Source organism: Rhizobium sp. WSM409 (assembly GCF_057653825.1).
In genome coordinates, this window is record NZ_JBYGKP010000004.1 from 1 (window position 1) to 56,666 (window position 56,666).

Below are 56,666 nucleotides of genomic sequence, written 5' to 3' on the forward strand. Positions count from 1 at the left end.
ATGGATCAGATGACGACCCGCAAGCCAACGAGCGAATCCTCCGCTGCGAAGATTACACGCCAAGCGCAGATGTTGTCAGCGCAGTTGCAGTCTCTTCGCACCCATATGTATCCGCCGGAGGCGATGAAATCGTTGCGCACCTTTACCTCGCGCGACGTGGCCACCATGCTTGGGATCGCCGAATCGACGCTCCGACAGATGTCGTTGGACGGCGAAGGCGCAATGCCCGAGAGGCTGGAGAATGGCCGCAGGAGCTACACGCTCGCCCAGGTCAATGAGATCCGTCGATACCTGGCGGTGAAGCGGCCCATGGAAGCCTTGGATTTCTTTCCGCGCCGGCGTCCCGGTGAGAAGTTGCAGGTTATCGCGGTTGCGAACTTCAAGGGCGGATCGGCCAAAACGACGACGACCGTTCATCTCGCCCATTATCTTGCTCTGACGGGTTTGCGGGTGCTCGCGATCGATCTTGACCCGCAGGCATCCTTGTCGGCCATGTTCGGCTATCAGCCGGAGTTCGATGTCAGCGACAACGAGACCATATATGCGGCGATTCGCTATGACGACGACAACCGCCGGCCGATGCGCGACGTCATTCGCAAAACCTATTTTGACGGAATCGATCTCATACCCGGCAACCTGGAGCTCATGGAATACGAGCATGAGACGCCGCAGGCGATCGCAAGCGGCGGCGGGCGCGGCGACGGGATCTTCTTCCGGCGGCTCGGCGCCGTCATAAACAGCGTCGAGGAAGACTACGATGTCGTCGTCATCGACGCGCCGCCGCAACTGGGCTATCTGACCCTGGGCGCGCTTTGTGCGGCGACCTCGCTGCTGATCACCGTTCATCCGGCGATGATCGACGTTGCCAGCATGAACCAGTTCCTGGCAATGATGAGCGATGTCATGCACGTCATCGAGGAGCGTGGCGGTGTTCTGGAACACGATTTCATCCGATATGTCATCACCAGGCACAATCCGAACGACGTCCCGCAGGTGAACGTCGTCGCGCTCCTGCGCTCCCTGTTCGGCGAGGACGTGCTGGCGCCAGCGGTGGTGGACACGACCGCGATTGCCAGCGCCGGCCTTGAGAAGAAGAGCCTTTACGAAATGGCGCGTGGTTCGGTTGGTCGAGACACGCTCACGCGCGCCCTGGATTCCGTCGACGCAGTCAATCTCGAGATCTTCAACCACCTCAAATCGGTATGGGGACGGTCATGACGAATGCCAAAGAACGCTCCAGTCGGATGAAAAGTCTGTTCGCGAATGTCGATTCCGCGGAACTTGCCAAGCAAATCTCAGCTGGGCCTGCGGTGAAGGTCGGATCTGGAGCCGTCAAGTCGATGGACCGGGCCTTCGTTGCCGTCGAGGAGGAGAATGAACGCCTCCGCCTGCAATTGAGCGGCTCGGAAGCCATTGTCGAAATTGACTCCGCTCTTGTCGTTCCCTCCTTTGTCAGGGACCGCCTCGATATCGAGGGAGATCCGAATTTCCAGGGTTTCGTCGAGGGCATTCGGGAAAGCGGCCAGAGACTTCCCATCCTCGTTCGCCCCTCCCCCGACAAGCAGGGCTACTTTCAGGTCGCTTACGGCCACAGGCGCTTGCGCGCCTGTCAGATCCTTGAACGGCCGGTGAAAGCGATCGTCCGCGATCTTACCGACGATGAACTGGTGGTCGCTCAAGGTATCGAGAATACCGAACGCGCCAATCTCTCCTTCATCGAGCAGGCGTTCTTTGCCGCGACCCTCAAGGCGCGCGGCTTTCGGCGGGAGACGATCGCCGCCGCGCTCGGCAGGGCGGATGGCAAGCTGACCTACGTTTCGATGCTGATTGGAATCGCCGAACAGGTCCCCGCCGAACTGATCGGCATCATTGGTCCGGCTCCTTCGATCGGCCGCCCCAAGTGGGAAAAGCTCGCCGCCCAATTCAAGGATGGCAAGGCACCGGCTGCGGCCCAGACGATCATTGATAAGCTGACTTCGACGGCTGTATGGGCCGCTGCCACGAGTGACCAGCGCTTCGCCGCGCTGATGAGCGCGCTCGAACACAAGGCGGCTAGGGGAAACCAGGGCGAAGAGGTCGACCTCGGCGGCGGCGCCGTGATCACCGCGAAATCTTCGCGTTCTTCAACGCTTATCACGATTCCGGAAAGCAAGGTGCCGGGCCTCTCGGCCTGGCTCGTCGAAAGGCTTCCGGCGCTGGTGGAGGAGTACCGAAAGCAAACGGGAGAGACGCCGATGGGGTAGGCTAATTCAGAAATAGGAAAGGGCCCACCGACGGCAATCGGCGAACCCTTGAATCCTAGCCGACAGTACGAAAACGTCCCGTCGACATCAGCTCTTACAAACTGATTCTATGACGGACCGCTGGCACAATCAACCCCTGCGTAACAGCCGGGAATGAAAAACTGTGCCCGTCTGCTGGCTTTCATCAACAAGAATCTCGATGGAGCCGCACGCCAAGGCGTTGCGGGCAGCTAGCCCATGACAGAAGCAACGGCAATCGCATCGTTCAGACGCGTCAGTCCGGCCATTCTCGCAAGCGCGCGGATGGCGATGGCCAACGACATACCGGACACCTCGAAGTCGGAGATCTCTCTCCTGTTGAAAAAGGCAGCGCCGATCCTTGGGATCGACGGCACGACCTATCATGTCCTGGACATTCTCCTTGGCCTCTCGCGCGCCGATGACTGGAAAGGCGCCGGGCGACCGATCGTTGCCATCTCGAACGCCAAGCTCGCCGAATACACGCTGCGCTCCGAACGCACAGTGATGCGTTGCCTGCGCAGGATCGTTGAGGCTGGGATCGCCGCCTACCGTGACAGTCCGACCGGCCGGCGTTTCGTGTACCGCGACAATGACGGGATGGTTGCCAGCGGCTTCGGGCTTGATTTCACGCCGGCGCGCGTGCGGCTCGCAGAGATCAGGGAGAGCGTCGAGAACTACCAGAGGGAACTCAAGGCCAGCCAGGATGCACGTCGCGCGGTCACGCGGTTTTCCAGAGCAATCATCGATGCCTGCGAGGCGTTCCCGGAAAAGGCAGACATCTGGAGGAGCGCCGCACAAGCAATCATCGATGCCGTAGCCGGCCGGGCAGACCAGGCAAGCGGTCTCGAATCACTCCACGGAGAGGTTCTTGAGTACGCGGAGCAACGCTTCCGGGAGCAAGATATGTCATGCGCGGGTGACATCGGCGTCACCTCTAATATTAATACAATCCCTAAAAACCTTCCTGATAGTAATCAACGGACCCGCTCTAACGAGCGAGACATAATTTCCACTAACGTCGGCTACGCCGCCGATATGGCTTATGAAAATAAGCCTGAAGCGGCTGCGGGTGACATGCAATCCCGATTGCGGCAGGCGGAAAAGACGGTTGGTGATATCCAAGGTGTCGTTCTAGCTGCGGTGCCGATTGGTTTGCTTCAGGTTGGGTGCCGCGCGGCGCAGGAATGTGTCAGCGTGGAGTTTGACGGATGGTCCGATGTAGTCGGGGCGGCTGAAACGATGCGGCGCATGATCGGCCTGTCGGAGACTGCATGGGTAGACGGTGTAGGCAGGGTCGGCCGATATGCTGCGTCCGCCATCTTGGCGACCGTGCTCGAAAAATCCTTGCGCGACCCGGAGCTAATTGCAAAGCCCGGGGGCTATTTCCGTGCAATGGTCGACCGGGCTGTCGATGGAAGTCTTCACCTCTCGAAAAGCCTTTACGGTCTTGCGGAAAGCGAGATGAACACACGGGATAGATAGGCGAAAAGTAACAGCTGTTACCCTGCCCTTGGCCTTGCGGGACGGATTAATCGCGACGAGGTTTTGGGGCGAAGCCGCCGCAGGAATGGATCGAGTTCAGGGGCGTGGCCTCGCCATCTGGGGCGGATGGGCGGCAACGGGGCGGGCGAATACAGGAAGAGTGGTCGTTTCGTCGGGTATCCATTTTCGCCCGACGTCGATGCAGCCATATCCATCTGGCTTCCGCAACAAGACGGCGAGGGCGGTACAACTGCCCTGAAGTAACTTCAGACAAAGCTGTTGCCGAGAACTGCCATTCCTACTGTCGATTGAAATGGGATCTGCTTGGCTGCCGATCGAGGGCACCCCTCAGATCTGAATGTGTTGCCGGTGATAGCCCAGCGTCGACGGTTCTGGCGGTTGCGATCTCGCTCTCTGGCTGCGTGGTTCATACTTTTCGGGGATGAATTTTTGCGCGTCCTTGGAGCCACTCCGCTCGAGGAAGAACGTGGATGTTGGCGGGCATAGACGAATTCGAAGGAGCGGGGGCGGCCCACGGCGAGGGCATTGGGTAAGGACGTTCGCATATACGTCCATGATGCTGCGGGGTGGCAGCTGAGCGTGCGCGAGGGATGGAGTTTATGATGAGAGTGAGGGAGAGTCGTGAAGAAGGACGTCTTCGAATGTTCATTCAGCAACCCATGCCACCTGTCTCGGCCCGCCTGTGGCCCGCTCAGAGATCATGTGCATTGCTGCTTAAAGGGACCGAACGTCAGTCGGGGCGTGCGGCACCCGCCATGCAAAAGAAGTTCCAGGAAGGCCGGCAATGGCGTTTGCGCGATGGGTGCTGCAGGCCGTCTTGCTGGAGAGATCGACGGGTGGAGGGTTGCCTATCGTCGCTTCTGAAATGAAAGTTGCCTATCCACGGACGGAGAGGTCCGTGGGCAGGATCCGGTCGACACGCCCGTTTCGCGCTGTCATCATCGTGAATGTTTTTGTCGCTCGCGTTGGACCAACCAGGCGATCTTAACGAGAAACCCAAAAGGTAACAGCTGTTACCTTTTGGGCGTTGCGTGCCGACAAGGATGTGCCCCTTCTCCTTCTTCAAAATGCTCAATCACCAAAGGCGACACTGCTTCCTGGAGCTCGGGTAGGTGCCGAGCGCTCTGACTTTCAAGGCGTAAGAGACGTGGAAGGGTCCGGCGCAGGGCGGCAGAAATCGGTGCCACTGGCGACGTCGACACTATGGCGTAGCGTGCACTTGATGCTGGAGCGGTGGCAGCGAGAATGACTTGCGGACAGAGGGCCGAGCGCGATCGTGATAGGCGGGGCCTAAAAAAGTAACAGCTGTTACCTTCTGCGACACGGCTTTAAGAAACGCAATGATGCAGCGTTTGAACACGCAATCGTTTCAATCGCGGCATGCGCGCGAATTGCTCGATGACTTCACATCCGCCGCATTGCATGACTTTTTTTGGGCCCCCGTGTCGCCTCGACTGGTTCGGCCTCTTCGGTCCTTTGTCCAAGGGGACGCGGCGGTTGGGATCTATCTCTTTTTCTTAATCAGGGCAGATTTAGTGCATAGCGTGCGTGCCGGCGATCACCGGTGCGCGTGAGCGCTTCTTTCTCCACCAAGTCATGAAGATCGCGCGTCGCTGTCGCTCGCGAGGTCCGCGTTATCGAAATGTAATTCTCAGCGCTCAATCCGCCTTTAAACCCCCCAGGACCTTCTCGGAACATCCGAGCGAGGGCCTTCTCCTGGCGCTCGTTGAATTGCCCGCGGAACCTGTCATAGAATTGCGCCTTGCTGATGTAGAAGGCCACCCGCATCAAGGTGGTCTGTTGTGCATCAAGGATGGTTCCCGCAAAATACACCAGCCATTCGGTGATATCGAGCGTGCGCTGATGCCGTTCGAGCTGATCGTAATAGGCTTTCCGGCCATTCTCGATCGTGTAGGCAAGTGCAATCAAGCTCGGTTGCCCGATATTTTGGGCAAGCGATTTTTCGGCGAGCGCTCGGCCAAGCCTGCCATTTCCATCTTCAAACGGATGGATGCTTTCGAAGTGCAAATGGCCTATGCCGGCACGGGTGAGCGCGGGCAAGGGGAGTTCACCGTGCGGCGCCGTTTTGTTGAACCACTCGGTGTAGGCCGCCATTTCCGCCGGGACCTGCCCTGATGGTGGAGCCTCATAGTGGACGGTCGGATTGTCCAGACGGCCGGACACAATCCGCATGGCATCTTCATGCGTTCGATATGCGCCGATCGCTCCAAGATGGCGATTGCCTGTCATCAACATGCCGTTCCAGCGAAACAGGGTTTCATCATTGAGCGGGGCCGACCAAGTGTCGTACACATCGACCATCATTTCCGCGATGCCGCGCTCTTGCGGAGTTGATGGCCGATTGTCGGCATCGAGACCGAACTGGCGGCGCAATGAGGATTGCACGCTCAACCGATCAAGCATTTCGCCCTCAATCTCGGAGGTTTTCACTGCCTCGTCGCTTAAAAGCTCGATACGAAGCAGATTGCGTTCCTCATCGCCGACATGACGGACTGCGCCGATGACTTCCCCCGAGGACAGAAGGAATCGGCGTTCGAGTGGTTCAAGCGGCGCATGATCATAGATGAAATGCGGCCAACCTTCCTGCGTCCAGTTCCAGTTCATGAGTTATAGGCACCTTTTCTATAACTCACTATAATGCATTGCGATGAGATAGAAATGAATTCTATCGCTCATGCAATGGATCGAAGGTGCTCGCGGAGACCCAGAGAGCACCTTGAAAGGTTATAATCGACTATATCCAAAGGGCAGCAAACCCATATGTCGCCAATCAAACGCGCCTCGTTCGGCTGCGTCACAACCGGCACTCACAAGCCGTATGGCCTGAGGACGCGCTTCGTCCAACAGCGCTCTCTGCCGTCTATAGCGGCGGTTTGTACAGCATTCGTCAGTAAAGGGGGCCCAAGACGTTGATCTCTGATGTTCCTGATCGATACGAACGTCATATCCGCCTTGCGCCGTCCAAAACTCGATTCGAGCCCCGCCGTTGCGCTCATTGGCCCGCGTCAGGTCGGCAACTCAATCAGTTTTGTAGATATTCGGCGTTCAATCATCCTTGCATTTATGGAGGATAATTCCGCAATTGCAAGGATTGCATGTTGGTGTTTGGGCTGCGTCAGTTGGCGCGTCGCGCGGCGTTCACATTGCTGTGCGCCTAACGGCTCGCCGCGCCGGTCGTTCGGAACGCCATCTTCAACCCACGGCCGATGGCGTGGTGCCCTAACTCCAACGCTCGATGAACGACAGCGAAACGCAATATTCACAGCCTGTTCAGCGCGCTAATGTCATCAAGTCACCAGAAAGAGCCTTACCTCCCACCACAGGGTTCGATGGAGTAGCCGATGAAAAAGATCATTCTCTCGACACTTGCCACACTGGTCGCGGCCGGCAGCATCTTCACGTCATATGGCTCCCCGAGCGCACATGATTATCGCGATCACCGGGACGGCGACAGGGGTGCTGCCATCGTTGGTGGGCTGGCGGCTGGGCTCATTGGCGGACTGGTTGCCGGTGCTCTCATCGAGGGCAGGGATCGTCCGCGGTATGATGATGGTGCAGATAATCGCTACAGCGGCGGCCCGCGCTATGAAGGGAATGTCGGTTATCGCGGTGACCCGGGCTACCGTTATAGCGGTGGTCCGCGTTATGAGGACAACTCCGGCTATCGCGATTTTGACGGCTCAGGCTATCGTTACGACAGTGGCTGGCGTTGATGTAGACCAGGTAGGCTTACGAAACCATCACCATTGGTGAGGCAACCGGGCCAGGAGTTCTTTTTCAGCGAGCTTTTCGCGGACCATAAGATGAACGGTGCGACGGAGGCGCTCGAGGGGAAATGCTCGGTCGGGCCCTATCGCGTCAAGCGGATTCATATTGCGGTCGCGTGGGGTCACGCAGGGCAATTCAGGTAAATAGGGCAATACAGACGGCCATCCAGATTAACGCCGTCCCCAGTACCATCGCTCGCCTGGCGACGACGACTTTGTCTGCATCGTCCTCCGCTACAGGTGTAGTCACAATCCAGGGCACGGAACCAAGTGCTGCAAATCCGATGATAGCCAGACCCATCACAAAATAGTCGAATGAATGCCAGGCCCCATGTTCATATACCCCCCAGTAACCCAGAAAGGCCATTCCGACTGCAAACATTGTGGCGGACGCCGAGCAGAGGCCTGTGACGGATCCGGTAGGTGCGCGCATGTTCCTTTTTCACGTGTTTCCAAGTTCATGACGCGATATCCATGACGGTTGGCTGCCTCTCTGCAAATATGTCAGGAATTGAGCGCGGCGTGAAGCGCGTGTGACCGTCTGGGACGGCCGCGAAATTCCCCGCCTCGGCATGGGATGCTGGGCGATCAGCGGCCACTTTCCTCCGTGACAGAAGAGCGCTGCATCCGCGTGTCGCATACGAACATCACATATCACACCATTTGAGCTGCCCGCCCGCTTCGACGTGTCGCGTTGTTGTAGTAACCTGACGCTTGTTGAATCGAGCGGTGGCGGGACTGCTCCATCGCCTCGGGCAGGGGGATGCCACGGTTTGCCGCCTCGGTCAGATATCCAGATCGTAGCCCGTGCGCGGAAAATTCCCCCGGCTCCAATCCAGCCAGTTCCACCCGCTGCTTGATGATCGCATTGACCGACTGCGGATCGATCGCCCGTCGCGACACAGTCCCCCATCGCCCGATCGCCCGAAACACGCTGCCGCTCTCGATCTTGGCGGCCACCATCCAGGCATTCAGCGCATCCACCGGCCGACCGGTCAGATAGACAACGTCGTCCTCGTCGCCGCTGGTCGTCTTGGTGCGTCCGAGATGGATGGCGAGAGAGGGGAGGGAAGGGCCATCGTCCCCCGGGATTGGCGGCTGGACGGTCAGCTGCTCGCTGCGCAGGCCGGCGATCTCGCTGCGCCGCCGACCACCGGAGGCAAAGGCAACCATCAGGATTGCACGGTCACGGAGATCGCGCAGACTGTCGGTCGCGCAGGTTGCCAGCAGTTTTGCCAGCACATCGCCGGTGACGGCCTTGGCGCTCTTGCGACGCCGCGTCCGGGGGACGGCGCGAACGGCGAGGCGAATGGCTGATTTGAGGGCAGGGGAGGCGAAGGCGCCGTCAAAACCGCGCCATCTGGTCAGCGTCGACCAGTTCGCCAGCCGCCGGCGCACCGTCGATGGCGCGTGCGGGCCTGCGGATCTGAGAAAACCCTGGCTCCGAAGGTCTTCGTCGACGTCGGCCGGCATGCCGTGATCCGGATCGGTCTCGCGGTGCTGCGGATCCCAGAGGTGATGCGCGACGAATTTCAAAAGCAGCGCCTCGGGTGCCGGCCAGGGCAGCGATCGTCCGGTCGCCGCCAGTCCCCAGGCTTCCAGATAGGCAAGGTCGGAAGTCAGCGCCCGCAGCGTGTTGTCGCCCATGCCCTGGTTGACGAGATGGCGCAGCGTCTCGACGTCCTGGTCGGTCAGAAGCTTGGCGAGTTCGTCGCGGCGCTCTATCGGGAGGACGGCGGCAATGGTGTCGAGTTCTTCGGCGCGCCGCTCGACGGAAGTCTGTGATTTTTTGGGTTTGGCCACAGGCGCTCCAGAAAGACGGTTTCGGCGGCCTCTGAGACCGTGATTTGCGCCGACTCTTGCTGATTTGGACCTCGAAATCAATCTACCATCGATAAACGTTGCTTATCGATGGTTAGCCACCCAACCAGAAGTCATCCCATGTGACGAACAGTAATATTCTTATAGAGTTCCTATAGGAAATCATTTACCATAATTTCAATGGCTTACGATCTCGCGAAAAACAGCATGACAGCTCTGATGCGACCGGCTTTCGACGCGGCAATCGCGCTCACCCGTCTCGACGAGCGTATCGCCCGTTCGCCGGTCGGCCAGGGCTTCCTCGAACGCACCCAATTTACCGATGCCTGCGCCTCGCTGTGGATCGACGGCGAACTCGTGCATCTCGAAGACCTGGTCCTCCATGACGCCACCCGGGATATTCGCACACCGACCCATGAGCTGACAATCGCCCGCGACGTGCTGCGCACCCGCCGACGCATCGCAGCCCAACTCCCCGGCTGGGCATTGTCGGCCGATGGTATCCGAAATTTGCGACAGACGTCGGACATTAATCCGGTCGGCGCTGAGGCGGGGCAGCCAAGCGGCGTCATTCGGCCCGCGGTCGCGATCGACGCGGAAGGGGAGGGGGAGTATGGTGGTGACGTCGAAAATCTCCCCGGCGTCGACTATGCCGCCATCGATGCGATCCTCGCGCGGTCTGACGCCGCGATCGAGCGAGCCAGCAAGCCCGGCCGGGCTCCGGCCGATCCGCTGGTCTATGATCTCGACTGGGACGAGGACGAGCGGCTGGACGAATGGCGCGGCGTGCTTCGGCAAGCGCAAGACCTGCCGGCGGTCCTGCAGGCGATCGTCGCCCTCGATGCCTGGAACGAGCTCGCTGTCTTGCAGCACGCGCCCTGGCTCGGCCGATTGTTCGCCGCCTCCATCCTGCGCCAGGCCGGCATCACTACCGGCGCCCATCTGGCCGCCATCAACCTTGGCGTCAAAACCATTCCCGTCGATCGGCGCCGGCATCGTGACCGCCAGACCCGGTTGCTCGCCATCGCTCACGGCCTGATCGCGGCCGCCGAGCTCGGTCTGAAGGAACATGACCGATTGACGCTCGCGAAAACGATGATGGACCGTAAACTGGAGGGGCGGCGGACGTCTTCAAAATTGCCGGAGCTGGTTGAGCTGGTGATGGCGAAGCCGCTGGTGTCGGCCGGGATGGTGGCGAAGGCGCTCGAGGTGACGCCGCAGGCGGCGCGGCGGATTGTTTTGGAGCTGGGCTTGCGCGAGATGACGGGGAGGGGGAGGTTTCGGGCATGGGGGATTTTGTAAACCGCGCTGTAGTGTATGGCCTTCGCAGATGAGTTTAGGCTGAGAGGTCGCGAGGAAGTGCTGCCAGATATGCGCGATATGTTTCGGGAAGGCCGTGGTGCGCCGCCCCCTCAAGCAGATGTGCAAGATAAGCTGCATTCGGCAGATGACTGCCCTTTTGAGGAGAGGCAATATAAGTCTCGGCTTCGACCGACTCGCCGTTTAAATTGATGGCCACTGTTTGACGGTTGTATGCGTTGGCCACCGGGTCTCTGTCGTGGCGATACCCTTCGTTTCTATCGAGCGCAGATAGATCTGCGGCTGAGAGCTCCCAGACGACCCCCCAGGTGTCGTGGCCGATTTTCGGCTCGACAGAGGACACGCCGCAACCGCGGCTTTTCGACGTGCGCGGGAAGCAGAGTTCGTGATTCGCAAGGTAGCCGAAACCTCTGAGCACCGCACTGGGGCAGCGTTTCTTCATCTGCGCTGGGTCCATATTCGAGCCGTAGGCGAAGTAGTGCATTGCCATCATCCATCGTCTGTAGTGCCACCTACGATTTTGCAACCATTCGCATGGAAATCAACCGTCATATCAGGGCGTTCTGTAGAGCCTTGCCCGGTACGGAAGATTGCGAGCGCAAAGTTGTCTGGTGAGAGACTATTTTTAATGCTGAATGGTTTGTGGAGATTGCAGAAGAGGTTGAGCAGGAGCGCCCGGAACCACAGGAAATAGTTGCAACATGTACGGCATTGCCGCATATTATTCAGAACGATTCATCGCGGGTTTTTGCACGGGGTACAACGAATTGATTGACGTGCGGTCCGTCAGGCAGAGCTGTCATATGACGCAAAGAAGCTTTGCGGAGACTTTCGGCTTTTCTGTTGCGGCTGTCAGGGACTGGGAACAGGGCAGAAGACAGCCTGATCGGTCTGCCAGGATTCTCCTAGCCGTCATCCGGAAATCTCCCAATGTTGTGGCTGAGGTCGTAGCTGCTGCTGTCCGCGAATCTGGCGACTGGGGTGGATGATCGATGGACATAGTTTCACCTGTCAGACGATCCTCGATGATGGCTGGTATAAAAAGCACGAACACGCAGCCCGAAATGGCAGTACGGCGGCTGGCTCATCGGCTTGGTCTGCGGTTCCGGCTTCACCGAAAGGATCTTCCGGGGTCCCCTGATCTCGTTTTCCCGAGCCGCAAAACTGCACTCTTTGTCCATGGGTGTTACTGGCATCGGCATAATGGTTGTCGCCTGTGTTACTCACCAAAATCGAACGTCGACTTCTGGACAGCCAAGTTTGAAATGAATTTGGCGAGAGACCTCCGCAACGCACGAGAACTCGAAGCGCAGGGGTGGAAGGTGGTTGTGATCTGGGAGTGCGAGACGAGAAATCCCGATCGTGTTCACGAAATTCTGAAATGCGAGGTATGCGATGCAACCTATTGATATGGCGATCTTGCGCGCTAAGGCAGAACGACTGCGCGCAGGTGCTGCGCCGCGAGTCCTCGAAATATGTTCCGGATGTGGTGGTTTATCACTTGGTTTGCAGTCGGCTGGCTTCAGTCTCACTGCGCACGTTGAAATCGATCCTGAAGCTGCTGCCAGCTATGCCCGCAACTTTGGTGGCGGCCGGGATGCGTCCGACCCGTGGTCCATCCCCCGCGATATGGTGGCCTCGTCGGCTGAAGAAATAGTCGGAGATCTCAAACTTGGTATGCCAGCCGAAAAGGCCTTCGATGTTCTCGCTGCAGGTCTGCCATGCCAGGCGTTTGCCAGAATAGGGCGTTCGAAACTTCGTGCTGTCGCGGGTGCCGATGATGCTTTTCAAAAAGATCCGAGAGCTGCACTCTATAGGAGATTTTTGGATTACGTCGTTGATACAAAGCCTCTTGCAATTGTCATCGAAAATGTGCCTGACATCCTCAATTTCGGCGGTCATAACGTTCCCGAAGAGATTTGCGACACTCTGGATGAGTTGGGTTATCGAACAGCTTACACGATCCTCAACGCGTCATACTTCGGAGTTCCACAAATAAGGGAACGCCTTTTCATTGTAGCAATTGCTAAAACTCTTAAGATTTCGCCGCAATTTCCTGATCCAACACACTTCCTTGAACTGCCTCGCGGGTACGAGAGCTCCCGCCGGGTTGCGCTTAAGCATGTCGATGAAAGCAGCCCTCATTACAGGGAGGTCCTGAAGCCTTCCGCGCTTTTACCTGCAGCGGTCGGAACGCGCGAAGCGCTCGGCGACCTGCCGGAGATTCACGAGCACCGGCTGAATCCGGTCGCGATGCGACGTCGACGTCTGAATGATACACTGGTTTATAGATCGGCTGAACGCGGATTGACAGAGTATGCAAGGACAATGCGGCAATGGCCCGGGTTCGAAACGGGCGACGAAGCCGGCGGCCATCTGGTGCGGATAACGCCCAGAGACTTTCCAATATTCGAGTCTCTGCCGCACGGCGCAGACTATCCTCAGGCCCGCAAACTGGCCGAGGCGATGTTCATTAAGGCAGCGTCCGACGCAGGCCTGAATGATACTGACATCGGCTCGGAGGCATGGGATAACCTGTGGCGCTCCAAAGTGCCGCCGTATGATCCGGGAAAGTTCCCGAATAAATGGTGGAAGCTCGAGCCGGACAAGCCCAGCAGGACCCTGACGGCCCATATTGGCAAAGACACCTACTCACACATACATTACGATAGTGCTCAGTCCCGGACGATATCCGTCCGGGAAGCTGCGCGACTTCAGTCATTTCCGGATGGCTTCGTATTTGCTGGAGCCATGAATGCAGCCTTCCGGCAGATCGGAAATGCCGTTCCTCCTCTGCTCGGGCGGGCGGTAGCGACGTCACTCAGAAAGCAGCTTGAAGAGGGATTGAATGTTTCCTCATCGGCAACGAAGCAGGTGGCCGCCTGATATGAATTTGGCCTCGAACGTCGAACTACCATACGATGACGCCCCACCCGCAGCGAGTGCGATGCTGGAATCGCTGCGTGGCATTGGCTATTCGCCGGCAGCTGCAATTGCGGACCTGATTGACAACAGCATAGCGGCTGGCGCGAGCCGGGTACGTGTCGACTTTGAGTGGCGGGGAAGCGGATCAATCATTCGCATCACCGATAACGGCCGCGGGATGAAGCGGGAAGAACTCATACAAGCGATGCGTCCGGCCGGTCGCCACCCTTTGGCACCGAGAGAACCAGGTGATCTTGGCCGATTCAGTCTCGGCTTGAAGACGGCTTCGTTATCGCAGGGCAGTCTCCTTGCGGTCGCGTCGAAGGTTGCAGGCGGTGATATCGAGACAAGGATCTGGGATCTCGCCTACGTAGAAAAGGTCGATTCCTGGAACTTGCTGAGAGAGATGCCCCAGGAAATTGTCGATGACGCTGACGTTCTAGTCACCAGACCACGCGGAACGGTTGTCATCGTCGCGAGGCTTGACCGTCTGCTTGGCGGAAAGCTTAACGACAATCACGTTGATCGAGATCGTTTTCTCAAGCTTGCAAGAAGCGTGGAAGCTCATTTGGCGATGACGTTTCATCGTTATCTCGAAGGTAAGGATCCTCCTCTGGTCATCACGGTAAATGGGGAAGATGATGCACAGAAGATCGAACCCTGGGATCCTTTCGTCTCTCATCACAAATCGACGACCCCGACACCCATCGAGCCGCTCGAACACAGTGGAGGATCGGTTGAAGTGCAGGGCTTTGTCCTGCCGCACCGCGACCGGATGACGAGCACCGAGTTTGCCCGGGCCGAAGGCCCATCCGGCTGGCAGGCTCATGAAGGTTTTTTTGTCTACCGCGGGCGGCGCCTGCTAGTCTCTGGCGGGTGGCTGGGGCTCGGTCCTGGACGCGGATGGGCACAGACAGGAGTTCATCGGCTGGCGCGGATACGCCTGGATCTTGCAACAAGCGGTGACCTTGACTGGAAGGTCGACATTCGCAAGTCAATTGCATTGCCGCCTCCAGCTCTGCGAGCAAGGCTCCAGGCTCTTGCGGAAACAGTGCGACGTGACGCCAGAGAAATATTTGCACATAGAGCAGGTGTGTCAAAGCGAGGGCCGAAGAAGCCGATAATTCGTGCTTGGATGCCCATCCCGTCCAGTCAGGGTGTCACCTATCGCATAGATCGCAGTCACGCCGTTATTCGTCACGCGCTCGACTCAATCGGTCATAAGCGCCACATCATCGAAGAAATGCTTGCGATAATTGAAGCAACTGTCCCAGTACAGCGCATCTGGATCGATGTCAGCGAAACTGCCGATTATACCGCTCCCCGGGCACCGACGAAACTGTCTGTCGAGGAGGCGGCCGCACTCGCCTCACTCTACCGGCACATGCGAGCTGATCTGAACCTGGCAGCAAACGATGCCCGCGAGCGATTGATGGTTCTCGAGCCGTTTTCATCTTATCCTGAAGCGGTTCGACGCTTGCCGGACGAGCTTGATGAGTAGTCTTCTGGTCGATCAGGCGTTTCAACTGGAGCTGGTCCAGATGGCGCAACTGCGGCTTTCGCAGCGAAAATCAGCCAGTCCGGTGACACGCCAGGAGATCAGCGAGACGCTCGACCGTCTCTTTTCGGCATTTCCCGAATGGAAAAGCGCGACGTCATCAACAGCGGCGATGTCTCAGCTGGAGATGATCTTCAGCACTTTTATCGGGGACGCATCAATCCTGCAGGCAGAGGATGGACATCTTCCCTGGCTGAAGGATACACGAGACTCGATCAGCTGGCGATACTGGGAGCGTTACAGGGCGCTTCTTATCCGTCAGCAGCTTCCACAGTCTGCAATCAATTTTCTCGATCGGATCACGGATCGGATAATCGACCTTTGCGGTGATCCCACGAAGAAAAGCCGATTTGATCGGCGCGGCATGGTCGTCGGTGACGTTCAGTCAGGCAAAACAGCCAACTATACGGGGCTCATCTGCAAGGCGGCTGATGCGGGCTACAAGGTTATTATCGTCCTTGCAGGCATGAACAACAACCTCAGGAGCCAGACCCAGATCCGTCTGGACGAAGGCTTTATAGGAAAGATCAGCGTACCTATAGGTGAAAATGCCTCGCGCATTGTTGGCGCCGGCCAGATCGATCCGTCAGCTATCGTCGACTGGGGTACAAATCGGACAGAAAAAGGCGATTTCAACTCAAAGACCATGTCGCAGTTCGGTATTCATCCGGGGGGACACCCTTTGTTGCTGGTGGTCAAGAAGAACGTCAGCGTGCTCAATAGCGTCCTGGAGTGGATCGATGTGACCGCCAATACGGTCGAACATGGAGTGAAACGTTTTCGAAACATGCCTCTTCTTGTCATCGATGACGAAGCAGACAACGCCTCCGTAGATACGCGTGCGCAGAAATTCGTAAACGGTATTGCCGACTCAAATCACAAGCCGACAGCGATCAATTCGAGAATCCGTCAGATCGTCAATCGCTTCCATCAGGTGTCATACGTCGCCTACACAGCCACACCTTTCGCCAACATTTTTATTCATCCGGATGCTGAAACGCAAAAGGAGTTCCAGGATCTTTTTCCGCGTGACTTCATCGTCAGCATGCCCGTCCCGGACAATTACGTCGGAGCAACGCGAATTTTTGGAAGCACCGATGAGTATGCTGAAGACGGGGTGACGGGTCTTCCAGATCTCCTGAGAGCAGTTGAAGACCATGCAGCTAGCTCGTCGCGGAAGGAGAATCAGGGGTGGATGCCACCTGTTCATAAGGTGGATCATGTTCCGCTCTATAACGGGCAGGACGCAATACCCCCGTCTCTGAGGAGAGCGGTTCAATGCTTCATGCTGGTTATCGCCGCAAGACGTGAGCGTGGCCAGATGCATGTCCACAACAGCATGCTGGTCCACGTTACGCGATTCCGGGCTGTTCAGAGACGAGTCATCCAGCAGGTGCAAGAAACCCTGGATCAGCTCGCCAACGAAATTCGGTATGGTGGAGCCTCGGGTCTGGATGAATTCCGGATACTCTGGGAGACTGAATTTGAACGTGTGACTCGCAAGCTTGATCTGGATGATTGTCCACCTGTCGACTGGGATAACCTCGCACGCTCCCTGAGAGCGACAGCGACTTCGATCAGTGTGCGCGAAATCAATGGCAGCTCGGGCGACGTGCTGGACTATGACGTCAATAAGGAGCAGGGGCTAAATGTCATCGCAGTCGGTGGTGATAAACTGGCACGCGGTCTGACGCTCGAAGGCCTGTCGGTCACATATTTTCTACGTGGGTCGACAATGTACGACACACTTATGCAAATGGGGCGCTGGTTCGGATATCGGCGGGGTTACCTTGACCTTTGTAGATTGTTTACGACCCAGGACCACATCGACTGGTACGGCCACATCGCTCAGGCAAGCGACGAGTTAAGGCGTGAATTTGACCGTATGGAAGCCACTGGAGCGACACCTGGACAATTCGGCCTCAGGGTGCGCAAACATCCGGCTCTGACCGTGACCTCCCGTGCCAAGATGCGTCACGGGACCGAGCTGCAGGTCTCCTATGCGGGAGATATTTCAGAAACTACCGTATTTTCACTCAACCGCTCCACGCTGGAGCAGAACTATCGCGTTGCAAAAACTCTTATCGAACGACTCATGTCGAGTGGCGCCGAACATACCTCCGACCCTTTTCAACCCCGCCCCGGGAACCGAATCCACCGCTGGAAAAATTCCCAGGTTTGGACAGGCGTTACACCTGAGCATGTGCTTGCCTTCCTGGATAATTTTTCTACCCATGAAGACGCAGCGCGCGCCAATACCGCGGTACTGGCAAAATACATCCGGACGCAGAACACGAAAGGTGAACTCGTGAACTGGAGAGTTCTTCTGGTTGGAGGCGAGGGAGAAGAGCAAGCTGAATTCGGCGCAGTTTCCGTACCCACAGTTGTTCGTCAACCGAAGGGTGGGTATGGCGCAGATGCCACTAAACTGCGGGTTATTGGCGAAGACGGACGATACGTGATCAGGCGCCTCGTAAATCCCCGCGATGAAGCTGTAGATCTTGATGACGATGCATACGCGGCTGCGTTTCGGCAAACCCTGTCAAACCCGCCGAAACGCCGCCGCAAGACAGACAAGGATCCAGATGCTCCAAGCGGGGTCTATCTGCGGCAACAGCGCTCACCTCGTGACGGGCTGCTGATGATTTACCCCCTTGCTCGGTCCCAGGAGGTCCTTGCTGCGGGAGATAGGCCGATTGATCATAAGTTCCTTGACGTAGAACAGGGGCCAATCGGCCTAGCTATCAGTTTCCCTGAAAGCACAAATGCAGGGTCAGTGACATACATGGTCAACAGCCTCTACGGCGTCGGTGAGGATGACGAGGGCGACACATGAGCGTGGTGCGTGAAGCCTGGACGATGCTTGATGCCGAGGCTCGCACGGAACCTGGCTGGCATCTCAGACGAATTTTTCCATCAGCTGCCTTCGACATCTTTGCAGGTATTCATCAGCCAGAAGCCACGCGCGGATTGATACTGGAGGCTCCCGTCACAACTTTCCCGGCATTCCGGCTGCTGCCGCGATCTCCAGGGTTTATGGTCGAAGCGACACCGCCAGGGCAGAGCCTGACGGCGCGCGGCCGCATCGTCCTTTCACTCGCAGATCCGGCATACTCGGAGGTCTTTCCTGTATTGTGCCAGGATGTCGCGGAGATTTCTGCACGCGAACTGGATGCCGCAGCTGCCATGTCCGCATTTCTAAGCCGCCTCCATGTTTGGCAGTCCTTCATGGCCCGTTTTAGCCCTGAGGGACTCTCCCGTGATCAAGTCACAGGGCTCATGGGGGAGTTGCTCATGCTCGGAGACTATCTTGCTCCAGCCGTTGGCTACAGCCAGGCGATCGAGGCTTGGGACGGCCCACTTGGCGAGGCCAATGACTTTAGCCTCGATCAGCGTTTTCTCGAGGTCAAGACGACAACACGGCAAGCGCCTTCGGTCATATCGATCGCTAATGCTGACCAGCTCGACACGACACGCGGCCAGATTTATCTGGCACATCTCAAACTTCAGAAGTCAGCGAGAGGTGCTACCCTTCCGGAGCTTGTCGAAGCCTTAAAGAATCGGCTTCTGGAATATTCACCAGAGCAAATCTCAGCTTTCACCACCAAGCTCCTGCTGGCAGGGTACATTGACGCGCACAGGAGCAACTACACCGATAGGCTCGCTCTGGCCGATCTGGCGGTTTTCTCAGTTGGGTCAGGTTTTCCGAACATCGCGCGCACGGATCTGCGACTTGGTGTGCGAGACTGCAGCTACACAATAGAGCTATCGGCATGTCAGCCCTTTGCCGTAACCGTCGCAAACCTCTTCGTTACGAGAGCCACCGATGCCTGAAGACCTGGAACTTGTCGAATTTTCAGAATCGCTGCGATCGGAAGTACGCGATAGAGCGACCGTTGATATGGGAGAGTTCAGCTTTAACGCGTTCGTGACCATCGTCAGCGAGCATCTTGCAGAGATGGGAATTCTGGAAGACCCAATAACGTGTCACTTCGAAAAGAAAGTAGGAGCCGGGATAGTTCGGCTGTCGGGTTATTCGATATCCGATGATGGTGATCGCATCGATCTGCTTGTCGCCATAGTGAAGGGAAGCGGAAGCCCTTCGAGCTACTCCAGTTCAGACGTTGTCCGAGTGGCGCGACAGGCAGCAAGAGCTTTGCAGGCTTCAAAACGCAAGATTCACGAAGAACTCGAAACCGCCAGCGACCAGTATGAAATGATGGAGCGTATCCACGACGCGCTGGAAGCCGGAATTCCTCAGGCACGTGTCATTGTCATTACTGACGGATTGAGCGCGGCTCGCACCATTGATCCAGAAACAGTTGCTGGCATCGAGGTCACCTTTGACGTTTACGACCTGCAACGTCTCATGCGGACAATGCGATCAGGGCAGACACGCGAGGTCATTGATATCGACTTCCAGAGGCTGGGCATGCCCCCGATTCCTTGTGTTGAGATGCCGTCTGGCAGTGAACCTTACGAGACCTACCTGGCGGTTGTCCCAGGTAACACTCTCTTCGAACTTTACGAAAAATATGGTCCGGCGATATTAGAGTATAACGTGCGTGCGTTTCTCCAGGCCGCCGGCAAAGTCAACCGCGGTATTCGCGATACAATCAGAGACAGGCCTGGGCATTTCATGGCCTACAATAATGGCATATCCGTAACTGCCGACGAAGTGAGGACAGATGTGATGCAAGGCATCACGATGGTCGTCGGAATCAAGGGCCTTCAGATTGTTAACGGCGGCCAGACTACTGCTTCGATCCACCGTGCTCGAAAGCGCGATAAACTCGACCTTTCGCGGGTTCATGTGTCGGCCAAGATTACTCGGCTTCCTCCAGATAGCGTCGAGGAGATGGTGCCGGAGATTTCGCGTTTCGCAAATACTCAGAATGTCATTCAGGAAGCCGACTTCTCGTCCAATGAGCCCTTCCATATTACTCTGGAACGGCTTTCAAAAGGCATCTGGGCCCCCGGAGAAAAGACACGCTGGTTTTATGAACGATCGCGAGGTCAATATCAGACGGCGCTCAACATCGAGGGCACAACTGAGGCGAGGATCAAAGCTTTCCGCGAAAGAACGCCACCCGCAAACCGGCTGTCGAAAACGGACTTGGCGCGAAATCTTAATAGCTTCAGCCGACTTCCGCACATCGTCAGTGGGGGCGTTCAGAAGAACTTTATCGCCTACATGAAGCGGTTACGCGAAAGTCGCGGAGCTAGGTGGGAGCCAGATGAAAACTTCTATCGTGAAGCTATCGCGCAAACGATCCTCTTTTTGGGCGTACAGCGTATTGTCAGGCAGGAAGGTTTCCCCGCTTACCGTATCAACATCGCAACCTACCTCGTTTCTTATCTTTCGCATAGGACCGGCGGCCGATTGTCGTTGAGCATTATCTGGCAGCGACAAGCGCTTTCAGAGGAACTCGAACTTTTGCTGCGTGCATGGTCCCACAGAATTGACAGGCAGATCCAGAGTAGCGCTGACGGCCGCAATATCACAGAATGGGCGAAAAAAGAGGCTTGCTGGACCGGCGTAAAAAATTTGGAACTGCCGCTCGAAGGGAGTACCCCTCCTGAGTGGGGAAATGGACCCGCAGGGCAACTTCCCAGGCAAGCCGAACCAGCAGGCGACACTCAGCTTGCAGCGTCGATCTGTATGCGACTCGCTGCGGAAGAATGGTTCGCTATTCATCTCTGGGGTACGCGCACCGGCAACCTTGCCACATGGCAATGCGGTATCGCCCATACCCTTAGCAGTTATGCCGGTGGAAACTGGCAAAAAGTGCCGACGACAAAGCAGGCACAGCAGGGCCTCAAAATACTTGAACTAGCTGCGAGCAAAGGTTTCGAAGGAAACGTCGGACAGGCCAATGCAGGTTGATTAATTGAGCTTCGCATTGAGTTCGAGGAGCCGCTCAAGTATGTGAATATCGCTCGCCTCTTCCGGAAGGCGGTAAACCTCGCAAATGAATGCATCGAGCGCAGACCTCGCGCTGCTTGAGTTCGCCGCCCTATGTGCTTCACGCCAATTCTCCGGAGCTAGGCCAGCCAGTCCTCTGTCGATGCTTCTATCGATCTTCTGGACAGCTTCGACCACCGAGCTGGGGATTTCATCACATATCAAGGCAGTTCGGTTTTCGTCCAGTCTAATGATCCTGAATGGCTTCGGAATTGGAAATCCGCCAAATGTGCTGGTGACGGAAAAACGGGCCATCCAGCTACTTGCCTTCGGCAGCGTGGCTCTGGCCCACACTGCGAAAACGCGAGACCTGTAAAGCAGAGGAATAGAAACGTCACCATCGATGACGAAAAGTTCCTGCGAAGGTATTTCACCGGCTTGCAGTTCCAGAACTATGCCTGGAACGATGCCGTCGGCCAGCACAAATCGTTGAAAGTCTGGAGACCGTGTCCAGCACTTTTCAAGATCGGCCGCTCTTTTCAGAGGCACGCTTGCAGATATAGCATGACTCCTCAGCTGGAGAACATCCAGGAGCTCAGTCGCCGCGCGACTGCGCTGCGCCAGGAAGTCTCGACGTAGAACATGATCGTTACTCTCGTCACCATATGGCCGGGCACCAGTTCGCAGAGGCCGGACATGAGCGACAGCACGATCTCGTTCATCGTCAGGAAGTCGGTCAAGCCACTCTGACATGTCATCAAAGCTGATCCTAATTACATCTCTGAGGTCAATGCCGCGTGTCGCCAGCAATCTGTTCACTTCTGTTGACCTAATTTTCCCTATGTCGATTTCGTCCGGGAAAGTACGCTGCTCGGTCTCGCCAGAGATCAATCGCCGCAACGTCGGCGTGTCCGTATAGCGCGCGATGTCCCAACCCTCTCTGTCAGCAGATTTCACTGCGTCAAGGCTGGGAGTTTCCGACGTCACTACAACCTTGATCGTGCCGCCGTCTCTCCGTATTCGAAGCGGCGAAAGATCCTCCGGAAATTGCAATGTCTTTGCTAGGCCCGCCGGTGCTGCGCGCATTTCTTCGATCTGATAGCTGTCTATCGTCGATCGCGAGCGACCGCGGCTAATCAGGGAGGTGGTAACTGCGACGGCAAAATCCGAAAACCTTTTTTCCAGACGACGTCCTTCGACGACAACCTGCTCTGACTTGGTGAGATCTGGAATATCGTCGCTATTGATCCTTAGCGAGAATTTAACAGTCTTGTCTGCCAGCTTCGGATCAGCAGGTACCCACGAAGCTTCAGAAACGAGCGGCAGCCGGAGGGCAGGCTCGCGTAACGTTCGTCTAGATTTCTCGAAAAGCAGGCTTCCTACAGACAGTATAAGGCCCTCGTCGGTCAACGAATGCAGAAGTTCCCGGCGGACCACTGAAGACCGCGCTGTCAGAAGAGCCAGCTCTATGACATCAGAGATCCTTCTGTCGATGGATCGCTTCTCATTGCCCCACCACAAGGGAGATCTCGCGATAGCAGTATCGAGGACAACGTATCCTGACCTAGTTTCAAACAGGTCCGCGCGCTCGAAAAGCCTTGACGGTTTCATCAGAGGGAGAGCTGGGATTATGATGATCAACGCGCCAGCCTCACTCTGTCGACGTAACAGAGAGCTGACTTCGGAGGAGAGAAAATCTCTACGGTCTTCCTCACCAACAATCACGGCCACAGTTGGTCTGGCACGGCCGCCGATGCTCTTTGGCAATCTACCAGATTTCGCTATGATCATTTCCAATTTTGACGGGTCGCTTCCGAGGCATTTTTTGAGATGGCGAGCAATCTCTTCTGCTCGTTTGCCGGAAACGATCACAAGCGCAGGAGCATCGCTGCGGATAGAGGTCTCCTCTGCGGACGAGAGAGGAGGGACGCTCAATGGCAACTCAAGATCCAGCGCCGGTGCGGTTAGCGCTGTATCGATCGTCGCTCCCAGGAATGCAGCAAGCGGGGAGATTTCGCTCAGTATCTCCGTAGTGCTCTTCCGTTGAGCCTGTGCCTCAAGGCCTTCTGGAACGTGAAGTTCCAGAATGTTGACAACAGGCTCTTCAATCGACAGGTTCCTCGACAAATCCTGCGACAGGTTTGCACGTACGAGTCTTCTCCGAAAGGCGATGTCCGCCTGCCCGCGAAGCCACTGCTGACGCCAGCTTCTTGCTTTTGTGTCGCCATAGTGGTCCCGCAGAAATTTCATTGCGCTTTCTGCAAGCAGAGCAACATCAGGACGTCGCGCGTTGAGCGCGAGATCGAGTATGCTAAGAGGCGCCCGGGAGGCCACATCAGCATGATAACGCGAAATCTCGTTCCAGAGTTCATCCGGAGTACCTATATAGGGAACGCCATTCCACAAAAATACATCATGCCACGGATCACCTACGGAGAGCGAAATGATGTCTTCGTTGCGAAGGCGGCGCTGGTCATCTACGTCGATTAGGTCAAAAGCGGCAATCGTCGAGCGATGATCTCCAGAGACAGCTGTTCTGGCAATATAAAGTGTATTGGCGCCAACACTTTGCCCGAATAGCGGTAACGCGTATCCGTGACTTACGCAGGAATACCAGCCGATCAGTGAAAGCCGCAGCTGCGCATCACTCATAGCTCTCCTTGCCCCTGAAGGTATTTCCGAACAATCTTGTTAATTTCTGGGTGAAAGTCGGACGGCGGCCTGTTTGGGCGCCACTGATATGTGTCCCACGAAATCCCAGCGTCAGTCAGTTTATCCAGCATCTCACTATTATTGCCCATGGGGCTCTCCAGAAATTGCTCTGGAAGTACTGCAAATTTCACGTGATCCAATGTAATGTGCCGATCATAGGCGATCTCGATTGCCGAAGCTCGCCGGTCTGGCCTGTTGCTTCCTTCAGCAGCCAGCCGCGCGATCTTCGCGAAAGTCTTGGGTCCGGTGTCCCAGTCAGGGATATCCGCACCAAAATCTCGCCGGACCTTTCCATCATAATAATTCGCTGCGGAGCCGAACGCCCATTCGATATGGTTGTTGACTGCCTGCAGCGTTTCTTCCAGTGCATAGTCCTCGAGATATACGCCGGGACTGGCTCCGTCATCGAAGGCACCGTCAAGAGCTCCGCCAGTGTCGAATGGATAGACGTGAAAGGGCGGCCCGAGATGATCAGCATCCACGAGGAAGACGAAGGGGAAATAGTCGATTATCTCCTGCCGTTTCTGTGCTTCCCTCAACTTGTAAGCCGGCCTCATGGCAAAGAAATAGACGAGGTCCTCTTCGAACACTTTGCAGAGTGTTGCGTCGATCTGACCAGCCCTGATGATTTCTCTCGCGAAACCAACTCCGGTTACATGTACTAGATGGAACTTCTGGTCTCCGCCGCTCGCGCGACTCTGCAACGACCTAGCAGGTGTGCCGCCTTTGCGACGTTTCAGTATGCCCATCGGTATATCTCGCCAGTATGTATCGCAGGTCCCAATCCAGCCAAATGCAGACCTTCAATCGGCGTGATTGGTTTGAAACTATAGCTTTACATTCCCAGAGGTTGAAATTTCACTTAGAAGGCACTCAGCCGTGTGGGCAAGGCGGGTTTTCTGCCAGTGTCTAGTTACGTGCGGAGTTTCACCCTTTTGGCGAATTGCCGAATTTTTCATGCAACCCTCCTAGAAGCGACGGCGCTGAATATACACGCCTCATACTTCCATCCGGTCGCGCCTCCATTCAAGCAAAGGTACAGGCTATCCATACTATCAGGGTGAAACTCACTTGTAGGCAATCGTGCCAGCCGATGGATGTGCAAAAGCTGGCCCGATTTTGGGAAAGAGCGCCGGAGTTTAATCCTTGTCTCAAAGCGCGGCTCCGCGCACCGGCAAGCCCGTTAAAACTATCAATCGGCCGAAGGCCAGCCAGTCGGCAGGTGCAAGTAAGACCGGCGTGTATTTGTATTCCAGATCAGCGCCGTGAAAATTTCGCGAACTGTGCGGATGATCCCCGCCGCAAACGATCGCAACAGGAATGATTTCTAACCCGCGCAGGAACGGCTATAACATTCATTGCGCTCTTCCCCAGACCCAGCACTCTTCCCGGCAAGCATGATGAAACGCCTGTTCATCCGTAACAGTTCGTCCGATCCGTCGCGCGCCGTCGGCAAATCCCGCCAAAGCGTTTTCCTCCAGCTCCCCATCCTTCAGGCCCCCCTTGTTGACGCAGATTGCCGTTAACAGCGGCAGTCGGCGCGCATGGCAGATTTCCAGCAGCCGATCCAGGTGACCATGTTTGCCATTCATTTGATGACGGGCCTTGCTCCAGTCCACGCCGCTCGTCTTCGCTAAATCTCCGTAGGTGATGCAGATCCCATCGATTGCCGCCTGCTTCAGCGTAGCGAGAGATTTTTCAAGATCGAGGCTCTGCTTTTTCTGGGCGCGTCGCGCTCGCTCCTCGAGGAGTTCAAAATATAGCGTCGCCACTGTCTCTCCACGCTTTTCAAAATTCACTACCCACTGGTCGATTGCCGCGTCGCTTTTGCTGGAGAAATCGGTCATCGGGCCTCCTTGAGGGTGGTGTATATTCACACGCCATAGCAAATTTAGCGTAGAGGTCAGGATCATAAGGGCCCCAACTTCCGATGCAATGTAAGTGATGTATGAACTCGCGGAGCCGCTGGAGCATGGGCGATTTGAAGAGATCTTTCGGTGGATAGATTGCTTCCGGCGGAACTGGGGCGGATGGCTAAGAGCGACGTCGCGTAAGGCAGAAGATCTATGGAGCGCTTTCGCCGGGGGTAGTCGGTCCCGCCTTCCGCATGGCGGCGCTTTGCTAAGGCTCCTGCGGCTACCCAGCCTCCGGTGAAATCGCGGCGAGAATTCCCGCTTCCCGCCCGTTCCGGCCGGCGCTATGCTGAAAGCTCAGATGCTCTTAATTAATCTGACTGGCTTTGCACCTTACGCTGCGCGAGGCAGTAGAAGCCGCCCGGGTTTCCGGATTCTTGGCATTTCCGTTGGACAGCCCTTGGGGCGAACGCTAGCCGGACCAGTCAAGGCGTTGAGGCGATCGGGGATGCCGCGTGATTCTCGGGGGCGCCGGACCGAACGAAGGGTCCAGTAACATTTCACGCCGCACCAACGGTCCGCGTGTATCAAAATCATCTAATAGGGCCTCTCACTGATAAAAACCCATTGGTCCATTCTCTGCGTCCGATGGACATGATGCGCCAAGGCTGGCTTTCAAGCTTTCGCCAGGCTCGCAGCAGTGACCGACGATGTCGTCGTAGGACCTGAAGACACGGTTTGAGAGCCAGTTTTCGCGTATGCAGTGCCAGAGGTTTTTGACCGGGTTCAGCTCCGGCGATTTCGGCGGCAGTGGTAGGACGGTAATGTTTTCAGGCACGACGAGATTGTTGGACATGTGCCAGCCCGCCTGATCCATGATGAGGAGTGGCGTGCACGTCCTCATCGACATGGCGCGCGATTAAGACACGAAGTTACGGTTCGAATCCTATCAAGGCGTGCATCGCTGGTTTTCGCAATGGCGGCTGAAACAATGCCGAACGAAGGCTCTGATCCTCATTGAGCCGTGACATCACTCTCGCCTTGCCTGAAAGCTGTGATCGGCTGACCAAGCCATGCCGGTAAGTGGAACGAGCGCACAATTGCGGTAAGATGTTTCGTTTCCGGTTCTTGAGGTCCAATGTCTGAAGTCGATTGGTTAAGCCATCTCCTGCAAATCGTCACGGTAACCGGTCAGCTCGAGGTGCGCTGTGCCTATGGTGCGCCGTGGCGTCTGACGTGGAGCCGGGCGGCGGCGAACGAAATTCCCTACCACGTCATCGTCAAGGGCCGGGCCATCTTCGAGGATCCGGAGACGCGAACAGCAAGGGAACTGGTGAGCGGGGATATCGTGCTGCTTCCTCACGGTGCGGCGCACGTGCTTCACGACGGTAGCGGACAAACGCCAATCCCCACCCAGCAGCGCAAAGGCTCTGCCGGATGGATGTTGAGCGAGAACGACAGTCAGGGCGAGCAACTCGATTTGCTGTGTGGCCGATTTTTCATTGCAACGCCCCACGATCGGCTGATCCGCAATTACCTGCCTACGAACCTTGTGGCGCGAACGGGAGACGACGTCGGAAAAGACGGTATCGGATCGGCTGCCGATCAACTGGCCAGCCTGGTGGGACTGATGCGGATGGAGTCTGCCGGCGACCGCGCAGGAGGGCGCGCAGTTCTCAACGCCCTTTCTTCGGCCCTGTTCACGCTGGTGCTGCGAGCGGCGAGCGAATCCGACAAAGCTCCCGAAGGCTTGTTAGCCCTGGCCGGCCACCCGCGATTGGCTCCGGCAATTGCCGCCATGCTCGCCGAGCCGGCCCAGCCATGGAAACTGCCCGATCTGGCGGACTTGTGTGGCATGTCACGCGCCACATTCATGCGGCACTTTCAGGACAGGTTGGGTTGCTCCGCGCTCGACCTGTTGACCGATCTCCGCATGAGTTTGGCCGCCAACGAGCTAAAGAAGCCAGCAATCAGCACCGAGGCTGTGGCCGAAACGGTCGGTTATCAATCTGTCTCGGCATTCCGTCGTGTATTTACTGAGAGAATGGGAATGACCCCCGGGGAATGCCGCCGACAAGCGCATGCCGGGCGGACGCGTTCCGAGGATTGATCCTTTCGCGCATTATATTGAGGTAATCCAGTCTCGATATTCTCACTGATGGCCGTAAATTGGGCTCCGTAATCACTTGATGAGGAGCCACCCAATGAACTACATCAGCAACGCAGCCAACGAACTGGCGCCGTCGAACGCCGTCATCGAAACTATCCTGAGCCGTAGTGCCGCCAAGTACTACGACACCGCCGCCACACTAAGCGACGATCAGATCCGCGATCTGGTGCGGATCGGCACGGCCGCACCGACATCGTTCCACCTGCAGAACTGGCGGTTTATCGCCGTCCGTACGCCTGACGCCAAGGCACGGCTCCATCCGATCGCCTGGAAGCAGCCCGCGATCCTCGACGCCGCCGTTACTTTCATCATCGTCGGCCAGTTGGCCGATGCCAGCACGGTCCCTGCCCGCCTGGCGCCGGTCGTGGAAGCCGGCATCATGCCGGCCCATCTGGTGCCGGAATGGGAAATCCCCGCCCGCGGCCTGTATGACGACCAGCCGCAGCGCCAGCGCGACGAGGCGGTGCGCTCCGCTACCTTCGGCAGCGCCGCAATCATCTATGCCGCCCGTTCGCTCGGCCTGGGTTCGACACCGATGATCGGCTTCGACGCCGAGGCGGTGCATCTCGAGTTCGGCCTGGCCGAAGACGAAATCCCGGTGATGCTGCTGACGATAGGGCCGGAGCGGGCCGGCAACTGGCCGCAGAAGCCGCGCATGCCGGTGGCCGACGTCCTGTCCTTCGCCTGATTACCAATCCAATCAAACAATAGGAGATTACAATGTCCAGAACCGTTGTTCTGACGCCGGAACAGGTGCCGGCTGAGTCGAAACAGACGCTCGACACGTTCACCAGGAACATCGGGTTCACGCCGAACATGATGGCGGCTTTCGCGCAGAGCCCCATTGCGTTCAACGCCTGGGCCACCCTGCTCGGCTCCCTGAGCAAAACGCTCGACGTGAGGACACGCGACAGCATCGGCCTCGCGGTTTCCGAAGTGAACGGTTGCAACTATTGCCTGACGGTTCACAGCTTCACCGCCGAACATATGGCCAAACTGCCGGCCGATGACATCATTCTCGCCCGAAGGGGCCATGCCAAAGACCCGAAGCGGGACGCGGCTGTGCAGTTTGCGCGAAACGTCATCGAAACCCGCGGCAACGTCAGCGACGCCCACCTGAAAGAGGTCCGGGATGTCGGCTACACCGACGCCAACATCATCGAGATCATCGCACTGGTGGCGATGTATTCGCTGACGAACTTCTTCAACAACGTCTTCGATCCCGAGAAGGACTTCCCTCTCGTCACTCCAGCTGGCTCGATCTGAGCCTTCGACTGCGCAACCTTTTGAAGCTTTGGGATCATTGACATGAATATTCTCCATATCGATAGCAGCCCGAGGCAGGGATCGCACAGCCGTCAGCTTTCGGCGGCGATCATCGAAAAGCTTCTTGAGGTTGCGCCCGGCGCGAGCATCATTCGACGTGACCTGGGGGCTGAACCCCTGCCGCAAACCGAAGCCCTCTACGCCGTTGCGTTGGCGTCGCCGGCAACGTTGGCCGCCCCGCCGATGGGTTCTCTCGATCTTTCCGAAGCGCTTATTCGGGAAGTCGAAGCGGCCGACGTGATTGTCATCGGAACGCCGATGCACAATTTGACGATACCCTCGGTCCTCAAGGCGTGGATCGATCAGATCCTGCGTGTCGGCCGCACAATGAAGTCGACCCCATCAGGGAAGGTGGGAATGCTCCGGGACCGACCGGTCTATATCGGCGTGGCTTCCGGTGGCTTCTTCACCGGTGAGCGAGCTAACCAGCCGGATTTTCTGACGCCCTATCTGTCGCTGGCACTCAGCTCCATCGGGCTGAGGACACAACAATTTCTCCCGCTTCAGGGCACGGCCTTCCTGGATCGGAGCCAGGCGCCGTTAGCGAGGGACAAGGCGCTCGCTGCTCTCGACCTGACTGTCACGAAAGAGATTCGAGCCGCTCCCGGTCGCCCTGAATTGCTGTCGAGCACCGATCGACCGTGTCGCGATGCCACTCTGCTTTCGAGAGCGTCGCCAGGAGCATTCTGAGGGCGCGCCAGAAGCTTTTGGCGCTCGGATCCGAAACCTCCGGCCTCGGCCGGACCATTGAACATGAGGCTTGAGATGATCTTACCAGACAGTACCCCCTCCCAAATCGGTGACAGGATCACCGGCAAATCAGCACCGCCTGATGACAGCGCCGTCCGCGATTGGATCGGAGCAAAGGCATTCGCGCATTGGGCCGAGTTGCGGAACTGGATCGACGGATTCTACCCAGGCGTTTTTGCGCCGGACTGGCTCTACGGTGGCAAGAACCGCGGTTGGTCCCTGCGATACAAGAAGACCAGGGCGTTCTGCACCCTGGTGCCGGAATACCGGCAGTTTTCGGCTGTCGTGGTGATGGGCGGAGCAGAGCGAGAGAAGTTCGAGGAGCGGCGTTATGTCTGGCGCCCGGAACTGGTCAAGCTTTACGATGAAGCGAAAACCTACATCGACGGAAAATGGCTGACGGTTGCCATCTCATCGGCAGATGATCTGCATGATGTGACGGAGCTCCTGACGATGAAGCGTCCGCCACTGCCGCGCAGTTGAAGCCGAAATAAGCCGGGCTGGAGATCGCAAAGACCTTCCACGCCTGCAATCTACCCCAAACCTACAAGTATCTAAGGAGACAATTCTCATGAAAGCGATCGTAGTGAACGACCAGGCTGCGGGAACAGCCGGAATGACGCTGGTGGAGCGACCCAAGCCACAGGCAGCGATCAACGACGTCGTCGTTGAGGTCCATGCTGCGGGCTTCGTCAACACCGAACTGGATTGGCCTTCGACCTGGACCGATCGAACCTTTCGTGACCGGACGCCATCGATCCTCGGCCATGAGCTGGCCGGTGTGATCACCGCGCTGGGCTATGGCACCACGGGGCTGTCGATCGGTCAGCGGGTGTTCGGCCTGACTGACTGGTATCGCGACGGCACACTCGCTGAGTACGTCGCTGTGGAGGCCCGCAATCTCGCGCCGCTGCCCGGCAGCGTCGACTTCACGGTGGGCGCAAGCCTGCCGATATCTGGCCTGACCGCATGGCAGGGTCTGTTTCAGCATGGCCGCCTTCAGGCGGGGCAGAGCGTCCTTGCACACGGCGCCGCCGGCGCCGTCGGCTCGATCGTGACGCAGCTTGCGCGGGAAGCCGGCGCCTATGTCATCGGCACCGGACGCGCCGCTGACCGCCAGAAGGCCCTCGACTTCGGTGCAAATGAATTCGTCGATCTTGGAAACGACACTCTGGAAGACGTCGGCGGCGTCGATCTGGTATTCGACGTTATCGGCGGCGATGTTCAGAAACGGTCCGCAGCGCTGATCCGGGCGGGAGGAACGCTTGTGACAGCCGTCGGACCGACGGATATTCGACCTGTGGATGGCCTCACGATTGACTTCGTCGTCGAGGCAGATCGTGCCCAGCTATCTGCGATCGTTCAGCGGGTTCGGGACGGAAGACTGCTGACGAACATCGGCAAGGTTTCAAGTCTGGACGATGCGGTCGCTACCTTCAATTCCACGGAGCGGCGCGCGGGAAAGACGGTCATCTCCGTTCTCCCTTGAGCACGACACGCGCACTCCTTGGAAGGATTCCCCCAGGGGTGCGCATTGCACTGGCAGTGTTGGCGGTTTCCTAAGCCTGCCGTTCGTCATCGCTTCGGCGGATGACCCGATCGGGTGGAAATTCCGACTGGCGGCAAGCGGGGATCGGTAAAGTCTTATTTTATTGCCGAAAAGGCGGTCGGCGATAACAGCTGATTAGAGATATTGGAGAGGATTTGCCCGTCGCGCTCTGACTCGTCGCGGGCCTTGAGCCATGCAGGATCAGTGGTGAAAGCATTCCATTTCACCTCGCGATCAGCTAGCGATTCCCAGGCGATGAGATAGGTGAGACGCTGGCTGCTTTCGCCCACGATTGTGGTGAAGAAACCTGCCTGCTTGATGCCGTGCTTGTCCCATATTGCCAGCGTATGTTCGGCAAAGCGGTTGAGTAGCGCGGGCAATCGGCCGGGCAGGCAGTCGTAAATTCTGAGCTCGTAGATCACAGTCTTGCTTCCTTATGTCCCTTGAGAACGACATGTGTTCGGCACTTGCTCCCCGCGTCCACAATGTCCTCAGAACTTGCCGCAACGTCATTTCCACTATTAGAAAAGACCCTGCAGGTATCTCCGAGCCGCTAATCTTCTGTCAAGCTGATCGCCCGTGTTTAGGCGCCGATTGGCCATGATGTTAGGTCGAGCACGGTGGCCGTGTTGGCAGCTAGTCTGAGAATGCGCCGGTTAGAGCCGCTCTTGGCAATTAATTTGAGACGGTCGGCACAGGTTCCGCACTGGCCAATCTCCGACAGCAATCTCTGCCGGCTTGTGGAGCCTTCGAGGTTCACTATCTCTAGTGTATCCCAACACTGGAGCATCGCATGGATCGAAGCGCGGCCGATGTCCTGTCGAACGTCTGTATCGAAATTCTTCCGCCGGACCGCGATGACACGTGTGCGTCGGATGCAACGACATGTCCGTGCTGTCGAAGATTACGTCCGGCCTTGAGCATGGATGACGATGGCTGCGGGATCTGCGACGAATGCCTGGCGCCGTGACTTCCAGTCGAGAAGCACCTCCTTCTGTTCCTGCGTCATTCGAATCCGCGCTTGCGAAACTGCCGGACGGCTATGTCGACGGATATTTCGGTAATCGACCATGGGGCGTGACCGTCAAGCGGTCGGAGGATGGCAAGCGGACCTGGCTCTATGGCGAGGAGCTTAGCCGAACCGATATCGTCAGCTTCAACCTCTATCGATTGGCTGGAGCTGGGTCGACACTGAAGCCGTGCGAAATGTCCTCCGCTAAGGTGATCGAATTCGTTCTCGGTTTCGTGCCCAGTAAAGCGAAAGCGGCGCCTCCACCATAATGGCGGAAAAATGAGCACAGGATCAATATTGCATTGCAGCAAGTGCATGGCTGCACTGCGATCTGAGCGCTGGCGGTCGGGGCAGCCTCTGATATCTTCAGGTTAACGAAGCAATGCCCCTCCTCCCGCAGCGCTTCGTGTTTCAGGCAACCCACTCCTCCTCCCAAGGGGCGCCTGACGGAACAGCGGCACTCCTCCTCCCAGCCGTTGTTCAATTCTTTCGAAAAGCCTGCCGCACCTCCTCCCGCGGCAGGCTTTTTCGTTTCTCCGATATATTCAAGCTCTGAATTCAGGCGTCAAAGCAGACTGCCCTGTTCCACCGGCTCTCCGGACTTCGACACGATCGTCGATCCGTACGGTTCGCGCGAGGAAATGATCAGCGCGTCATTCGGTAGTGGACGGGCCAGCTCCTTGGCTTCATCCCAGGGCGCCCGCATCCAGGTGTCGGTCTCTTCCTTCGTGAGCAACAGGACAGGCATCGCCTTCTCGTGGATCGGTTTCACCAGGTCGTTGGGATCCGTAGTCAGAAACCCATAGAGATCGTCGGTGGTCAGGCCGTCCCTGACCTTTCGGACACTCTGCCATTGCCGCACATGGAGACCGGCAAAGAACATCAGCGGTTTGGTTGCGTCACGGGCGAACCAGGCGTTCGGCACGTTGCCGCCTTGCTGCTGGCTGGCCGGATCCGGTTCCGCGAAACTGGTGACCGGGACGAGACATCTGTTTTCGACCCCGAACCATCGCGTCCAGTGCGGAAAACTGAGCTTGCGCACGTTGGTCGTGCCGCGGTCAGCCTCCATGCGGATCAGCTCTTCGAGATCGGATGGCTTGCCCTTCGCAGCAAGTTTCTCGGCCTTGGCTTTGGCCGTCTTCTCGAGCGCAAAGCGCGGCGACGGCAGTCCCCAGCGCGCATGGACCAGTTGCTTTTTGCCGTCGGCGGTGTTGCGGACGATCGGCCCCATCTGATCGGGGTTCATCTGGTAGGCCGGCATCAGGTTGATCAGGCTTTCAGCGTCCTGCGCCCACTTCGCGACCCAGTCCTTGTCTTCCATGCGATACAGGTTGCACATAGCAGGCCATCTACTCCGCTTGAGCTCGATGGCGGACAATCTAGCGGATCACGCCGGTTTCGCTAGTCGAGCCGGAAGATATCGGCATTGTCCTGGCGTTCTCGCAAGCCCTTGTACGACGGATGGCGCAGTTTCCCGTCGGTGGTCCAGGCGCGAAACTCGATCTCGGCGATCAGTGTCGGTTCGACCCAGACAATATCGGCGCTTCCGGAATAGGGCAGGGGCGGTTGCTTTTGCTTCCATCGCAGCGTGTCCAGCATCTTCCGCAACCTGATGATCTCGGCTTGCCTGAAGCCGGTGCCGACGCTTCCGACGTGGACGAGATCAGCATCGCGGTAGGCGGCGAGCACCAACGAGCCGAAGCTGGCAGGGGACGCTGCCGACCTCTCATAACCGACGATGAAGAAGGCCTCGCTCTGGATGCATTTGACTTTCACCAAATCCCCGGTGCGGCCCGAACGATAGGGCCGATCGAGGTGCTTGCCGACGATGCCTTCCAGGCCGAGGCGGCAGACATGCTCCAAAAGGACATTTGGTTCGCCGTCGAGTGTTTCCGATAGCCGAATGGCGCCGGCTTGATCATTCTTCGGGCCATTCAGCGTGTCCTCGAGAAGGTGTCGGCGCGAACGGTATTCGACATCGCGCAGATCGTGGCCATCAAGGTAGATAAGATCGAAAGCATACAGGATGGCGTCGGAAGCGCGGTTGCCAGCTTGTTTGCCGGATGCGCCCAGCGATTGCTGCAGCAGCCCAAAATCCGGACGACCCTCTTCGTCGAGCACGACGGCTTCGCCATCGATGATCATCGTCGCGGGCCCGAGCGCTCGGGCGGCCTCTGCGATTGCCGGAAACCGGTGCGTCCAGTCATGGCCGCCGCGGGTGAGGATCCGGATCCCTTGCGGCTCGATGTGAACGGCAAGGCGATAGCCATCCCATTTCAGCTCCCAGCTCCACTCGTTTCCTTTCGGGGGACGGGACTTCAATTGCGCCAGCGCAGGCTCGACACGCTCGGGCATCGGATCGAACAGCAGCTGTGGTTGGGCTGGATTTCGCTTGCCGCGCGGCCGCGAACGGATCGGGGCCTCGGTGTCACGAAGAAGGGGTTTTGATCTCGGAGGCTTCGTCATGCCGGGAGTTCAGCAGAAAAATCTTAATGACACTGTGACGATGTCGACTTGTCCCCGCAATCCACACAAAGGGATTAGCGCTCGCAAACGCTCGGAAAAAAATCCACAGGCTGCTATTGGGCTCATTCCCTTCGGTATTCTGCCGATTTCTAATGTTCAGGATAATATTCCCATCCCTCCGGTTGCTTGACTCTTTAAATGGGTCGGAACAGCACACGCCTGCGCCCGCGCCATCAGGCGCGAAACGGTAATCGTGCCTTCAGGTGAGACCGTCCGTGCCGTCGAGAAGCTGCGATATCGTTGCTGCGCCTTCCCGGCGGGACGATTCTGTCCCCGAAGTCTAAGCCGGCGCACTTCACGTCCGAGGACATCGGGCCACAATCAAGCAGCTGCGCAGAGCAAAGTACGTTCAGGGAGTATAACGAACTGGCTAACCTTTGGTGAAGTCGCTTAAGAAATTGTCAATTTCGTCGATCGGCTGCGGTCCGGGATCGGAAGGTAACTTGGCGCCCCTGGCAAGCGCACGCCGCTTGAGTTCGGAAGCTTGTTCTCGCAGGAACGCAAGATACCGTTCCCGAACCTCTTGCATTTCAATTTCGCCGGCAATCCATTGTTCGATCCATACGAGGAAACGCGGATCCTCCTCCGTCGGCAATCCCGCGCGACGGAGACGATCAAAGGCTTTTTGCGCGGCAAGGCGTCGTTGTTTGCTCTTCATAACCTTTGCTAATATCCGATTCGGCAAAAGAAAACGTGGCCGACATCTCCGGCGAACCGTAAGCGAAAATCCGCCTACGCCGAACACAGATTTGCATCCGTTGCACCCCTTCCGTGAAGACCTCGTCTGTTGGTCGAAAAGAGCTGGGATCATTGCGAAGTCAATTCGATCGCGGCCAAAATGAAAACCGGGTATCCCACTTTGGGCAGATCACCAGAATGGCCGCCGGTGTCGTCCGTTCAGTATCGGAACTTCGAACTCGGGTCTGCTACCGTAACTAATATCTCCGATTCAAAACAAGATCAGGCTTTTTGGATCACGCTTTCGCCGCGGGTATGCCGCAGACTTCCAGAGCTGCCGCAGGTCGCATCGCCGCGTGTCTTTTAAGCAAAAACGCGTCGCGCGTCCGTGAAGACGTCTCATAATATGACCTCTGGATTTGGCGCTTATGCGCCGCCAAAACGGCGAAGCATGGAATTGAGCCTATCGTTCTCCTAACGGAACTTCACGAGCATGAGCCGCTTCAGATGGCGATTTTCAGCTTCAAGATCAGCCAGCTCTTCCTCCGAGCCGTCCTGATGATGCGGCAGCGTAAACTTAACGCTGTGAAAACAAGATCTGGGAGTGAGGCTTTGGTTCGTCGGCGCGAAGGCGCGCGACTTGGCGCCATGCTTGGATGGCAGTTGCTCGCAATTCTCGATGGTGGTTGGATGGAATATTGTGGCGGGGAACGTTAAAGAGGTTGGCGATCGGGTCGTGTACGGAAACGAAACGCTGAAGGTGTCGCGCTGACTTGAAGCGCTTCATGATCCTCTCCTGCCGTCGGGCGGGTTGATGAGAGGGTACTGTCACATTGATTGAGCGGTAAGGAAATTGAGGTAGCAGCGCACCCATGACTGTGAGTGCACCGACAAGGGCGGCAAGCGCCTGCTGACGCGACTTCTGAAGAAACAGGGCATGCCGCCAAAGCGTATGATCACCGCGCAACGGCTGGATTTGCAAGCTATGGAGAGAAATCATGTTGGAAAATCCGCATTTATCGCGGATATTTAAACATGAATTACCGGATGAAAGCATCAGCCCGATCCCCTTCAAGGATCGCGTCGAGGCGGCCGCCAAGGTTGGCTACAAGGGCATGGGCCTTATCCACGCCGATGTCCAAGCCACGGCCGCTCAGATGGGCCTGAAGGAAATGAAGCGTATCCTCGATGACAACGACATCAAATACCTCGAGTACGAATTTCTCTCCGGATGGTATTTGGACGGCGAGCGCCGGGCGAAGTCGGACGTCATGCGGACGGAGATGCTCGAGGTGGCCCAGGGTCTCGGCGTCCGCAATCTCAAGATAGCTCCCGGCCTCGGAAGCGATCTGTATGCACCGACCGAGGCGGAAATGACGCCTGACGTCGACCGTATGCGCGAGGCGTTCGCCGGAGTCTGCCGTGACGCCGCCGAGTACGGCGTCAGGGTCGTCATGGAGATCATGCCTTTCTCCAACGTCCGGACGCTGGAAGTGGCGCGTGCGATCGTGGAAGGTGCCGATCAGCCTAACGGCGGCTTGCTCATCGACATCTGGCACATGGCCCGCGGCGGCATTCCGTACAAGGACATAGAGAATATCCCGTCCCGCTTCATCGGCTCGATCGAGCTGGACGACGCCGACGCCGATGTGAAGGGCCTCATGTGGGAAGACACCATCTATCATCGCCGCCTGCCGGGCGAAGGCGTGCTCAAGCCGAAAAAATTCATCAAGGCAGTCCAGAACGCCGGCTACGAAGGCCCCTGGGGTGTCGAGATCATCAGCGAGACCTATCGCAAACTTCCGCTCGCCGAACAGGCGAAGCGCTCGTTCGAAACCACGATGGCCCAGTTCAAGTGATGTCCGTGCTGGGTGTCGTGCGCACCGGCTCGCGCCTGATGGCCGAAATGACAATGAGTTTTTGGAACTTCGAGGAAGCAGTATTGCGGTTCTTCCTCGAGTGATCGCCCGGCCGGACCATTGCGTGCCTCTGCCTTGGGATTGAAACACCGAAGTAAAGGTCTTCCAGCTCCCAGAGAAGGTTTACCGGTCGAGGCCGCTTGTTTTCAGATGAGCACTTGGCGGTCGCTGCGAGCGGCCGGCAAAGGGACCACGTTCTTTCAATCACTCGTTCAATTCCATGATGGCCTCCTTGCTGGAATCGACGTAGCGGTGGCGTTGAAGAACGCCAAATGGTCCATAGGGATATTCTGCAGGTGTCGGCGCGCTTACCGCATCAAGCTTCTTTGTCGCTGCTTCATCCAATATGAGGTCGCCGGCGACGAGATTATCCTTGAGCTGCTCCATCGTGCGCGCACGGATAATGCTCGATGTGACGGAGGGGCGGTTTGTAAACAGCTCAGCGCTACCTGACTGGGCGTCGCGCCAATTTCGCTGGCAATTTCCCTAACGGCGTCCATCGTCGCCCAGTTTCGATCCGTGGTGAACATCTTGTCCCCGATCCGCTTGAACATGGCGTTGCCGTTTCCAAGACGGGTGTCTGAGCTTGGCTCCGTTCCGCGCGCATATTTTCCAGTGAGGAAGCCGCTACCGAGCGGAGACCAGGGCAGGAGGTCATTTCGGTACTGCCGTCAGTTTGCCGGTAAACTGTGCTCCGGCGCTGCATCGGCTCGCGGTGGCGCCCTGCGGAACGCTGGATTGTCGGAATAAGCTGCCGTTCGCCCCGGGGCGGCGACCCGAACTGACCGCAAAACAAAGCGTCTGAGCTACGAAACTGTGGATCTTTGGCGGAACGTACGCTTCTGCAATGCCATCAGCATTCTTAGGCACCGGATCTCTATACTCCGAAACCGAATAGCGGAGGTTCCAACAACCTCGACAATGCTCGTCATGTATTCGTTGACGCCGACATAAGAGAGCCTGCCTTGGAGGTGACCGCGCGACCTTTCCGATAACTCGAAGATTGCTGGGAACAAGAAGCTTCGCTGGGCGTAAGAAGGCTGGACGAGCAGAGCTTCGATCATAGCACGTTGCCTTGATCGGTCCGGTTTCTGTGCCGCCCACTTCTTCTGATTGCGATTCCCCAACTCGCCCCGCCTCTGGCGGGGCTTCTTTCTGCCGTTGGCTATGGCGCGGCGGATGTATTCATTGCGGGGCGAAGGTCATATCGAGAACAGTCAGTTGCTCGTTGGCCATCATGGCCCGGGCGCAGACACCCGTGTTGGCCGCCTGTGCTCAAGGTTCCACCGATGCAAGGAGGTCCATCAATACTTCAAAGTGCTCTCGTGCCGTCCTCAGGACGTCGGCGCTCGCGATCGGTAGATCGATTACGGCTTCTAGAACACGAACCACACGGCGGGCCGCACGCCGGATTTCACGAGAAGACATGTCAGATCTCAGGATCTCTGTCGCCAAGGTGAATTTGGCGCGATAGCTTGTCGCGACTTGGGCGGAGAGCCGCCATTGAAGGTAAGTCTGTTGCATGCCGTCGTAACGCATCAGCTGCTGAAAACGCGGCCTGCCATTTACAAACAGAGTGAATCGTATTTTAACTAAAACCTAAACGTAAGTTAGTTTCCGCTTATTAAACTAAAGGATATCCGCTTCACACGCGTTGTGCCAGAACCCGCCTGACGTCGCGACCTGACCAATGGTGGTGACGGAGGAGTCCTGTCCTGTTTTATAAATTGTGATTTCCACCTGCGGCCGACCCGGCCATGGCACAATTGCACTCAGTTCGGCGTCCACCTCCGTCAGTTGCATCAAAGGTGCCCCGCGGAAACGGTGCAGTTTGGGGAAAGGGCGATCGCACGGGAAGGAAGGTTGGGTCGGCGGACTGGCCCGTATGGGCGACCTGTGCGATCCTTGTGTCCAAACGATAGATAGCAGGAAACGTTGCTGCTTGCTTCCGTACCGTTGAGTGAATCGCGGAGTTTAACCGACCTAGAAGAAAACCCCGCGACAGCGGGGTCAGGAAGGGGGGTGTTTTCTAGAGCAAGGCATGTTGCGCTGCAAAACTACTTTGCCCTGTTTTGGAGAAATTGCATTAAATTATGACATGTAAGAATTGCCACCCACAGGATTTGCTCTCCCTAACAAGCTTTAATGTACGAGAACAGATTGGTTCATTAAATAGCTACAACTCCACGTCACATGTATTATTCAGTGGGCCGCTCGGCGTTACTTGCTAACCCCGAGCATTGTGTCTCCTGTGCGTTGGGCGGCCACCAGTTCCCAATATCGGTTTGAACTTTTCCAGTTTTTCAGTGATGGTTCCGCAGCCGTCCCCGGCCGGGTGAAATTTGAGGCGCATCGGCACATCATAGAATTGTCAAAACCGCACAGAAGGCATGATTCCGGGAACGGCCACGGGCAATGCATTGCGAGCCAGCAACCACGTGTGCAGATCATCCCTTAATCTGCGCGGACTGTTGGCCGGCCTCTCGGGCGCGGCGTTGATAGCAATGTCCACGGTGACGACTAAAGCCGCTGACACGGCACCTTGACCTGGTACGGCAAGAGCGGCTTCCACGTCGATACGCAGGCTGCCGTCGCCTGGTATGACAGCGACCTCAAATCCTCGACACTTCAAACTTCGCTTGCCGACGGCAACGACGGCTTCGGTTATGGGCTCAGCATCGAAGCCGGACAGAAGATCGACCTGACAGGCCAATGGTCGCTGACGCCGCAGGCACAGCTCGCCTATTCCTCCGTGCGCTTCGACAGTTTCACCGATGCCTATGGCGCCGATGTCTCGCTTGACGACGGTGACAGCCTGACCGGCCGCCTCGGCATCTCGGCCGATTTTAACAGCGAGTGGAAGGATGCCTCCGGAAAGACCAGTCGGTCTACGGCATCGCCAATCTCTATTACGACTTCCTCGACGGCTCGGGTGTCGATGTCTCCGGGACCAGCGCCGTCAGCGAGAACCGGGCCCTCTGGGGCGGTCTGGGCGGTGGGCGGATCACTCACTTGGTCTGACGACTGTTATGCAGCCCACGGTGAAGCCTTTGCCGCACCAGCCTCAAGGACTTCGGCGACAGCAGCACCATCGGCGCAAAGATCGGATTCCTCGTAAAGTGGTAGCGGGCTAGAAGTAGCGGCCGCGCAGAGGCGCTGGTGGGAAGTGGACCAATGATCTTGCCTCTGCGCGGCTTCGATGGATCGCCGCGTCTATGGCAATCCGGAGGAGTAACTTGTTTGGAAGGCACCAGTTCCGGTGCTTAATCGTACGGAGCTGGCACAGCGAATTGCCGCGCGTTATCCCGATCAGCAGTTCAAGCCATGGAACCGCTCCCCAGGACTCGCTAGATCGCGCGGACGTTTTCCGCCTTTGTTTTCCCCGTCCTGCGATCCTGACCAATCTCGTAGGCCACCTTCTGGCCTTCGCGCAGTAGGGTCGACCCCTCTACGGCGCTCACGTGGACAAACACGTCCTGGCCGCCATCCTCCGGCGTGATGAACCCGAAACCCTTGTCCTGATTGAAAAACTTAACCGTGCCGTTCGCCAATCGAATTCCCCTGTGTCCTGGTTGGTTACGCCTCGATTCATAGCCAGCGGATCCGCGCTTCGCAACTGCATCCGCTCGATAGATCGTGAGGCTATGCCCAGCGGCGGCCAATCGCATCTTTCTGAATTGACTGGAGCACTGTCTCCCGACGCCGAGGAAGTAGGCCAGTGGTTCAAGCGGCGGTCTCACACACTCCCAGCCAGATAGTCCTTTCGGGCTATGGGAGGAACCGGTGAACCAGAGGGAGGTTCGAGGAGGCGGTCGCCCGGCCGGTTTTCCACCCCGAAAGCCGATTGTCTCCTGTTACGCCGGGCGATCGCCACTTTGCAGGAGGATTACAGTCGGTCTTTTTAACAGCCCTTCAGCGTAGTCTCGTTCCGAACATTTCCCAACGCGCTCCGTGGGATTGCGTCGGAGACGTCCGGATCGGTCGAAGGACTCGAAGATCATTTCTTGGAGAGCAAGGCTTGCCGTGGGTATAGCTGGGCCGGCGGCGGGCAGGTGTGATCAGTTCAACGTCGCACCAAGGCGCATCGCATAAACAACAAAACGGAGAAGGACTGATGACCATGGTCGCCACTGCAGCCTTGCTCGACGACGCCGCCAAGCGGATTGCAGATATCTCGCCCGCGGACCTGCAGACGATACTTCGTGGGGCCGCGTTGCGGCTGCGCAGTGCGGTCGCCGTTTCATTCGACGACGACGTGGAGGAAGCATTGCGGGATCTGTCCGGCGAGTTCGACGTCACGCGCAACGACATGGTGCGATACATCGTCCGGGAATGGCTGGAGCAGAACGCATATCTGCCGATGCACGTGCTGGACGAGGACGGGGAGGTCGACGGAACGGCTTGAAACGGTCCTTTGATTGAATTGCCTGTTACAAGTCAGCTCGGGTTTTCATGCCACAACCTGGCCAATCGATAACTGGCGGTTCGCGCGCCGGCGCTGCGGGGCTTTTGCGCGCAATCCATGCAGCTGGCCGTAGACCGCAAGATAGTCTCTTGCCATGCGTCCCGCCGTAAAGCGTTTCTCGAAGTTCGCCCGCACCTTGCGCCGATCAAGCTGCAATGCCCATTCGATTTTCTCGACAGCTTCGGCAACGGTATCCACTAAAATTCCCGAGATCCCGTCGTCGATCACCTCCGGGACCGAGCCGCTGCGGAAGGCTAGAACCGGCGTGCCGCAGGCCATCGCCTCGATCATCACAAGCCCGAAGGGCTCAGGCCAGTCGATCGGGAAAAGCAACGCGCCGGCATTGCCCAGGAAGTCCGCCTTCTGGCGATCGTTGATCTCGCCGATGAACTCAACATTCGGATGGCTCATCACCATCGGCCGGATTACCGTTTCCCAATAATGTTTGTCGACGTTGTCGATCTTGGCTGCGATCCTCAGCGGCATGCCGACCTTGGCCGCGATTTCAATCGCCCGGTCAGGCCGCTTCTCCGGAGCGATCCGTCCGAGGAACGCGAGGTAAGCGCCCGCCGGCTTTTCCGTGAAAGGTAGGAGGCTAGCGGGAAGGCCGTGATAGACCGTCCCCAACCAGTTGACCGGCGGCATTGGGCGGCGCTGGTCATTGGAGATCGATACCAGGGGAATATCTGGAAACGCCTTGTAGAAAGGCCAGAGATCGGGCAGGTCGAGCCGCCCATGCAGCGTCGTGACGGTGCGGTCGGCAAAATATCGGGTCAGCGGGAAATGCAGCAGATCGACGTGGAAATGCAGGACATCGAATTCGTGCGCGCGCCTGCGGATTTCCTCAAGCATAAGGATCTGATGCGGCAGGTGGTCCTTGATGGCGGGATTTAGCCTCAGGGCAGTGTCCGAGCACGGCACGAGGCGGGCATCTGTAACGGAATCACCGCTGGCAAACAGCGTCACATCGTGGCCTTGGACCACCAGTTCTTCGGTAAGGTACGAAACAATCCGCTCTGTTCCCCCATATAACTTCGGCGGAACACTTTCTGCAAGCGGGGCAATCTGAGCGATCTTCATCGGCAAAATCTCCTCAGGTGAGCAGAGAGTCGACCGCAAAAATCAGGGCGCCTACCTCGTCCAATCAAGTCCTTGCCGAACTCAGCCAGCTTGCTTTGGTTCCGGACGCAAATGCCTCGCTACCTGGTCTTCTTCCGCGACCGCCCTTAGCTTTTTTTCAAGGAGCAGGGCGCCCGGTCGAACGCCCGGCGATTGCGAATGCTCCTGAGGTTGAACGCCTACCAGGCGATCTGCCCGGCATGGTTCGAGTTCGGGGACAGGAGGTCTTCCATCAAGCCTCCGGGATAGAGGCCATTGCTTGTCGAATGGTCTCTTCGAATTGACCTGGCGTGCATGGCTTGGAAAGCCAGACGCCCTTCCCGAAGGAACCATCCTCGGCCGCGGCGCCGCCCATGTCGCCCGAGTACACGATGAAGGGAATCGCGCGTTCGACGAGATGGCCGGCGACGCCACTGCAGAGGCCGTCCTTAAGTCGGGCATCGATAATCGCCAGATCAGGCGTGTTCGTCGAAAGCCATGCGAGGGCGGCGTCCTCCGATCCATGAGTCGAGACCTGTGAGACGCCGCACGCCGCCAGCATCTCCTCGGCGTCGATCGCGATAATGGCCTCGTCCTCGAGAAGCAGGACGCTGGCAGGAAGCCGGTTTGCCATGGTCTTTTCAATCGCCCCATCGATGGTGGATCATGAGTGTCGTCTCCAGCCCTTTAAAGCAGCGAAACAAGGAATATGGGAGGTTTTGTCCGCTATCGTACGGAAGGAGCCTTCAAACGCTGAAATCCTTCATACTGCGGTTCACATCGACAGCTTTGTGCCATTGGTTCGATACCGCTGTACCATCCTACTTTCCCATGATGCGCCCGCGTCTCTCTCGACGTTTTCCAATTGCTCGCCATGTCTGGAGATAGGCAATCGACAGACCTCGGATGAGTTTTGGCCAGGGGAAATGAAGGGTACAGCTTGACAGCCATTACGATCGCGATCGTGGACGACCACCCACTTTTTCGAGAGGGGGTGAGCCGCAGCCTATCTGAAATCGAGGATTTCATAGTCGTCGGTGAAGGGGCAAGTGCCGATGACGCGGCGACGTTGGCTGCGTCGCATAGGCCTGACGTCGTTCTAGCTCGGCGCGGTCGAATTCAAGACGGAAACCGAATAAGGTTACGCTGTTACCCACACGGAGCCCAACATGTCCCGCACCATCATAAGAACAACCAATGCACCACCGCCGCCGCCAACATTCAGCCAAGCCGTCAAGGCCGCAGGCCTTGTCTTCGTATCGGGGACGAGCCCGATAGATCCTAGTACCGGCAAGATCAAGGGCGAGACCATCCAAGAGCAGACACACCAATGTCTGACTAATATCTCCGCCATCCTCAAAGAGTCCGGCAGTTCGCTGGACAAGGTCGTAAGCGCGACCGTCATCATGCTCGAGGAAGAAGATTTCGCCGGCATGAACGAGGAATGGCTGAACTGGTTTCCGATCGATCCGCCGGCACGCCAGGGCGCGAAGCTGCCTGTGCGCGTTCCCGGCATGAAAATTTCCGTTGCGGTGATCGCAGAGGCATGAAAGTCGATTTAAGACAGGGAATCGTTGACCCGCGAAACGCACGACGCGGCGGCGTGCTAACGTAGCATCAAACGGTCCGTCAGCACGTGACTCGGCGATTTCCCGGTTCGGACGCCGACCTCGTTCCTCAACAGGTTTCGAAAGCCGGCGTTTTTTCGGATCCGCTAGATAGTCGTCTGCAGCCCGAGTTCGACCACTCTCCCTGACGGCAGCCCGAAATAATCTGTCGCATTGCTGGCATTTTCAGCAAGCGAGATGAACAGCCGGTCCTGCCAGAATGGCAGGCCGCCTTTCTTCGATGGCAGGATCGTTCGGCGGGACAGGAAGAACGACGTCGACATGATATCGAATTTCAGTCCGAGCTTGCGGGCGAGAACGAGCGCACGAGGGATGTTGGGCGTCTCCATGTAGCCGAACGTGATCACCAGCCGACTGAAGTGGCGATTGAAGCTTTCGAGAAAGATTTTCTCATCATCCGGCACGAACGGCGTGGTCGAAGTCACGACGCTGAGAATGACGTTCTGCTCATGAGCACCTTGTAGTGCTTCAGACTGTGTAGGAGCGCGGTTGGCGCGCCTTCGATGTCGCTCGTCAGGAACATTGCCGTCCCAGGCACCGTCGGCGGCTTCTTCCGGGCCAGGTTGTCGATAATTGTCGTAAGCGGGATTTCGTCGGCCTTGGTGCGGGCGGCAAGCAGCCGACGCCCCGCCGTCCATGTCTGCATGACGAGCGCCATCGTCGTCGCCACCGCAACGGGAACCCATCCGCCATCTGCGAACTTCGCAATGTTGGCGGCTAGAAACCCGGCGTCGATCAGTGTCATCGGCACGATGACGGCAAGAGCCGTCCCCAGCTTCCAGCTCCAGATCCGCCGCATCACGATGAACAGGAGGATCGAAGTGATGAACATTTCGCCTGTCACGGCGATGCCATAGGCGGCGGAAAGGCCGCTCGAGTTTTCGAAGAAGAGCACCAGAGCAGCCACGAAGATGAACAGCAGGTTGTTCACCTGCGGCATGAAGATCTGTCCGGACTGAGTTTCGGAGGTGTGGAGGATTCGCAGGCGCGGAAGCAGGTTGAGGTGCATCGCCTGACGGACAAGGGAATAAGCGCCGGAGATCACGGCCTGGCTGGCGATGACCGTTGCCGCGGTGGCCAGACAGACCATAGGAATCCGCGCCCACTCCGGATGCATGCTGAAAAAAGGATGCTCAGCCATCTGCGGGTTCGCGAGCACGAACGCTCCTTGCCCGAAGTAGTTCAGAAGCAGACTGGGGAAGACGAGCAAAAACCACGCCGTGACAATCGGACGGCGTCCGAAATGTCCAAGGTCGACATAGAGGGCCTCGGCGCCGGTCACGGCAAGAAAGACGGCCCCAAGCACCGCGATAGCTGAGCCGATGTGGTTTGCAATATACCGGACTGCGTGGACCGGATTGACTGCTGCTAACACCGACGGGTCGTCAAATATGTGGATCGCCCCGCTGACGCCAAGGACGATAAACCACAGAGCCGTTACGGGACCGAACACCGACGCCACGCCGCTCGTCCCGAACCGCTGGACGAAAAACAGCATGGCGATGATCGTGAGAGTGATTGGCACGATCCACTTGGACAACGCCGGTGCGACCACCTCGATGCCCTCGACCGCAGACAGTACTGAGATCGCAGGCGTGATGATCGCGTCGCCGAGGAACAGCGAGCCGCCGATCACGCCCAGGACAAGCACCCATTTGGGGCGCCCGGTCAGACTCTCGCGGGCGAGAGTCATGAGGGACAGCGTGCCGCCTTCACCCCGGTTGTCTGCCTTCAAAACGAACGTTACGTACTTCAAGGTGACTACGATCGTGAGTGCCCAGACGATCAGGGACAGGATCCCAAGCACCTCTGCACGATGAGCTCCCGATCCGCCCGTGGCATGGAGAGCCTCCCTGAATGCATAGAGCGGGCTGGTCCCGATGTCGCCATAGACGACGCCCAATGCAGCGAGAACGAGCGATGGCAGTCCTCGCCGGTTCTGGTGTTCCAGTTCCGGATCTGCTGATCGCAGCTTGGCATCGGTCAAAGGGGCTGTCCTGTTCTAGGCGCGTGAATGCTGGAAGTTGCCACCAGCTTGGCCCGATGGCAACGCGAACGTATGCTCATCGGTTGCATCCACATTCCAAAACACTCGGAGACGCGAGGCCTACTTCCGTAGGCACGCGCGACGCCGCGAGTGGCTAGCCAGATTAGGTGTCTCGATAATGAACATCGGGATCGCGCATCTGAGATCGGCAGCCTCATCGGAACTGTCCGAGGCCTTTTAGAATTTACCATGATCGCTGCTTGCCAGCGCAAGGAGGCGTCGGCAGAGCCATGAGGACGACATGACAGAGAGAGATGCACTCCGCGACCAGATCTATCGGCTTGCCGCGGCGGCAGAGGCCGACCCAGAAACGTCGAATTTGAAGTCCCTGGCCGTCCAGCTCTGGGCGAATTTCAACGAGTTCACGGTCGAGGACCTGGAAGATATTCTGAGGGACGAATGGAGAACGCGCGGCCTGCCGTTCAACGACAACGCGGAAATATAGTAATCGCGCAAGGCGACGAAGCTTTCGGTCTACAGGCCGCCGATCGCATGATGTCCGTTCAGGCTCCCTGCGGGATGAACCGCCAGCTGTCCCGGCGCCTCGATCAGCCGCTCATATTCCTGCTCCGGCACACCGTAGCAGCCGGCAGCGATCTCGATCAGAATGCCGCGATCCAGGATGCGGACGTTGCCGCGCGTCGACTTGATCGCATGCATGCCTTCGAGAATGTGCAGTTCGTTGGTGACGCCCGCCCGCCTGATGCCCAGCATCAACGCCAGGAAATCATGCGTTAGCGGCAGATGATTTCCATCGATGCGGTCGTGGCAGCAGTTGCCGCACCTTGGGGTGATCAAGGATCGGAAGAAAATCTTCGGTCGCCACCTGAAGCCCGTGGCCCGGCACCTGCATGAAGGTCTTGTTTGGCGTTTGGTTGACGCCGAGGACGACAGGGTAGCCGGCGATGCCCTCGCGTCCGATTTCAACGCTTTTGCCGTCGGCGCTCTCCGCAACCCTCGAGGCGAGACAGGGAGTTTGATAGGTTCGAGGAGCGGCGCGAGAAGCTCGAAGGCATCCTCCGGAAATCGCCGCAACAATCTGTTATTCACCTGCTCTGCCGCAATTCTGTCATGGCATCGCCCCCGAGAATGGTAGATGATATGCCTTTCGTTCGGGGGCTTCACGCTCTGTGCGGTTTGACACTGGAGCTTGTGAGCGCGTCCGCCGGGGCGCTAGCTCAACTGTACCACCGAGCGGAAGGGAACCGTCGCGACCAACGTGGCGTCTTCCGTCATGATCTCGAACACGTCTCCGTCGAGGGGATGGCCCATGCGGATCCATTCTGGAAATTCCATAAATCTGCTTACGCCGCGAAAGCCAACTTTCGCAGCAGGTTAGGGCGGCGATCGCGGTGAGAATACCAAGGTCGCCGCGCGGTTGCTCGCTATTCCTTACCTGGCTTTCTAAGTAGGTCAGCAGGCTCAACACCCAACACGGCAGCTAGCCGGTCTAGCACCTCAATACTTGGGCTGTAGACGCATCGTTCCAGAGAGCTGATGTAGGTCCGATCAACGCTGGCACGATGGGCGAGCTCCTCCTGCGACATTTTCCTCGCCTGCCGAAGAGTTCTCAAATTTCGAGCGAAGGTCTCGCGTATCTCCATGACAGCGAGAGAACCTCTTGTAGAGTATTCCGCTACGGAGTATACTCTACAAAAGCGAGAAAGCGTCATGCCTGCGCTATCCGCCTCGCTTCGTCGAAGGACCCCATGGAACTACGCCAGCTCTCCTACTTCGTCGCGGTGGCCGAGGAACTGCACTTCGGTCGGGCGGCTGCCAAGGTGCGCATCGCCCAGCCGGCGCTCTCCAACCATGTGCAGGCGCTGGAACGCGAGCTCGGCTGCGCGCTGTTCATCCGCTCGACCCGGCGGGTGGAACTGACCAGGGCAGGGGAGATCTTCCACGAGCGCTGCGTCGGGATCCTGAGCGAGGTCGATCTGAGTGCCGAGATCACCAGGGCGGTGGCCGGCAAGACAATCCGGCAGATCAGGATCGGCACCGTCTATCCGGCGACCACCGGCGTGCTGCCGGCGTTTCTTGGAAAGATCGCCCGCAAGTACCCGGATATCCGAATTCATATATCAAGCGGCAATACCGGCGACATCATCCGCGGCCTGGAAAACGGCCAGATCAATCTCGGCTTCATCAGACCGGTGGAAAACATCGGCTCGTTGCGCTTCTCCTCGATCGCCCATGAGCGGTACCTGCTGGCGGTGGCGAGGAGCAACCCGCTTGCGGAGAAGGCGGAGATCGCCATCGACGATCTGCGCGGGGAGAGGATCATCGCCTTCAATCGCAAGAACCTCTCCTACACAGAGCGGTACTTCAACGAGAAGTTCGAGGAATACGATCTGACCCGCAATATCGCCTATAGCTGCGACGACACCTATTCGCTGGTGTCGCTGGTCTCGGCCGGGCTTGGCATCGGCTTTGCGCCGGAATGGACCGAGGGACTGCCGAACCGGGCCTTCGAGCTGAAGGCGGTCAGGGGCATCGACTTCAGGATCGGGCTTGGTGTTGCCTGGAATAAAGAGGATCCAACCGCCTCGCGCGACGACATTGTCGATATCGCGAGGTCATTGGCACGGCCGGCCAGGTAAACGATCTGCACTGTGGTTCATCTGTGACGCGAGCGATGTGATGCCGCCTCGCGGATCAGCCATGTCTGCCTGCGTCTAGCCCCCCCACCTAGACTTCGACCATCGCGTCCTGCCCCGGCTTGGGTCCTGCCAGGCTCGCGCCGCCGGCAACGGCTTTGCCGTCCTCCACTGCGTTGCGGCCCCGCGGGGTGCAGGCAGCACTTGCAGCCCGGCTTTCGGACCGCCGTAGCAGGTCGCGATGGCCGCGACCTCGAAACGGAGGTTCCAACATGAGCAGGCAACAATCCAATCAACGAACCGATATCCACAGCCGCATCACCAACACGATCATCGCCGATCTCAAACAGGGTGTGCGGCCTTGGACCAAACCCTGGACGACAGGGCATGCGGCAAGTGAGGTCAGCCGGCCACTGCGCCACAACGGCCAACCCTATTCCGGGATCAACGTCCTGCTGCTGTGGTCGCAAGCCATCGCCCGCGGCTTTGCCTCATCACGCTGGATGACGTTTCGCCAGGCCATCGAGCTCGGCGGCGCGGTTCGCAAGTGCGAAACCGGTACAACCGTGGTCTTTGCCAGTTCGTTCATCCGCACCGAGACGACCGAGACGGGCAGCGAGATCGAACAGGATCCTCGGCATGAAAGTCGTCCAGCCGCTCTGTCAAAAACCGGATGACCTGGCGTTTGGAAATTTCAACACCGACATCGTTCAGCAAGGTCGTCAATCGCTGCGTTGTGACCTGCCCATGGCTATGAAGCATCAGGCAGAAGCGACGCAGACTGGCGCCGTAGCCGCCCTTTATCCCTGCTGGCAGCGGCGCAATGATCGTGCGTCCTTCCGGTGTCACCCAGCATTCGCGGCGATAGCGCACCACTTCGGCCCGCACAACCAGATCCCGGACCACGCAATCCTTGTAGCCTTTAAACCGCGATCCAGGTGGGGCTCTGGCAGGCAGCACCTCTTGGCGCGTGGCGCTCCCCGTGTCGCCCTTCGGCCCGCGACGCCGCGCAGGCTTTCGGCTGCCGGCAACCGCCTTGTCGCTCGTTGCCTGCTCCATGCCCGATGGCCTGAACGGTGGGCGTGGCGGCAGGTTTTTAAGCCGCGCAATCTCGTCGCGCAGAAGCTGGTTGTCGACCTTCAGCCGGGTGTTCTCGATCCTCAGCTGATCGTTTTCTTCTCGAAGCTTTCGGTTGTCAGCCTCGAGCGCCTCAATCCGGATCTCTGCCCGATCGGCCCGTGCCACAAGTCCCGTCACCAATTCCCGCAGCGCCTTCAGCGACAGCGTATCAGCATGCTCGACCATGGGGAGGCGGCGCTTCGTCATAAAGGAAGTGAATCATGATTCACAAAAAATCGGAGTCCCCCGTGCCACCAGATCTGCTCCAGTTACTGATGCGACCGGCTTTCAATGCCGGCATCGCGCTTACGCGTTTGGACGAACGCATCGCCCGTTCGCCGGTCGGCCAAGGCTGGATTGAACGGCAAAACTTTGCTGATGCCTGTGCCTCACTGTGGATCGACGGCGAACTCGTCCACCTGGAAGACCTCATCCTCCACGACGCCACCAAGGATATTCGCACACCCACCCATGAGCTGACAATCGCCCGCGACGTGTTGCGCACGCGTCGGCGGATCGCCGGCCAATCCCCCGATTGGGCGCTCTCTACCGACGGCATCCGCTCGCTGCGGAAAACCTCGGAGATAGGGTCGGGCGGCGGGGACGAGGCGACGACGGCCGGAGTTATTCCGACGGCTGTCGCGATCGACGCGGAAGGGGAGGGGGATGATGGTGACGACGTCAAAAATCCGCCCGGCGTCGATTATGCCGCGATCGATGCGATCCTCGCGCGCTCTGACGCCGCGATCGAACAAGCCAAAAAGCCCGGCCGGGCTCCGGCCGATCCGCTGGTCCATGATCTCGATTGGGACGAGGACGAGCGGCTGGAGGAGTGGCGTGAAGTGTTGCGGCAACTAGAACATCTGCCGTCGGTGCTGCAGGCGATCGTCGCGCTCGATGCCTGGAACGAAGTTTCGGTCTTGCAGCATGCCCCCTGGCTCGGCCGGCTGCTTTGCGCCGCGATCCTGCGCCAGGCCGGCGTCACGACCGGCGAGCATCTGGCCGCCGTCAACGTTGGCCTCAAAACCATTCCGGTCGATCGGCGCCGGCATCGCGACCGGGACACGCGGCTGCTCGCCATCGCCCACGGTCTTATAACGGCCGCAGAGGTCGGTCTGAAAGAGCATGACCGACTGACACTGGCGAAGACAATGTTGGACCGAAAACTGGAGGGAAGACGAACGTCGTCAAAGCTGCCGGAACTGGCCGAGCTGGTCATGGCAAAGCCATTGGTGTCGGCGAAAATGGTGGCGAAGACGCTCGAGGTGACGCCGCAGGCGGCGCGGCGGATTGTTTTGGAACTCGGCCTGAGGGAGATGACCGGGAGGGGGAGGTTTCGGGCATGGGGGATTGTATAGCCGCCTGGTCCCTAGGGTGGAGGAAGATTCTCGAAGTCTTTGCTCGCTTCAAGTGCCACCCATGTGGTCTTGCCGCGTGACGAAGACAGCTCCTCTAACCGTAGGGGTAGGGTCTGGGCGAGGGGAAAAATTGCTCTAATCGGGAGGTCGCGTGGATAAACCTTGCCAGATGTCGGGTTTTTGCATATACACGTTGTCGGGTTTTTGTAACAACGAGGTTGACCGTGAGCCAGCCGAAGACATTGAAAAAGCGAATTGAAAATCGCGTCGCCAGGACTAAGAAGACCGACGTCTTCTTGCCTCGCGATTTTGCCGATCTGAGTGGCGAGGATCAGGTTCTTCGCGCTTTGCGGTCGCTTGTCAAGGACGGCAGCCTGATGCGCCTCGGCTATGGCGTCTATGCCCGCGCGATGCGGTCTCGGATATCGGGCCGGCCGATTATTTCGAGCTCGAACGGTTTCCATAGTGCGGCGCTTCAAGCCCTTACCAAACTGGGTGTCGCCTGGGAGCAGAGCGACAGCACCAAGGCTTACAACGAAGGCCGCTCGACGCAGATTCCGGTCAATCCGACGGTCAAGGTCAAGACGCGTTTTAACCGGCGACTCTCTGACGGCCGCACGGAGCTTCGCGTTGAAAGGTAAGCCCGATCGTCAGACGCTTCTCGAAGTGCAGGAGTATTTCGGACTTCCGTCAGCGGCGTTGGTCGAGAAGGACTGGTTTGTCGTTCAAGCGTTGGCAGCGATTCACGATGTCGAGGTCGATGGTCTCACTCTTGCATTCGGCGGTGGGACTGCGCTCGGTCGCGCCTACCGCCTGCTCGAGCGCATGTCGGAAGACATCGACCTCCGCATCATTGGCGAAAAATCCACCTCGCGAAGCGTGCTGAAGCGCCTTCGGAGCGAGGTGAATGACCGGCTGGCCGCAGCTGGTTTCGCTGTCGACGGCCACTACGAGGTGAAGCAAAACGACAAATACGTTCGATACGACTTGCCGTATGAGCCGATTGCGAGAGGCGAAGGCGTCTTGCGTCCGGAGATCAAGATCGAACTTTCGTCGTTCCCGGTCGCGGCAGCCCCGGAAACGCGCTCGGTGTCATCGTTCGTAGCGGAGGCAAGGAAGGAGAGGCCGGAAGCCATCGACGTTAAATGTGTGAGGCTAGTGGAAACCGCGGCAGACAAGTTCGTCGCTCTGGCGCGTCGCGCCGGCTTCGCCTTTTCCGGTCTTGGCGAGCTTGACCACACGCTCGTCCGACACGTCTACGATCTATCGCGGATGGATGGAAATTACGATCTGGATGCAGCCGTCACGATCGCGCTCGAGACGATGAAGGCGGAAGCCGCGACGCGCGCGGGCGACTATCCTGCTTACAAGGATGATCCCAGGGGCGAGACACTGCGCACGTACGAGATCATGGCCAGCCATACGGAATTTGCAGCAGGCTATTCGAAATTACTTGGTGATCTTGTCTACGGCGATAGGCCGGAGTTCAAAGTCGCCTTCGAGGCGACGCAGCAGTTCGCCGAGCGACTTCACAAGGCGATGATCCCAGTGCGGTAGGAAATTTGTTTAATTTCCGACAGCTTATCGAACCTCAGGTGCGGGTTTGCCGTTCGATTCCTGTCAAGGCGAAGGGACGTAGGGTCTCGGCATTTCACTAATCGGCGGCATCCGGCCGTGGGGATGCCGTTAAGTGGTTGCGTTCTGAAGCTCGAGTTCCAGTACACTGAACCGCTTGCTGTCAGTTCACGGAGACGGGCCATCAAATCGATCATCTGTCAAATAGAGGCCACGGCGTCCGGTCTATGCGACAAAGTGTCGGCCCCCGCCGGCGGCCTTCAGCCCCGAAATTCGCCTTCGTTCATGTCACGTTCGTCGTAGTTGAGGTCCCAATCCTTGGCATCTCCATCTTTGCCCGGAGTCTTCTTATTGACGGTCGCGTCGTCCGAATGGGTGATGACACGCGGCTTGGCGCTGCTCACGCCGTTGTTGGATCCTCCGGCATGATTGCTTTCCGACTGTCCTCTGGCGTCGCGCTCGATTTCCGCCTTCTACGGCTTTTTACTTTTTTCCATGTCGCTAGCGTTCCTTAGTTGTCGACCGTTGCCGATTTCATGCCGGCCAATAGGCCAAACTCAATTTTTCATTCTTGATGCCCCGGCCCCTCTTGAACCGATAACCGCCCAAATTAAATAAATTATGCTGGTAGCTCAATTGGGACCGGCAAAGTCCAGGAGACGCCGGGTCGCTCTTGGCGTCTCCTTGTATCCATGTTGCTTCAAAGGAGGATATGGCTATGAGGACAAACCTCGATTTCTCTCCCATGTTCCGGTCAAGCATCGGCTTTGACCGGATGTTAAGTGCGCTTCAAGCCGGGATCGACACCGTCGATAACTGGCCGCCCTACGACATCATCAAGACGGGTGAGGATGCATACCGCATCGAAATGGCGGTGGCGGGATTCTCCCAGGACGAACTGTTGATGACGCAGGAGCAGAACCTGCTCGTGGTCGCGGGCAGGAAGGCGGATAGCGATGACGACGTGCAGTATCTTCATCGCAGCGTCGCTCAGCGAAGCTTCCAGCGCCGCTTCGAACTTGCCGACCACGTCAAGGTCGAAAGCGCTGAACTCGTCGACGGACTGCTGATCATCGATCTGAAGCGCGAGATCCCCGAAGAAATGAAGCCGCGCCAGATCGAGATCGGAACTGGCCAGGCGCTTCCAAAGTTCGAGACCAAGCAGATCGAAGCTGAGACGCAAGCGGCTTAAGCCTCGAAAGGCACATCGGTGCCGGGCACGCCCGGCGCCGATATGCGCGCTTCGCTGCTAACCAAGAGAAAGGAGAAAAGACATGAGTGTTCGTGATCTCATTCCCTGGAGCGGGAACAACGGCCATAAGGCTCCCAGCCTTTTGCGTGATGACGATCGTGATCCGTTCCTGTCCCTGCATCGCGAGGTGAACCGATTGTTCGATGACGCATTCCGCGGCTTCGGTTCCAACTTTCCGTCGTTGACTGGCCGCAGTGGCTTTGGTGGCGGATGGCCGAACGTCGAGATCTCCGACAACGAAAAGGAGATCACGGTGACGGCCGAGGTGCCTGGACTTGAGGAAAAGGACATCGAAGTCCTGCTCAATGACGGCGTGCTGACGCTGAAAGGCGAAAAGCACTCCGAGACCGAGGACAAGGATCGCCAGTTCTCCGAACGCTACTACGGCCGCTTCGAGCGTCGCATTCCGCTCGGTGCGGAAGTCAAGGAAGACAATATCGACGCCCGATTCAGAAGCGGCGTGTTGACGGTGACCTTGCCGAAGAGTGAACAGGCGCAGTCGCAAGTCAAGCGGATCGCCATCAAGAGCTAACCAACCGATGAGCGACCGGCGGCCGGCTTTGCGGCGGCCGCCGGCATCCTTCGCCGATAGGGAGGGATATGATGATGGACGTTAACAGAGAGACCCACAACAGAGAGACGCAGAAACCAAACACGGCTGTTTCGGATACGTGGCCAGCAAATGACAACCAGCGGCAGCCTCTGTCATTCGGCCGCTCAGTATTTCCCGAGGGTGCTGTCGCCCGAATCTTCAAGCCATCGCGCTCGGTGATGACGTCAGGCACCCCGCAAACGAAAGGTTGGCAGCTCGTCTTCGAGCGCCGTAGCGCACCGTTCATCGAGCCTTTGATGGGCTATACGGGTAGTACCGACACGCTCCCACAGGTTGAGCTGGAATTTCCAACCCTTGAATCAGCAATCCGTTATGCGGAGCGGCAGGGGCTGACCTACAGGGTGCAGCGTCGGGTGAATAAGCCGGCGGCAAAGCAGAGAACCCGCCCGCGAACGTACCGACCTCATGCCTTCTCCGACTCGACATTGCTACGGCTCGGCCTCGCGGCACGTCAGGAGAGCTACGGACAGGCACTGGGCGCCGGGTTGCAGACCCACGATGGTCCCGCAACATGGCCATCGCCCGCTGACGTTGTCCGCGATCGCACGCTGACGCTGCAAGCAAAGCGGACGATCCTGATGAACTGGGCCTGGACGGAGTACCTGATCGACCGGCCAATCAACGAGGGAATGCCTGAGAACAACCGGCCGTCGCGCCTTCACGAGGTCGAGCAGGCACTGCTTGACCTCGAGCGCAACGTCGAGAGGCGAGATCTTCAGCCGACGATCAACCGAGATGCCGCGTGAGGTGGAGCCATGAACCCATCTATCGTCTTCGATTGCGAGAAGATCCTGCCCAACAGGTTCGCGCTGACTATGGCTGCGGCCGCACGAAGCCGCGCCCTTTATCGAGGGGCGGAGCCGAGGCTGGATCCGTTCTCCAGCAGCGAGCTCGCACCCTTTCTGGGCGGACCGGCAGGAACAAAGCGACTTCACTCCGCCGATCCGGCCACTCACCTCGCGGCAACGGCGAACAATCGCCGCTGCAGCACCCGTCTCCACGCCACCGGAGGCGGTTCAATGATGATGCAAACAAGTGAGGAGAAACGACAATGATGAAATCTCAGTCTTCGAAGGACCGTGCAGCATTCGATATCATCAATATCGTTGCTGGGCTGGCTCTTTTCCTGTCACCCTGGCTCCTTGGTTTCGCAACCGAGGCCTATGCTGCGTGGAATGCCTGGATCGTCGGCCTTGCCATTGCCGTGATCGCCGCCGCCGCTCTCTTCGCATTTTACGAGGCGGAAGAATGGATCAACCTCGTGCTCGGCGTCTGGGCCGTAGTGGCGCCATGGGTTCTGGGTTTCTCGGCTGTGGGCGCTGCGATGTGGGCACA

General features: G+C 57.9%; 50 protein-coding genes and 8 pseudogenes (1 of these 58 running past the window's edge). 35 read left to right on the forward strand and 23 right to left on the reverse strand.

Translation table 11 applies throughout. The features are described from left to right. The 3 genes from repA (at position 1) to repC (ending at position 3,746) form a co-directional block, all read left to right on the forward strand. Positions 1-1,218 (forward strand): plasmid partitioning protein RepA, encoded by a 1,218-nt coding sequence (repA, locus tag AC25BC_RS30800; protein WP_012760236.1) that lies wholly within the window; start codon positions 1-3, stop codon positions 1,216-1,218. Continuing rightward, on the forward strand, positions 1,203-2,243 hold the full coding sequence (repB, locus tag AC25BC_RS30805) for a plasmid partitioning protein RepB (RefSeq protein ID WP_017997447.1): 1,041 nt from the start codon (positions 1,203-1,205) through the stop codon (positions 2,241-2,243). The genes repA and repB overlap by 16 nt, the downstream gene beginning before the upstream one ends. 237 nt (positions 2,244-2,480) lie before the next feature. Further along, a complete protein-coding gene (repC, locus tag AC25BC_RS30810; protein WP_128439449.1) occupies positions 2,481-3,746 on the forward strand; it encodes a plasmid replication protein RepC in 1,266 nt (421 codons plus the stop codon). Between the two features lie 1,542 nt (positions 3,747-5,288). On the opposite strand, the gene AC25BC_RS30815 is transcribed toward repC, so the two are convergent. After that, the gene (locus AC25BC_RS30815; RefSeq protein WP_128439450.1) at positions 5,289-6,392 is read right to left on the reverse strand and encodes a Fic family protein; all 1,104 of its coding nucleotides are present in this window, start codon (positions 6,390-6,392) and stop codon (positions 5,289-5,291) included. Positions 6,393-7,129: 737 nt separating this feature from the next. On the opposite strand from AC25BC_RS30815, the gene AC25BC_RS30820 reads away from it, so the two are divergent. Beyond that, complete coding sequence (locus tag AC25BC_RS30820) at positions 7,130-7,501, forward strand: hypothetical protein (RefSeq protein ID WP_128439451.1); 372 nt, start codon at positions 7,130-7,132, stop codon at positions 7,499-7,501. A 190-nt stretch (positions 7,502-7,691) separates the two neighbouring features. Here AC25BC_RS30820 and AC25BC_RS30825 read toward each other — a convergent pair whose 3' ends face one another. Continuing rightward, positions 7,692-7,988, reverse strand: coding sequence for a hypothetical protein (locus tag AC25BC_RS30825; protein WP_012760231.1), 297 nt, complete (start codon positions 7,986-7,988; stop codon positions 7,692-7,694). A 221-nt stretch (positions 7,989-8,209) separates the two neighbouring features. Continuing rightward, on the reverse strand, positions 8,210-9,358 hold the full coding sequence (locus AC25BC_RS30830) for a site-specific integrase (RefSeq protein WP_128439452.1): 1,149 nt from the start codon (positions 9,356-9,358) through the stop codon (positions 8,210-8,212). Positions 9,359-9,547: 189 nt separating this feature from the next. Between AC25BC_RS30830 and AC25BC_RS30835 the strand changes: the two genes are divergently transcribed. Beyond that, positions 9,548-10,678, forward strand: coding sequence for an RHE_PE00001 family protein (locus AC25BC_RS30835; RefSeq protein WP_164903022.1), 1,131 nt, complete (start codon positions 9,548-9,550; stop codon positions 10,676-10,678). 34 nt (positions 10,679-10,712) lie between these two features. On the opposite strand, the gene AC25BC_RS30840 is transcribed toward AC25BC_RS30835, so the two are convergent. Continuing rightward, on the reverse strand, positions 10,713-11,180 hold the full coding sequence (locus tag AC25BC_RS30840; RefSeq protein WP_164903015.1) for a gamma-glutamylcyclotransferase family protein: 468 nt from the start codon (positions 11,178-11,180) through the stop codon (positions 10,713-10,715). A gap of 217 nt (positions 11,181-11,397) precedes the next feature. Here AC25BC_RS30840 and AC25BC_RS30845 point away from each other — a divergent pair, with 217 nt between their 5' ends. From AC25BC_RS30845 to AC25BC_RS30875, 7 genes are all read left to right on the forward strand, one after another. Continuing rightward, positions 11,398-11,685 carry a helix-turn-helix domain-containing protein gene (locus AC25BC_RS30845; RefSeq protein ID WP_128439455.1) on the forward strand — a complete coding sequence of 96 codons (288 nt, stop codon included), beginning with the start codon at positions 11,398-11,400 and terminating at the stop codon, positions 11,683-11,685. 3 nt (positions 11,686-11,688) lie between these two features. Beyond that, on the forward strand, positions 11,689-12,105 hold the full coding sequence (locus tag AC25BC_RS30850; protein ID WP_128439456.1) for a very short patch repair endonuclease: 417 nt from the start codon (positions 11,689-11,691) through the stop codon (positions 12,103-12,105). Continuing rightward, the gene (locus tag AC25BC_RS30855; protein WP_128439457.1) at positions 12,092-13,582 is read left to right on the forward strand and encodes a DNA cytosine methyltransferase; all 1,491 of its coding nucleotides are present in this window, start codon (positions 12,092-12,094) and stop codon (positions 13,580-13,582) included. Before AC25BC_RS30850 ends, AC25BC_RS30855 begins: the two co-directional genes overlap by 14 nt. Positions 13,583-13,643: 61 nt before the next feature. Next, positions 13,644-15,122, forward strand: a complete 1,479-nt coding sequence (locus tag AC25BC_RS30860) for an ATP-binding protein (protein ID WP_164903016.1) — start codon at positions 13,644-13,646, stop codon at positions 15,120-15,122. After that, positions 15,115-18,015 (forward strand): Z1 domain-containing protein, encoded by a 2,901-nt coding sequence (locus AC25BC_RS30865; protein WP_128439459.1) that lies wholly within the window; start codon positions 15,115-15,117, stop codon positions 18,013-18,015. The genes AC25BC_RS30860 and AC25BC_RS30865 overlap by 8 nt, the downstream gene beginning before the upstream one ends. Then, positions 18,012-19,013, forward strand: coding sequence for a PD-(D/E)XK motif protein (locus tag AC25BC_RS30870; protein ID WP_128439460.1), 1,002 nt, complete (start codon positions 18,012-18,014; stop codon positions 19,011-19,013). Before AC25BC_RS30865 ends, AC25BC_RS30870 begins: the two co-directional genes overlap by 4 nt. Beyond that, positions 19,006-21,066 carry an AIPR family protein gene (locus AC25BC_RS30875; RefSeq protein ID WP_128439461.1) on the forward strand — a complete coding sequence of 687 codons (2,061 nt, stop codon included), beginning with the start codon at positions 19,006-19,008 and terminating at the stop codon, positions 21,064-21,066. The genes AC25BC_RS30870 and AC25BC_RS30875 overlap by 8 nt, the downstream gene beginning before the upstream one ends. Here the strand turns inward: AC25BC_RS30875 and AC25BC_RS30880 are convergent, their stop codons facing one another. The 4 genes and pseudogenes from AC25BC_RS30880 to AC25BC_RS30895 form a co-directional block, all read right to left on the reverse strand. Continuing rightward, the gene (locus tag AC25BC_RS30880; RefSeq protein ID WP_128439462.1) at positions 21,067-23,736 is read right to left on the reverse strand and encodes a hypothetical protein; all 2,670 of its coding nucleotides are present in this window, start codon (positions 23,734-23,736) and stop codon (positions 21,067-21,069) included. Beyond that, positions 23,733-24,545, reverse strand: a complete 813-nt coding sequence (locus AC25BC_RS30885; protein ID WP_128439463.1) for a hypothetical protein — start codon at positions 24,543-24,545, stop codon at positions 23,733-23,735. The genes AC25BC_RS30880 and AC25BC_RS30885 overlap by 4 nt, the downstream gene beginning before the upstream one ends. Before the next feature lie 606 nt (positions 24,546-25,151). Continuing rightward, positions 25,152-25,643, reverse strand: a complete 492-nt coding sequence (locus tag AC25BC_RS30890) for a hypothetical protein (protein ID WP_128439464.1) — start codon at positions 25,641-25,643, stop codon at positions 25,152-25,154. Positions 25,644-26,242: 599 nt separating this feature from the next. Then, positions 26,243-26,535: pseudogene (locus AC25BC_RS30895) on the reverse strand (transposase); the annotation flags it as partial. Positions 26,536-26,787: 252 nt separating this feature from the next. Between AC25BC_RS30895 and AC25BC_RS30900 the strand changes: the two are divergent. The 6 genes from AC25BC_RS30900 (at position 26,788) to AC25BC_RS30925 (ending at position 31,384) form a co-directional block, all read left to right on the forward strand. Continuing rightward, positions 26,788-27,759, forward strand: a complete 972-nt coding sequence (locus AC25BC_RS30900) for an AraC family transcriptional regulator (protein WP_128439466.1) — start codon at positions 26,788-26,790, stop codon at positions 27,757-27,759. Between the two features lie 94 nt (positions 27,760-27,853). Beyond that, a complete protein-coding gene (locus AC25BC_RS30905; RefSeq protein ID WP_128439467.1) occupies positions 27,854-28,507 on the forward strand; it encodes a nitroreductase family protein in 654 nt (217 codons plus the stop codon). 32 nt (positions 28,508-28,539) lie between these two features. After that, a complete protein-coding gene (locus tag AC25BC_RS30910) occupies positions 28,540-29,085 on the forward strand; it encodes a carboxymuconolactone decarboxylase family protein (RefSeq protein ID WP_128439468.1) in 546 nt (181 codons plus the stop codon). 42 nt (positions 29,086-29,127) lie between these two features. Beyond that, entirely contained in the window at positions 29,128-29,835 is a 708-nt protein-coding gene (locus tag AC25BC_RS30915; protein WP_128439469.1) for an FMN-dependent NADH-azoreductase, read from the forward strand. A gap of 75 nt (positions 29,836-29,910) precedes the next feature. Beyond that, positions 29,911-30,378 carry a DUF3788 domain-containing protein gene (locus AC25BC_RS30920; RefSeq protein WP_128439470.1) on the forward strand — a complete coding sequence of 156 codons (468 nt, stop codon included), beginning with the start codon at positions 29,911-29,913 and terminating at the stop codon, positions 30,376-30,378. 88 nt (positions 30,379-30,466) lie between these two features. Next, on the forward strand, positions 30,467-31,384 hold the full coding sequence (locus AC25BC_RS30925) for an NADP-dependent oxidoreductase (RefSeq protein ID WP_128439471.1): 918 nt from the start codon (positions 30,467-30,469) through the stop codon (positions 31,382-31,384). A 155-nt stretch (positions 31,385-31,539) separates the two neighbouring features. On the opposite strand, the gene AC25BC_RS30930 is transcribed toward AC25BC_RS30925, so the two are convergent. Beyond that, positions 31,540-31,866 (reverse strand): NIPSNAP family protein, encoded by a 327-nt coding sequence (locus AC25BC_RS30930; RefSeq protein ID WP_128439472.1) that lies wholly within the window; start codon positions 31,864-31,866, stop codon positions 31,540-31,542. 532 nt (positions 31,867-32,398) lie between these two features. Here AC25BC_RS30930 and AC25BC_RS30935 point away from each other — a divergent pair. Beyond that, positions 32,399-32,725, forward strand: a complete 327-nt coding sequence (locus tag AC25BC_RS30935) for a hypothetical protein (RefSeq protein WP_128439473.1) — start codon at positions 32,399-32,401, stop codon at positions 32,723-32,725. A gap of 296 nt (positions 32,726-33,021) precedes the next feature. Here the strand turns inward: AC25BC_RS30935 and AC25BC_RS30940 are convergent, their stop codons facing one another. Continuing rightward, positions 33,022-33,795, reverse strand: a complete 774-nt coding sequence (locus AC25BC_RS30940; RefSeq protein WP_128439554.1) for an SOS response-associated peptidase family protein — start codon at positions 33,793-33,795, stop codon at positions 33,022-33,024. A 62-nt stretch (positions 33,796-33,857) separates the two neighbouring features. Beyond that, complete coding sequence (gene ligD, locus AC25BC_RS30945; RefSeq protein ID WP_128439474.1) at positions 33,858-34,922, reverse strand: non-homologous end-joining DNA ligase; 1,065 nt, start codon at positions 34,920-34,922, stop codon at positions 33,858-33,860. Between ligD and AC25BC_RS30950 the strand changes: the two genes are divergently transcribed. Beyond that, entirely contained in the window at positions 34,921-35,112 is a 192-nt protein-coding gene (locus AC25BC_RS30950; protein ID WP_128439475.1) for a hypothetical protein, read from the forward strand. The genes ligD and AC25BC_RS30950 overlap by 2 nt on opposite strands. 240 nt (positions 35,113-35,352) lie before the next feature. On the opposite strand, the gene AC25BC_RS30955 is transcribed toward AC25BC_RS30950, so the two are convergent. Continuing rightward, a complete protein-coding gene (locus AC25BC_RS30955) occupies positions 35,353-35,640 on the reverse strand; it encodes a hypothetical protein (protein WP_128439476.1) in 288 nt (95 codons plus the stop codon). 597 nt (positions 35,641-36,237) lie between these two features. Beyond that, positions 36,238-36,480, reverse strand: a pseudogene (locus AC25BC_RS30960) (hypothetical protein); the annotation flags it as partial. Between the two features lie 178 nt (positions 36,481-36,658). Between AC25BC_RS30960 and AC25BC_RS30965 the strand changes: the two are divergent. Beyond that, on the forward strand, positions 36,659-37,519 hold the full coding sequence (locus AC25BC_RS30965; RefSeq protein ID WP_128439477.1) for a sugar phosphate isomerase/epimerase family protein: 861 nt from the start codon (positions 36,659-36,661) through the stop codon (positions 37,517-37,519). Between the two features lie 264 nt (positions 37,520-37,783). Here the strand turns inward: AC25BC_RS30965 and AC25BC_RS30970 are convergent, their stop codons facing one another. Together AC25BC_RS30970 and AC25BC_RS30975 are read right to left on the reverse strand one after the other, a co-directional pair. Next, entirely contained in the window at positions 37,784-37,966 is a 183-nt protein-coding gene (locus AC25BC_RS30970) for a hypothetical protein (RefSeq protein ID WP_128439478.1), read from the reverse strand. Continuing rightward, positions 37,888-38,229, reverse strand: a complete 342-nt coding sequence (locus AC25BC_RS30975; protein ID WP_128439555.1) for an aldo/keto reductase — start codon at positions 38,227-38,229, stop codon at positions 37,888-37,890. Before AC25BC_RS30975 ends, AC25BC_RS30970 begins: the two co-directional genes overlap by 79 nt. Before the next feature lie 1,886 nt (positions 38,230-40,115). On the opposite strand from AC25BC_RS30975, the pseudogene AC25BC_RS30980 reads away from it, so the two are divergent. Beyond that, positions 40,116-40,705 (forward strand): annotated as a pseudogene (locus tag AC25BC_RS30980) (autotransporter outer membrane beta-barrel domain-containing protein); the annotation flags it as partial. A 221-nt stretch (positions 40,706-40,926) separates the two neighbouring features. Here the strand turns inward: AC25BC_RS30980 and AC25BC_RS30985 are convergent. Further along, positions 40,927-41,130: a cold-shock protein gene (locus tag AC25BC_RS30985; RefSeq protein ID WP_128439479.1), complete on the reverse strand. Its 204-nt coding sequence runs from the start codon at positions 41,128-41,130 to the stop codon at positions 40,927-40,929. 563 nt (positions 41,131-41,693) lie between these two features. On the opposite strand from AC25BC_RS30985, the gene AC25BC_RS30990 reads away from it, so the two are divergent. Next, positions 41,694-41,984 carry a CopG family transcriptional regulator gene (locus tag AC25BC_RS30990; protein WP_128439480.1) on the forward strand — a complete coding sequence of 97 codons (291 nt, stop codon included), beginning with the start codon at positions 41,694-41,696 and terminating at the stop codon, positions 41,982-41,984. A gap of 45 nt (positions 41,985-42,029) precedes the next feature. Here AC25BC_RS30990 and AC25BC_RS30995 read toward each other — a convergent pair whose 3' ends face one another. Further along, positions 42,030-43,124, reverse strand: coding sequence for a glycosyltransferase family 4 protein (locus tag AC25BC_RS30995; protein WP_128439481.1), 1,095 nt, complete (start codon positions 43,122-43,124; stop codon positions 42,030-42,032). A 271-nt stretch (positions 43,125-43,395) separates the two neighbouring features. Further along, positions 43,396-43,776, reverse strand: a complete 381-nt coding sequence (locus AC25BC_RS31000; RefSeq protein WP_128439482.1) for a response regulator — start codon at positions 43,774-43,776, stop codon at positions 43,396-43,398. 306 nt (positions 43,777-44,082) lie between these two features. Between AC25BC_RS31000 and AC25BC_RS31005 the strand changes: the two are divergent. Then, positions 44,083-44,244: pseudogene (locus tag AC25BC_RS31005) on the forward strand (response regulator transcription factor); the annotation flags it as partial. 67 nt (positions 44,245-44,311) lie between these two features. Beyond that, positions 44,312-44,692: a RidA family protein gene (locus AC25BC_RS31010; RefSeq protein WP_128439483.1), complete on the forward strand. Its 381-nt coding sequence runs from the start codon at positions 44,312-44,314 to the stop codon at positions 44,690-44,692. Between the two features lie 164 nt (positions 44,693-44,856). Here AC25BC_RS31010 and AC25BC_RS31015 read toward each other — a convergent pair. Beyond that, a pseudogene (locus tag AC25BC_RS31015) lies at positions 44,857-46,742 on the reverse strand (potassium transporter Kup). 316 nt (positions 46,743-47,058) lie between these two features. Between AC25BC_RS31015 and AC25BC_RS31020 the strand changes: the two are divergent. Beyond that, entirely contained in the window at positions 47,059-47,262 is a 204-nt protein-coding gene (locus AC25BC_RS31020) for a hypothetical protein (RefSeq protein WP_012760495.1), read from the forward strand. A gap of 29 nt (positions 47,263-47,291) precedes the next feature. Here AC25BC_RS31020 and AC25BC_RS31025 read toward each other — a convergent pair. Both AC25BC_RS31025 and AC25BC_RS31030 read right to left on the reverse strand, forming a co-directional pair. Further along, positions 47,292-47,855: pseudogene (locus AC25BC_RS31025) on the reverse strand (helix-turn-helix domain-containing protein). Between the two features lie 347 nt (positions 47,856-48,202). Continuing rightward, positions 48,203-48,421: a helix-turn-helix domain-containing protein gene (locus AC25BC_RS31030; RefSeq protein ID WP_018495935.1), complete on the reverse strand. Its 219-nt coding sequence runs from the start codon at positions 48,419-48,421 to the stop codon at positions 48,203-48,205. A 105-nt stretch (positions 48,422-48,526) separates the two neighbouring features. Here AC25BC_RS31030 and AC25BC_RS31035 point away from each other — a divergent pair, with 105 nt between their 5' ends. Both AC25BC_RS31035 and AC25BC_RS31040 read left to right on the forward strand, forming a co-directional pair. Further along, a complete protein-coding gene (locus AC25BC_RS31035) occupies positions 48,527-49,417 on the forward strand; it encodes a LysR family transcriptional regulator (protein ID WP_128439484.1) in 891 nt (296 codons plus the stop codon). 269 nt (positions 49,418-49,686) lie between these two features. Continuing rightward, positions 49,687-50,046, forward strand: a pseudogene (locus AC25BC_RS31040) (ArdC-like ssDNA-binding domain-containing protein); the annotation flags it as partial. Here AC25BC_RS31040 and AC25BC_RS31045 read toward each other — a convergent pair. Continuing rightward, positions 50,045-50,740 (reverse strand): annotated as a pseudogene (locus AC25BC_RS31045) (cell division protein ZapB); the annotation flags it as partial. The pseudogenes AC25BC_RS31040 and AC25BC_RS31045 overlap by 2 nt on opposite strands. Positions 50,741-50,754: 14 nt before the next feature. Between AC25BC_RS31045 and AC25BC_RS31050 the strand changes: the two are divergent. The 3 genes from AC25BC_RS31050 (at position 50,755) to AC25BC_RS31060 (ending at position 53,448) form a co-directional block, all read left to right on the forward strand. After that, the gene (locus AC25BC_RS31050) at positions 50,755-51,891 is read left to right on the forward strand and encodes an RHE_PE00001 family protein (RefSeq protein ID WP_128439485.1); all 1,137 of its coding nucleotides are present in this window, start codon (positions 50,755-50,757) and stop codon (positions 51,889-51,891) included. Between the two features lie 224 nt (positions 51,892-52,115). Next, positions 52,116-52,532 (forward strand): DUF6088 family protein, encoded by a 417-nt coding sequence (locus tag AC25BC_RS31055; RefSeq protein ID WP_245459841.1) that lies wholly within the window; start codon positions 52,116-52,118, stop codon positions 52,530-52,532. Continuing rightward, positions 52,522-53,448, forward strand: a complete 927-nt coding sequence (locus tag AC25BC_RS31060) for a nucleotidyl transferase AbiEii/AbiGii toxin family protein (RefSeq protein WP_245459842.1) — start codon at positions 52,522-52,524, stop codon at positions 53,446-53,448. The genes AC25BC_RS31055 and AC25BC_RS31060 overlap by 11 nt, the downstream gene beginning before the upstream one ends. Positions 53,449-53,726: 278 nt before the next feature. Here the strand turns inward: AC25BC_RS31060 and AC25BC_RS31065 are convergent, their stop codons facing one another. Continuing rightward, a complete protein-coding gene (locus AC25BC_RS31065) occupies positions 53,727-53,870 on the reverse strand; it encodes a hypothetical protein (protein WP_017997435.1) in 144 nt (47 codons plus the stop codon). Between the two features lie 314 nt (positions 53,871-54,184). On the opposite strand from AC25BC_RS31065, the gene AC25BC_RS31070 reads away from it, so the two are divergent. The 4 genes from AC25BC_RS31070 to AC25BC_RS31085 all read left to right on the forward strand — a co-directional run. Continuing rightward, positions 54,185-54,658 (forward strand): Hsp20 family protein, encoded by a 474-nt coding sequence (locus tag AC25BC_RS31070; protein ID WP_017997434.1) that lies wholly within the window; start codon positions 54,185-54,187, stop codon positions 54,656-54,658. Between the two features lie 82 nt (positions 54,659-54,740). Beyond that, on the forward strand, positions 54,741-55,250 hold the full coding sequence (locus tag AC25BC_RS31075; protein ID WP_128439487.1) for an Hsp20/alpha crystallin family protein: 510 nt from the start codon (positions 54,741-54,743) through the stop codon (positions 55,248-55,250). Positions 55,251-55,321: 71 nt separating this feature from the next. Continuing rightward, positions 55,322-56,077, forward strand: a complete 756-nt coding sequence (locus AC25BC_RS31080; protein ID WP_128439556.1) for an ETC complex I subunit — start codon at positions 55,322-55,324, stop codon at positions 56,075-56,077. A gap of 305 nt (positions 56,078-56,382) precedes the next feature. Further along, positions 56,383-56,666, forward strand: partial view of an SPW repeat protein gene (locus AC25BC_RS31085; RefSeq protein WP_017997431.1) — the 5' portion only. Its footprint extends 82 nt past the window's final position; the window shows 284 of its 366 coding nt (coding positions 1-284); its start codon is at positions 56,383-56,385; the stop codon falls past the right edge of the window.

What these genes read in the sequence shown, in the direction of transcription:
- repA (WP_012760236.1), top strand. Translation starts at nt 1, where the DNA reads ATGGATCAGATGACGACCCGCAAGCCAACGAGCGAATCCTCCGCTGCG.
- repB (WP_017997447.1), top strand. Translation starts at nt 1,203, where the DNA reads ATGGGGACGGTCATGACGAATGCCAAAGAACGCTCCAGTCGGATGAAA.
- repC (WP_128439449.1), top strand. Translation starts at nt 2,481, where the DNA reads ATGACAGAAGCAACGGCAATCGCATCGTTCAGACGCGTCAGTCCGGCC.
- AC25BC_RS30815 (WP_128439450.1), bottom strand. Translation starts at nt 6,392, where the DNA reads ATGAACTGGAACTGGACGCAGGAAGGTTGGCCGCATTTCATCTATGAT.
- AC25BC_RS30820 (WP_128439451.1), top strand. Translation starts at nt 7,130, where the DNA reads ATGAAAAAGATCATTCTCTCGACACTTGCCACACTGGTCGCGGCCGGC.
- AC25BC_RS30825 (WP_012760231.1), bottom strand. Translation starts at nt 7,988, where the DNA reads ATGCGCGCACCTACCGGATCCGTCACAGGCCTCTGCTCGGCGTCCGCC.
- AC25BC_RS30840 (WP_164903015.1), bottom strand. Translation starts at nt 11,180, where the DNA reads ATGCACTACTTCGCCTACGGCTCGAATATGGACCCAGCGCAGATGAAG.
- AC25BC_RS30845 (WP_128439455.1), top strand. Translation starts at nt 11,398, where the DNA reads ATGTACGGCATTGCCGCATATTATTCAGAACGATTCATCGCGGGTTTT.
- AC25BC_RS30850 (WP_128439456.1), top strand. Translation starts at nt 11,689, where the DNA reads ATGGACATAGTTTCACCTGTCAGACGATCCTCGATGATGGCTGGTATA.
- AC25BC_RS30855 (WP_128439457.1), top strand. Translation starts at nt 12,092, where the DNA reads ATGCAACCTATTGATATGGCGATCTTGCGCGCTAAGGCAGAACGACTG.
- AC25BC_RS30860 (WP_164903016.1), top strand. Translation starts at nt 13,644, where the DNA reads ATGCTGGAATCGCTGCGTGGCATTGGCTATTCGCCGGCAGCTGCAATT.
- AC25BC_RS30865 (WP_128439459.1), top strand. Translation starts at nt 15,115, where the DNA reads ATGAGTAGTCTTCTGGTCGATCAGGCGTTTCAACTGGAGCTGGTCCAG.
- AC25BC_RS30870 (WP_128439460.1), top strand. Translation starts at nt 18,012, where the DNA reads ATGAGCGTGGTGCGTGAAGCCTGGACGATGCTTGATGCCGAGGCTCGC.
- AC25BC_RS30875 (WP_128439461.1), top strand. Translation starts at nt 19,006, where the DNA reads ATGCCTGAAGACCTGGAACTTGTCGAATTTTCAGAATCGCTGCGATCG.
- AC25BC_RS30880 (WP_128439462.1), bottom strand. Translation starts at nt 23,736, where the DNA reads ATGAGTGATGCGCAGCTGCGGCTTTCACTGATCGGCTGGTATTCCTGC.
- AC25BC_RS30885 (WP_128439463.1), bottom strand. Translation starts at nt 24,545, where the DNA reads ATGGGCATACTGAAACGTCGCAAAGGCGGCACACCTGCTAGGTCGTTG.
- AC25BC_RS30890 (WP_128439464.1), bottom strand. Translation starts at nt 25,643, where the DNA reads ATGACCGATTTCTCCAGCAAAAGCGACGCGGCAATCGACCAGTGGGTA.
- AC25BC_RS30900 (WP_128439466.1), top strand. Translation starts at nt 26,788, where the DNA reads ATGTCTGAAGTCGATTGGTTAAGCCATCTCCTGCAAATCGTCACGGTA.
- AC25BC_RS30905 (WP_128439467.1), top strand. Translation starts at nt 27,854, where the DNA reads ATGAACTACATCAGCAACGCAGCCAACGAACTGGCGCCGTCGAACGCC.
- AC25BC_RS30910 (WP_128439468.1), top strand. Translation starts at nt 28,540, where the DNA reads ATGTCCAGAACCGTTGTTCTGACGCCGGAACAGGTGCCGGCTGAGTCG.
- AC25BC_RS30915 (WP_128439469.1), top strand. Translation starts at nt 29,128, where the DNA reads ATGAATATTCTCCATATCGATAGCAGCCCGAGGCAGGGATCGCACAGC.
- AC25BC_RS30920 (WP_128439470.1), top strand. Translation starts at nt 29,911, where the DNA reads ATGATCTTACCAGACAGTACCCCCTCCCAAATCGGTGACAGGATCACC.
- AC25BC_RS30925 (WP_128439471.1), top strand. Translation starts at nt 30,467, where the DNA reads ATGAAAGCGATCGTAGTGAACGACCAGGCTGCGGGAACAGCCGGAATG.
- AC25BC_RS30935 (WP_128439473.1), top strand. Translation starts at nt 32,399, where the DNA reads ATGCCTGGCGCCGTGACTTCCAGTCGAGAAGCACCTCCTTCTGTTCCT.
- AC25BC_RS30940 (WP_128439554.1), bottom strand. Translation starts at nt 33,795, where the DNA reads ATGTGCAACCTGTATCGCATGGAAGACAAGGACTGGGTCGCGAAGTGG.
- AC25BC_RS30950 (WP_128439475.1), top strand. Translation starts at nt 34,921, where the DNA reads ATGCCGGGAGTTCAGCAGAAAAATCTTAATGACACTGTGACGATGTCG.
- ligD (WP_128439474.1), bottom strand. Translation starts at nt 34,922, where the DNA reads ATGACGAAGCCTCCGAGATCAAAACCCCTTCTTCGTGACACCGAGGCC.
- AC25BC_RS30955 (WP_128439476.1), bottom strand. Translation starts at nt 35,640, where the DNA reads ATGAAGAGCAAACAACGACGCCTTGCCGCGCAAAAAGCCTTTGATCGT.
- AC25BC_RS30965 (WP_128439477.1), top strand. Translation starts at nt 36,659, where the DNA reads ATGTTGGAAAATCCGCATTTATCGCGGATATTTAAACATGAATTACCG.
- AC25BC_RS30970 (WP_128439478.1), bottom strand. Translation starts at nt 37,966, where the DNA reads ATGGAGCAGCTCAAGGATAATCTCGTCGCCGGCGACCTCATATTGGAT.
- AC25BC_RS30990 (WP_128439480.1), top strand. Translation starts at nt 41,694, where the DNA reads ATGACCATGGTCGCCACTGCAGCCTTGCTCGACGACGCCGCCAAGCGG.
- AC25BC_RS30995 (WP_128439481.1), bottom strand. Translation starts at nt 43,124, where the DNA reads ATGAAGATCGCTCAGATTGCCCCGCTTGCAGAAAGTGTTCCGCCGAAG.
- AC25BC_RS31000 (WP_128439482.1), bottom strand. Translation starts at nt 43,776, where the DNA reads ATGGCAAACCGGCTTCCTGCCAGCGTCCTGCTTCTCGAGGACGAGGCC.
- AC25BC_RS31010 (WP_128439483.1), top strand. Translation starts at nt 44,312, where the DNA reads ATGTCCCGCACCATCATAAGAACAACCAATGCACCACCGCCGCCGCCA.
- AC25BC_RS31020 (WP_012760495.1), top strand. Translation starts at nt 47,059, where the DNA reads ATGACAGAGAGAGATGCACTCCGCGACCAGATCTATCGGCTTGCCGCG.
- AC25BC_RS31030 (WP_018495935.1), bottom strand. Translation starts at nt 48,421, where the DNA reads ATGGAGATACGCGAGACCTTCGCTCGAAATTTGAGAACTCTTCGGCAG.
- AC25BC_RS31035 (WP_128439484.1), top strand. Translation starts at nt 48,527, where the DNA reads ATGGAACTACGCCAGCTCTCCTACTTCGTCGCGGTGGCCGAGGAACTG.
- AC25BC_RS31050 (WP_128439485.1), top strand. Translation starts at nt 50,755, where the DNA reads ATGATTCACAAAAAATCGGAGTCCCCCGTGCCACCAGATCTGCTCCAG.
- AC25BC_RS31070 (WP_017997434.1), top strand. Translation starts at nt 54,185, where the DNA reads ATGAGGACAAACCTCGATTTCTCTCCCATGTTCCGGTCAAGCATCGGC.
- AC25BC_RS31075 (WP_128439487.1), top strand. Translation starts at nt 54,741, where the DNA reads ATGAGTGTTCGTGATCTCATTCCCTGGAGCGGGAACAACGGCCATAAG.
- AC25BC_RS31080 (WP_128439556.1), top strand. Translation starts at nt 55,322, where the DNA reads ATGATGGACGTTAACAGAGAGACCCACAACAGAGAGACGCAGAAACCA.